A 57214-nucleotide genomic window follows, 5' to 3' on the forward strand; every position below is an offset into this window, starting at 1 on the left:
GTTCCGCTATGCGGTTGTCAATTTGCGAAAGAAATTATGCGTCACCCCTCAACATGGCGCGGTCGTTGTAGAATATTGCAATGATTGCTCCCACGACATGGTGCCGCGAGCACCAGATAAGGAGATTCTTGTGTCTGAGACCATTAACGGCAGCCTGAGCGTCTCGAACGACGTTATTGCCGATATTGCCGGTTATGCCGCGATGACGTGCTATGGCGTCGTCGGTATGGCTGAGCAGCTCCAAGGCGCCGAGAGCGTGCGCCTGCTTGCCGGTCAGCGCCTCCGCAAGGGCGTGCTTGTCTCCGCCGACGAGAACGGCCTTACGGTCGATCTTCACGTCGTGCTCGAGAACGGCGTCAACATGAAATCCGTCTGCCACAATCTTTCGAGCTCCGTTGCCTTCACCCTGCAGGAGATCGCCCAGATCGATCCCGCCAGCCTTAAGATCGGCATCCATATCGACGCGCTCAAGAGCCGTTTGAACTAGCATCCGAAAACGGAGATTTAAATACCCATGATTGCAAAGACCATTCGCACCTGTTTTCCGATCGCTGCGGCTGCCGTTTCCGACAAGGCCGAGGAGATCAACAAGCTCAACGTCTTTCCCGTGCCCGACGGTGACACCGGCACCAACATGTCGCTCACGCTCGCCTCGGTGACCAAGGAGCTTTCTGCCCTTCCCGCCGACGCCGACATGGAGGCCATCGCCGGCGCCATCACCCACGGCTCCCTGATGGGCGCCCGCGGCAACTCCGGCGTCATCACCTCGCAGATCTTGCGCGGCGTGGCCGAGGGCCTTGTCTCCGCCGACGAGCCCATTACGTCCGCCAACATCGCCTTCGCCTTCCGTCGTGCCGTCAAGGTTGCCTTCCAGGCAGTGCGTAAGCCCATCGAGGGTACGATCCTCACGGTGTTGCGCGATGTCTCGACCAAGGCCGACGAGTGCGAAAAGAAGAAGTTCTCGGCCGAGGACGCGCTCGACGCCATCGTCGTCGAGGCCTACCAGTCCGTCGCCCGCACGCCCGACCTGCTGCCCGTTCTGAAGGAGAACGGCGTGGTCGACTCCGGCGCCTTTGGCTTTGCTATTTTCCTTGAGAACTTTGTTGCCGCCGCTCTTGGCCGCAGCACCGTTGTCGAGGATTTCTCCGCCACGTTTGATTCCGCCTGCTCTGCCCGCGACGCGGCCCTTGGTCGTGTTGAGATCGAGGCCAACGACGACTGGGAGGGCTCGGAATTCCGCTACTGCAACGAGTTCCTCTTTAAGGCCGACGCTCCCTTTGACGAGGACGAGTGCCTCAAGTTCCTGGGTTCCATGGGCGACTGCGAGCTGCTCGTGGGTGCTTACCCCGATTACAAGATTCACGTGCACTCCAACACCCCCAACTTGGTGCTCGAGCACATGCTGCAGCTTGGTCAGATCTACGAAGTCTTTATCCATAACATGGAGATGGAGGCCCACGACCGTACTGCCAAGATCCACGAGGACCAGGAAAAGGCCGCCGAGCCCGCGAAGGCCCTGGGCTTTGTCGCCGTTGCCGCCGGTTCCGGCGAGGCAGACATCCTCAAGTCTCTCGGCGTTGACGTGATCGTCTCGGGTGGCCAGACCATGAACCCTTCGACTGCAGACCTGCTGGGCGCCGTTGACCAGGTCAACGCGACCTCGGTCATCATCCTGCCCAACAACGGCAACATCCGCATGGCCGCCGAGGCCGCTGCTTCAGCCTGCACCGACAAGAAGGTCGCCGTCGTTCCCACCAAGACCGTTCCGCAGGCCTTCTCCGCGCTGTTCGCGGTCCTACCCGATTCCGAGCTTGAGGATGCCGTCGCCGCTATGGTCGACGCCATCAGTGAGGTTCGCGATGGCGAGGTCACCCGTGCCGTGCGCGATTCCAGCGCCTCCGACGGCTCGCCGATTCACTCCGGTGACGTCATGGGTATCATTGCCGGCTCCATTGATGTGGTCGGCTCCGACGTGAAGCAGGTCACGCTCGATTGCATTAACCGTATGCAGGAGGAAGAGGAGGGCGACGCGCTGACGATTCTGGCAGGCGAGGAACTGTCCAATGAGGCCTTCCAGGAGATTGTCGATGCCATTGAGGAGGCTCAGCCCGATCTGGAGATTGACGCCCATCGTGGCGAGCAGCCGCTCTATCCCGTGATCTTCTCGATCGAGTAGGCTCTGCCCATGTCCGAGCTGTGCTCCGTGCCGCGCGTCTCGGAGCGCTTTGCCCAGAGCAATGCGCTCGACGAAGATATCGCGCGACTCAAATATGTTTCGGGTAAACGTGAGGAGGCCCTTCGCCGTCTGGGAATTCGGACGGTGGGGGACCTCCTTCTCCATATCCCTCATCGTTACCTCGACTTTACTCGTTCGTGGTCCATCGAGATGGCGCCCATCGGTACCGTGTGCACTATCATCGCCACGGTCGACCGCATCGTCCAAAAGCAGCCGCGTCCGCGCATGCAGGTGACCGAGGTCTCACTCGTTGACGAGACGGGCGTGCTACAGGTCGCCTTTTTCCGCCAGCCCTGGATTGCCCAGCAGCTTAAGCAGGGCGACCGCCTGGCCGTGATGGGCAAGGTTGAGTTTGCCTACGGTTTTAAGCAGATGGCCTCGCCGCACTTTGAAAAGCTCGAGGAAGGGCGTGCCGCAGGCACTATCCTGCCGGTCCATTACGTCAGTGATGGCGTGAGCCAGGCGTGGATGCGCCGCATCGTAAGCGGCGCGCTCGAGGTCGTCGGCAATCCCTTTGATCCCATTCCGGCACGCTTACGCGTTAAGCGTCGCCTGATGAGCAATGCTCGTGCGCTTCGATCGATCCACTTTCCCTCGAGCATGGCTGAGCGCGACATCGCACGCCGGCGTCTTGCCTACGAGGAGTGTCTCTACCTGCAGCTGGCGCTGCGTCTGCGCAACGACGGCGGCCTGGTCGATGTGGTGCCCTATGCCCACACCGCGGGCGAGCACCTGGTCGCGCTCAAGCAGGCCCTGCCGTTTTCGCTGAGCGACGAGCAGGAGGCCGCGTTCCAGGATATCCTGCGCGATATGTGCGATGGCGGGCGCGTGATGAACCGCCTGCTGCTGGGCGATGTCGGTACCGGTAAGACCGCCGTTGCCGCCTGCGCGCTGGCTGTGGCTGCCGATGGCGGTACGCAGGCCTGCGTTATGGCGCCCACAGGCGTGCTGGCGCGCCAATATGCCGATAAGACCGGCCCTCTGCTCTCGCAGGCCGGCATGTCCTGGGCACTTCTGACGGGTGCCACGCCGGCCGCAGAGCGCGAGCGCATCCATGCGCAGCTGGAATCGGGCGAGCTTGACGTGCTCTTTGGCACCCATGCGGTGCTTTCGGATAACGTTGCGTTCAAGCATCTGTCGCTTGTCGTCATCGACGAGCAGCACCGGTTTGGCGTCGGCCAACGCAACGCCCTACGCGCGAAGGGCCCCGGTGCGGACCTGCTCGTTATGACGGCCACGCCTATCCCGCGCACGTTGGCGCTCTCGGTCTATGGCGACCTGGATACGAGCATCATCCGCCATCGTCCAATTCCGGGTGCCGGCGTGACGACGCGCGTCCTCACCGAGTCGAGTCGCGACCTGGCCTATGGCGCCATCCGTGAGGCGCATGAAAAGGGTCAGCAGGCCTACGTGATTTGCCCGCTCGTGGAGCCGAGTGACTCGGCCGATGAGCTGGAAGACGTGCCCGGTATTGCCCGCGACGATGAGGGCCGCGTGACGGTTCCCGTGCCGCTGCACGATACGGCGACCGAGCTCGATCGCCTGCGTCTGGCGTTGCCGGGCCTTGCCATCGAGCGCCTTCACGGTCGTATGCCAGCGGGGGAGAAGGACCAGGTTGTTGATGCCTTTAAGCGTGGCGAGATTGACGTGCTCGTCTCGACTACGGTGGTCGAGGTGGGCGTCGACGTGCCTAACGCCACCGTCATGGTCATCGAGAACGGCGAGCGCTTTGGTTTGGCTGCCCTGCACCAGCTGCGCGGTCGCGTGGGCCGCGGCAGTGTGTCGGGCACGTGCCTGGTCATGACGCACTCCAAGGGCAACGGCGGCGCGTCGGCAGCACAAGATCGCCTGCAATCGCTCGAAAAAACTTCGGATGGTTTTACGCTTGCCCAGATGGACCTGCGTCTGCGTCACGAGGGCGAAATCCTGGGTTACCGTCAGCACGGCGGCGTGACCTTGCGCTTTGTGGACCTGGACGCCGATGAGGACCTTATCGAATGGGCCCATTTGGACGCGGTCGAGCTCTTGCGGTATGCTTGCACCCTTGACTCCGTGGCGACGCGCCCCCTGCGCGATGCGGTCGCCATGCGATATCGACACATTTTTAAGGAGGTCAGCGGAGGATGAGAATCATCGGCGGTGAATGGCGCGGTCGCAAAATCGAAGAGCCGCGCGGTCGCGATGTTACGCGTCCGACGACCGACCGCGTGCGCGAAGCGTGCGCATCCATGGTCCTATCGGCCTTTGACTTTGATTTGGACGAGGTCCGCGTACTGGATGCCTTTGGCGGCTCCGGTGCCCTAGGCATTGAGATGCTCTCGCGGGGAGCCCGTTCGCTCACGACGTTCGAGATCGATCGCAATGCCGCGAGGCTCATTACCAAGAATATCGAGTCGCTCTGCCGCGATCGCGCGCGTTGGCGTGTGGTGACGGGCGATGTCCTTGCGAGCGCTTCGCGCGGCCGCGTGCCGGGCGGCCCCTTTGATCTGGTCTTGCTCGACCCGCCCTATGCTTTTGGTGCCGAGCCGGTCGATGAACTGCTGCAGAACCTGGCCCAGCAGGGTTTGCTCACCCCGGGCGCCTATGCTCTGTTTGAGCATGCTGCCGCCGACGTGGGCGCACATCCTGCCGGCTTTGTAACCGTGCGTGAGAAACGCTATGGCATCACCTCGGTCGACCTGCTCCGTTGGGTCGGCGAGGGCGAGGATGACGATACCGTCGCCGATGCCGATGGCAGCGACGGCACGACTTTTCAGGAGGATGCTCATGAATGACACCATCAACCGCGTGATCGTCCCGGGCACCTTCGATCCCATCACGTTTGGCCATATCGATGTGATCCGCCGCGCCCGTCGCATCTTTCCCAGCGTGATCGTCGCTGTTGCCGAGTCGCAGGGCAAAAACGGCGTGGGCACCACGTTTATGCTCGATGAGCGCGTGGCGCTGGCCCGCGAGGCGCTCGGCGATATCGACGGCGTCGAGGTCCTGCCCTTTACCGGCCTCTTGGTCGACTTCGCTCGTGAGCAGGGGGCGGGGGCCGTGGTCAAGGGCCTGCGCGCCATGACCGACTTTGAGTATGAGCTGCAGCAGGCCGACCTCAACTATCGCTTGGATAACGAGCTGGAGTCCATCTTTGTCATGAGTGCTCCGCAGTACGGCTACATCTCGAGTTCGGTGGTGCGCCAGATTGCTTCGCTCGGTAGCGACGTTTCCAATTTTGTTCCGCCCAATGTGGTCAAAGCGCTCAAACATCGCTTTTCGTGACGTTTCTTATTGCCTGGTGGCATGTGGTAAACTAGCACGATGATATGTTACCTATGAAAGGAGACCGGATGCCGGGCGAGAATTTTCCTGGCGATAGGATCGTCAGCTTGGTCGATGAGCTCGAAGGGCTGATCGAGGAAGCCAAGCCGCCTTTCGGCAAGAACGCTCAGTTCAAGGTCATCGACGCCGACGTGTTCTTCAACATCCTCGACGAGATCCGCATGAGCTATCCCGAGGAGTGGCAGAAGTCCCGCCGTATCCTTAAGGAGCGCGAGGAGCTTATGGCTTCCGCCGCCGCCCAGGCCGATTCCATCATCGCCGACGCTCAGCAGCAGGCCCTCACCATTGCCGGTGAGCAGGAGATCGTCCGCCTTGCGCAGCAGCAGGCCGACGACATCCGCGATCGTGCCCAGCAGTACGAGCGCGAGACGCGTTATGCTGCCGAGGACTATGCAGAGCAGGTCTTTACGCACCTGGAGGAGAACCTCAAGAGCCTGACCGGCACCGTTACCCGTTGCCGTCAGCAGCTCAACGAGGGTGCCGCCCAACAGAATGGTCAGTGGTAATGGCTGAGTTCCCGAGCGTTACCGTCGATCTTTCCGAGCAGCTCGAGTTTCCTGGAGATTCGTATCCGCTGACCGGTAAGGTCGATGTTGCCACCTATACGGTGGGCGAGAAGGAGTACCAGCTGCAGAACGGCATTGATTACGATGTGGTCTTTACCAATGCCGGCACCGGTGTTCTGCTTACGGGCATGGTCCGCGCGCATGCAACCGGTGAGTGCGACCGTTGCCTGGAGCCCGCCTCGTTTGATATCGCCGGTGAGATCGAGGAATTCTATCTCTTTAACGAGCCCGAGGATCCCGAGGCCTACGAAGACGGCTACGAGTTACTGGGCGAGGATCGCATCGTCGATCTGGGTGAGCCCATCAACGACGCGGTTGTCATGGACACGCCGTTCGTTGTCCTGTGCAAGCCCGATTGTCGCGGCCTATGCCCCACCTGCGGTTGCAATCTCAACGTCGAGCAATGCGATTGCGCCGCTCAAGCAGAGGCCGAATGGGCCGCTGCCACGGAAAATCCATTTGCAGCATTGAAGAATCTCAAGCTTGACGAGTAAAACTGTGGTAGTATCGCTACTTGCGCGTAATCGCCACACTGGATAGTTCATAAGGAAGGTCACTATGCCCGTACCTAAACAAAAGCAGGGTCGTATCCGCACTCACACCCGCCGTTCCGCCAACATGAAGATCTCGGCTGCGGCTCAGTCCACGTGCCCCCGTTGCGGCGCTGTCAAGCTCCCGCACCACGTGTGCCCCAGCTGCGGTTTCTACAAGGACCGCGAGGTTATCGTTACCGAGTAACGGTATACTCTGGATGCGATGCCGTTCCAACTGGAACCACAATGGCCGGCTCAATGAGTCGGCCATTTTTGTATAAGGAGTATGTATATGAGTAACGTTCGCGTTTGTGTAGACGTTGTGGGCGGAGACGAGAAACCTCAGGTTGTTCTCGATGGTATCGAGGCTGCACTTGCCGCCGATCCCGATATCGAGGTCCTGGCAGTCGGTCCCGCCGAAATCGTCAATCCCTTTGCCGCGGCCCATGCACGTGTGGAGGCTCTGGAAGCCCCTGACATTATCGCCATGGATGACGATCCCATTCGCGCCGTGATGACCAAGCGCAAGTCCTCGATCGTGCTTGCCTGCCGCGCCATCAAAAAGGGCAACGCGGACGCGTTTTTCTCCGCCGGCTCCACCGGCGCCATGACCGCTGCCGCGACCGCCTACGTCACACCGTTTAGATATATGGCCGAAGGCAAGAAGCAGCCGGTGCGCCCCTGTTTGACCAATGCGCTGCCCAATCGTGCCGGCGGCCTGACGGTGCTGTGCGACATGGGTGCCAACCCCGATGTCGAGGTGGACGACATGGTGCGTTTTGCCCAGATGGGTAGCGCCTATGCCCGCGTTGTCCTGGGCATCGAGCATCCTCGCGTGGGCCTGCTTGGTAACGGCACCGAGGACGAGAAGGGTTCTAACTTTACCAAGGCCTGCTTCCCTGCTATGAAGGCCGCAGTTCCGGGCTTTGTGGGCAACTGCGAAGGCACCGACCTCACCTCGGGCAATTTCGATGTCGTTGTTGCCGACGGCATGTCGGGCAATATCGCTCTCAAGGCTACCGAGGGCGCTGCCAAGTTTTTGCTGCAGGAGCTCAAGGGTGCCTTTATGGCCTCGCTCGGCACCAAGATCGCCGCGCTGCTCATCAAAAAGCAGATGCGCGAGATTAAGGCCAAGCTCTCTGGTGATGCCAAGGGCGGTGCGATTCTTTTGGGCCTGCGTGGCGTGGTCCTAATCGGCCATGGCGCCACCTCGGTCGAGGCTGTTAAAAACGGTACGCTCGCGGCGGCCGAAGCCGTGCGCGCGGGGCTGGTCGAGAACGTCGCCAACTCCATGGACGGCATCGTTTTGTAAGAGCGAGTTAGAGCGCTGTTATGTGCCTCGCGGCCTGCTTCGTGGGGTAGAATCAGAACCGTGTCTTGGTACCGCCCGGGCGGTACCATTCTTTTGGTATTCATTCACTATGAGAGGAAGCGCTATGGACCGCTCCGAAATCTTCGACAAGATCGCCGAGGTCGCTGCTGACGTTCTGGGCGTCGATGTTGCCGAAATTAGCGATGAGACCACCTTTGACGATCTCGATGCCAACTCGCTCGAGCGCCTGCAGCTGGTTACGGCTATCGAGGACGAGTTCAACCTCGAGATCGATGACGAGACTCTGCTCTCGCTCAACTCTGTCGCCGACGCCGTCGACGCGATCGAAAACGCCAGGGAGGCCTAGGTCTTGGCTTTGTCTGAACGACTTACGCGTGCCCAGGAAATCCTGGGCCACGAGTTCAATAATAAGGTGCTGCTGCGCGCGGCGCTTACGCATCCCTCGGCAGTCGAGGGCCAGCCGGTTTCTGCCAGCTATGAGCGCCTTGAATTCTTGGGCGATTCCATTTTGGGCGCTGTGGTCGCACGCTCCCTGTTTGAGTCCTATCCGGAGTTTGACGAGGGCAAGCTCACGCGCCTGAAGGTGTCGCTTGTCTCGGGCGCTACGCTGTCCGAGGTGTCGCACGAGCTGGGTATCGACGACATCATCATCTTTGGTGCCTCCGAGACCGGTACCGGCGCGCGTGGCCTGCACTCGGCGCTCGAGAACGTCTATGAGTCGCTCGTGGGCGCGCTGTATCTGGATGCTGGCTGGGATGCGGCGGCGGAGTTTATCCACCGTACGCTTAAGCCCCATTTGGCCTCTGAGCGTGCCGAGCATCCTGCGAACCCCAAGTCGTTCTTGCAGGAGTGCGTGCAGGCAGACGGCCATGAGCCTCCCGCGTATAAGCTTGTTGGCTCCGAGGGCCCGGCGCATGCGCCCACCTTTACCGCCGTGGTGTTGATCGATGGTATTCGCCAGGGTCGCGGCTCCGGCTCCTCAAAGAAGGAAGCCGAGGGAGCCGCTGCACTCGAGGCACTTGACCGCATGGGCTACACCACCAACGGCGTGATTCTCAACAAGAAGCCTGTTTAAGCGAGGAACCGTGTATCTCAAGTCCCTCACGCTCAAAGGGTTCAAGTCGTTTGCCGACCGCGCCCATATGACGTTTGAGCCGGGCCTGACCGTCATCGTCGGTCCCAACGGCTCGGGAAAATCGAACATCTCTGACTCGATTCTGTGGGTCCTGGGCGAGCAGAGCGCCAAGCAGCTGCGCGGCCAGGCCATGGAGGATGTCATCTTCTCGGGCTCGTCAGCGCGCAAGCCGGTGGGTGTCGCCGAGGTCACGCTGGTGCTCGATAACTCGGACCATATGCTGCCCGTCGACTTTGACGAGGTCGCCATCACCCGTCGTATGTATCGCTCGGGCGAAAGCGAGTACCTCATCAACTCGAGTCCGTGCCGCCTGATGGACATTCAGGACATCCTGCACGATTCGGGCTTGGGCAAGGATACGCATTCCATCATCAGCCAGGGCAAGCTCGACGCCATTTTGCAGAGCCGCCCCGAGGAGCGCCGTGCCCTCATCGAGGAGGCCGCCGGCATCTCCAAGCACAAGCGCCGCAAGGAGCGTGCGCTCAAAAAGATTAATTCGATGGACGAGCACTTGACCCGTGCCCGCGACATCAATAAGGAGATCGCCCGTCAGCTGCGGCCGCTGGAGCGTCAGGTCGATCGCGCGCGCAAGTACAAAGAGCTGTCCTCGCGCGCGAACGAGCTTACGCAGATGCTGGCCGTCGACGAGCTTCGTTCGCTGCAGTCGCAGTGGAACGACTTGGAGAGCCGCTCCAAGGAGGGTGCTGCCGAGCTTGAGCTTGCGCAGTACCGCTTGGGCGAAAAGGAACGCGAGCTCGAGAAGTTCCAGGTCATGCTCGAGGAAAAGGGCCTGTTTGTGGGCGATCTGGGCGAGCAGCGCCGCCATATGCAAGACGTGGTCGGTCGCATTAACTCCGATATGCGCCTGCTCGAGGAAAAGGGCCACAATATGGTGTCGCGCCTGTCCGACATGCGCGGCCAGATCTCGAGCTCCGAGCATCAGCGTCGTCGCGTGGTCGAGGAGCTCGAGGATGCACGTGCGCAGCTTGAGGAAGTGACCGGCGCGCACATGCAGGCCCAGGAGGACGTTGACGCCGCTGGTCCTGCCGCCGCTGAGCTCCACGAGCGGCGCGTGGCGCTCGACAATCAGATTTCGCAGCTTACGCGTGAGCAACGCGATGTGCAGCGTGTGGCCGATAACGCGGCGCTCGAACTCGCCAAGGTGAAGGACTCGCTGAGCAACGCCGAGGTCGAGGACAACATGTACGCCTCGCGCCTGGAGCAGATTGATGAACAGCTCGAGGAGGTTACAGCATCGCTTGATAGCCGTCGCGACCGTGCTGAGGAGCTTGAGAGTGCCCTTGAGGCGGCTCGTCAGGCCCAGAACGATGCGCGCGAGGCCACCGAGGTCGCCCGTGCAGCCCTGAAGGACTTGCGTAATCGTGAGAGCGAGGCGCGCAACAAGCTGTCCGAGGTGCGCTCGGAGCTTGCCAGCCAAAAGAAGCTCGATGCCCGCATGGCAGACAGCTCGCCGCTGGTGAGCCGTCTGGTGGGCGCGCTGGGCGACGATGTCTCAGGCCGTCTGGGCGACGTGCTCGACGCCCCTCGTGAGCTTGAGGGCCTGGTTGAGCAACTACTTGCCGGCGATATCGATGCTCTTTTGTTTGATGATGCCGCTACGCTTGAGCGCGCCGGTCGTGCGGCTTTGGACCAAAAGAAGGCTTCGGGCGAGGCGCTGCTGATGGCGCGCGGCGTGAGTGGCTCTGCTGCCGCCGAGGGCGCTGCCGGTACGCGTCTGGTCGATCGTCTGTCCGTGCGCTCCGGTTATGGCCCGGTTGTCGAGGCCCTTCTCGGCGGCTATTACGTGGTCGATGACTTGGCTGCCGCGTTGGCTGCCCCTGTCGTTGACGGTGTGACCTACGTGACTCCCGATGGCGCCCGCGTGAGCTGTGGTGGTCTGGTGCGCGTGGGGCTCGATGCCGGCGAGGCTTCGGGTGCCTTGGAGCGCAAGCGCCGCATCCGTGAGCTCGAGGGCCTGGAACCCGATCTGGCTGCCATCTTTGAGCATGCTTCGGACCAAGTCGTTGAGGCCAACGCCGCCGTCGAGGAGGCACGTGCCGCCGAGGGCGATGCCGCCGGTGAGATCGCCCGTCTTGAGGGCGAGCGCCGCTCGCTGCTCTCCGAGATCGGCCGCTTGGAGCAAAGCGTCAACAATGCCGAGGTCGAGCGCGTGCGCATCTCCAAGCGCCGCGAGCAGGCCTCCGAGGCCGTTCGCGCTGCGCGCCCGCGCGTTGACGAGCTCACCCGTTCGCGTGACGAGGCGCGTGCACAGGCAAGCGACCTGGGTCTCCAGATTGCCGAGGCCAACGATGAGCTCGATCGCGTTCGCCGTGACGATTCCGAGGCCGCCGGTAAGCTCGCCGATGCCAAGGTGCGCCTGGCCCAGACGAGCGAGCGCCTGCGTTCGCTGAAGGGCCGCGTGCCCGACCTTGAGCATCGTCTTGAGGGCATCGACCGTCGTATCCGCGGAACACGCCAGGCTTCGCGCTCGCTCGAGCTGCTGCGCCTGCGCGTCGACCCCATGCACGAACGCTATTCTGCCCTGTTGGAACGCGCATCGGATTGGGCAGCGCGCCTGCGTGACCAGGCCTCTCTGGAAGAGGCGGACTCCGCTTCGCTCAAGAAGACCATCGAGGATGCCAAGGCCGGGGTCTCCCGTGCCAAGGAGCGGGTTGATGCCGCCACGGCGATGCAAAATGAGTTCAAGGTTGCGCGCGGCAAGCTCGAGGTGCAGGTAGAGGCGGCCATCAAGGCCATTACCGCCGACGGTACCACGGTGCTCGAGGAAGCGCTCATGCTGCCGGCGCCCACCGATCGCGATGCCGCCGAGCGCGAGCTCAACCAGCTTGTGCGCCAGATCAACAATCTGGGCCCCGTGAACCAGGTTGCCATGGAGGAGTACGAGCAGCTCAAGCGCCGCGCCGACTACATCGAGGAGCAGCTGGCTGATCTGGAGAGCGCGCGCAAGGCGCTCACCAAGATCACGGTGGCCATTGATCGCAAGATGCGCAAGGCGTTTCTGGTGACGTTTGAGAAGGTCGACGCGAACTTCCGCGAGATCTTCGCCATGCTGTTCCCGGGTGGCCAGGCTCATCTTGAGATGACCGATCCCGAGCATCCTGCCGAGACGGGCATTGAGGTTGTGGCGCAGCCGCGCGGCAAGCGCATTACCAAGATGATGCTCATGTCGGGTGGCGAGAAGAGTCTGACGGCGCTCGCCCTGCTCTTTGCCGTGTACCGCACGCGCACGGTGCCGTTCTATGTGCTGGACGAGGTCGAGGCGGCGCTTGATGACGCCAACCTGTCCAAGCTCATCGGAGCCCTCGATGTGCTGCGTTCCGATACACAGCTCTTGGTCATTTCGCATCAGCGCCGTACTATGGAGGACGCTGACGTTCTCTATGGCGTCTCGATGCAAGCCGACGGCGTCAGCCGCGTCGTCTCGCAAAAACTCGATCGCGAAACCGGAAAGGTCGTGAATGCATAATGGGATTCTTTGACGCTCTCTCGCGCGGACTTGAGCGCAGCCGCGAGGCCCTCAACGAGGTCTTCTACTTTGGCGGCGAGGTCGACGAGGACTTTTGGGAGGACCTTGAGGACACCCTCGTTATGGGTGACATGGGTGCCGAGGCCGCTATTCAGGTCTCCGATGACCTGCGCGATGCCGCAGCCAAGAAGAACCTCAAGACCGCACCGCAGCTTCGTCGCGCTCTGGCCGAGCAGCTTGAGCAGCACTTTGTGCCCATCGAGCGCGATCCGTTCTCCGATACGCCGAGCTGCGTGCTGTTTGTGGGCATCAACGGTGCCGGCAAGACCACGACGGTCGGCAAGATTGCGAGCGCCATGGCTTCCCGCGGCAAGAATGTCGTGATCGGTTCGGCCGATACCTTCCGCGCCGCCGCCATCGAGCAGCTCGATGTGTGGGGTCAGCGCGCCGGTGTTCCCGTCATCAAGCGCGACCGCGGCTCCGACCCGGCGAGCGTTTGTTACGACGTGCTCGACGAGGCCGACAGGCGCGGCAGCGACCTGGTGCTTATCGACACCGCCGGTCGTCTGCATACGAGCCCCGAGCTCATGCGCGAGCTCGCCAAGGTGGTCAACGTGACGCGTAAGCGCGCCGCCAATATGGCCGCCGGCCCCATGCCGGTTTCGGTCGTGCTTGTGATCGATGCCGCCACTGGTCAGAACGGTCTGAACCAGGCGCTCGAGTTTAACGAGGCGCTGGGCCTGGACGGTATTATCATGACCAAGCTCGACGGCACGGCTAAGGGCGGTATCGCCATGGCCGTGGCCGAGAAGCTCAAGCTCCCGATCCTGCGCATCGGCGTGGGCGAGCAGGTCGATGACCTGCAGGAGTTTAACGCCAAAGATTTCTGCCGCGCCCTGGTGGGCGAGTCCAACTAAGGAGTAACCAGTGTTTGATTCCCTGAGCGATCGCCTCAACGACACATTTGACCGCCTGCGCGGCAAGGGTAAGCTGACCGAGGCCGATATCACCTCGGCCATGCGCGACATTCGCATGGCGCTGCTCGAGGCCGACGTTAACTTTAAGGTCGTCAAGGAGTTCGTTGCTAAGACTAAGGAGCGCTGCATGACCGCCGAGGTCATGGAGTCGCTGTCGCCGGCGCAAAACGTCGTCAAGATCGTGCTCGACGAGCTCACCGAGATGCTCGGCTCCACCGAGAGCAAGCTCGTTTTTAGTAACCGCATTCCTAATGTCATCATGCTCGTGGGCCTGCAGGGCTCCGGTAAGACCACGGCTGCCGTAAAGCTTGCCTACCTGCTCAAGAAGCAGGGCCGCTCGCCGCTGCTCGCCGCGTGCGACGTCTACCGTCCCGCTGCTGCCGACCAGCTTGCCACGCTCGGCGGCGAGATCGGCGTGCCGGTCTTCCGCGGTGACGGCGAGCACCCGGTCGACATCGCCAAGGGCGCCATCCAGGAGGCCGTCGACCACCTGCGTGACGTGGTCATCGTCGATACCGCCGGACGTCTTCAGATCGACGAGCAGATGATGCAGGAGGCCGTCGACATCAAGAAGGCCGTCAAGCCCGACCAGGTGCTGATGGTCGTCGACGCCATGACCGGCCAGGATATCGTCAACGTGGTCTCGACGTTTGCCGAGCGCACCGACTTTGATGGTGTGATTATCTCCAAGCTCGACGGTGACGCCCGTGGCGGTGGCGCGCTTTCGGTGCGTCAGGTGACCGGCAAGCCCATCAAGTTCGTGAGCATGGGCGAGAAGCCCGACTCGCTGGAGCCGTTTTACCCGGACCGCATGGCCAAGCGCATCTTGGGCATGGGTGATGTCGTAGGTATTATCGAGAAGGCCCAGGAGGCAGCCGATGCAGAGCAGCTTGAGGCTGCCGAGCGTATGCTGCGCGAGGGCTTCACCATGAACGACATGCTCGACCAGATGAAAGCCGTCAAAAAGATGGGCGGCATGAAGGGTATCCTGGGCATGCTCCCCGGTGGCCAGCGCGCGCTCAACCAGATGGGCGGTAACCTGGACGAGGGCATCTTCGACAAGAACGAGGCCATCATCATGTCGATGACCAAGGAGGAGCGTCTGCGTCCCTCCATCATCAACGGCCAGCGTCGCGCGCGTATCGCCAAGGGCGCCGGTGTGACCCCCACCGAGGTCAACAGCCTTATGAAGCAGTGGGGCGAGATGAACAAGATGATGGGCCGCATGCGCACGATGGCCAATCAGGCACAGGCCGGCGGCAAGAAGGGCAAAAAGGGCAAGAAGGGCAAGAAGATGCGCATGCCCAATATCCCTGGGCTGGACGCTATGGGTCTGGGCGGCATGGGCGGCCTGGGTACGGGCGGTCCCAAGTCCGATATGGAGCTGCTGCGCCAGATGGAAGCACAGATGCGCAATAAGAAATAGGGCTGTAATTCCAGCTTGATATGGCAAAGGCCACTCGGAAGCTACCGGGTGGCCTTTGTTGTTGGCTTTGATAGTTGGGCTGCGTTCAGCGTCGCGCCCCGAGCTCGCGGTGCCGTGCCGTTAGTGGCAGCCGCAGTCCTCGTGGCCCTCGTGCTCGTGATGGCCGTGGCAGCTGCAGGACTCGCCATGTTCGTGGGCGTGGTCGTGGTCATGGCCGTGGCAGCCGCACGTGGCCTCGCCGTTCTGTGCGAGCGTTCCGGCGATAAGGGCCTCGACACAAGCGTCGCAGCTGCCCTGAGCTCCTGCGTACACCGTGATGCCGGCTTGGGCAAGCGCGTTGATGGCGCCACCGCCGATGCCGCCGCAGATGAGCGTGTCCACGCCACCGTTGGCGAGCAGGCCCGCAAGGGCACCGTGGCCGGTGCCGTCGGTGCCCACGACCTGCTCGTTGAGTACCTTGCCATCCTGAATGTCGTAGATCTTGAACTGCTCGCTGCGGCCAAAGTGCATAAAGATGTTGCCGTTGTCGTACGTGGTTGCCACCCTCATGGTGTCGACCTCCTTTGCTGGCCATGCGGCCGTCGTTGCGGTGATGGGGGAGTACGCGATATTGCCGCCCTCGATGACGAGCGCCCGCCCGTTGACCAGCGCGTTTGCCACCTTGCGATGTGCGCGGCTGCAAATAGCCGCCACCGTGGCGCGCGCGATACCCATCTGCTTTGCGACTGCCTCTTGGTTAAGGCCTTCCAGGTCGCACAGGCGCAGCGCCTCGAGTTCGTCGACCGTCATGTCGATGGCGTCTCCGCTGGCTAGGCCGTCAGGGGTAAAGCCGCGGTATTCGGGGATGATCCCGACGCGGCGCAGTTTCTCGCGTCTTCCTGCCATACGTGCTCCTTATCTGACATATGTCAACAATAGAATAGCGAACGCGCAGATTAACGCAAGGAATTTCTGGCATATGCCAGAAAATGAAGGCATATGTTTGGGCTGTGGGGCCGCATGTGCCTGGGATACAATGAATCTCGCTTTTAGGCGACTGACAGGAGGGTCAATGAGCAAGGCTGATCAACAGTTTGTAACCATGTGCCGCGATATTCTGGACCATGGCACCACCACCGAGGGCCAAAAGGTCCGCCCGGTGTGGGAGGATGGCACCCCTGCCTATACCATTAAAAACTTTGGTGTCACGGCACGCTATGACCTGCGTGAGGAGTTTCCGGCGCTTACCTTGCGTCGTACGGCCCTCAAATCTGCCATGGATGAGATCCTATGGATCTATCAAAAGAAGTCCAATAACGTGCATGACCTCAACAGCCATATTTGGGACGAGTGGGCCGACGAGACTGGCTCCATCGGCAAGGCCTACGGGTATCAGATTGGGCAGAAGAGCCATTATGCCGAGGGCGACTTTGACCAGATGGATCGCGTGCTGTACGACCTTAAGAACACGCCGTACAGCCGCCGCATTATGACGAACACCTATGTGTTTAGCGACCTGTCCGAGATGCACCTGTATCCGTGTGCCTACAGCGTGACGTATAACGTGACGCAGCGTCCGCAGGATGATAAACCGACGCTCAACATGATTCTCAACCAGCGCAGCCAGGATATTTTGGCTGCGAACAACTGGAATGTGTGCCAGTACGCCATTTTGCTGATGATGGTCGCGCAGTCGGTCGATATGATCGCTGGCGAGCTGCTGCATGTGATCGCCGATGCCCACATTTACGACCGTCATGTCGATATCGTCCGCGAGCTTATCGAGCGTCCGCAGTTTGCGGCTCCCAAGGTAACGCTCAACCCCGATGTGCATGATTTCTATGCGTTTACGACCGATGATCTGATTGTCGAGGGCTATGAGCACGGCCCTCAGGTCAAGAACATCCCCATTGCGGTGTAGGTGACGCGCATGACGTGTAAGCTTTCTGCCATTGTCGCCGTGTGTGACGACTGGGGCATTGGTTGCGAGGGCGACATGGTGGTGTCCAATCGCTCCGATATGCGCCATTTTGTGGCGTGCACCAAAGGCTGTCCGGTCATTATGGGACGCAAGACGCTGCTGAGTTTTCCCGGCGGGCGCCCGCTTAAGAATCGACGCAATATCGTGCTCACGCGCGATGGGGACTTTGCTCCCATGGGCGTCGACGTGGTGCATAGCATCGACGAAGCGCTCGCCGCGGTAGCCGATGAGCCCGTTGCGTGGGTGATCGGTGGCGGCGAGGTGTATCGGCAGTTTTTGCCGTATTGCGCCGAGGCCGAGGTTACGCATAACCATTGCGTGCATGACGTGGATACGTATTTTCCCGATCTGGATGCCGATCCCGCGTGGGAGATTGCGCGGCGTGGCGGTGTTGCCACGATTGCCTCGGGCGAGGGCGACGAGGGTGTCGATTATGAGTTCGTAACGTATCGTCGCGTTGAGGCGTAAATCGTCCGGCGTGAACGGTATCATCGGATTGTTTGAATGCATGGGGCGGCGCTTAGCGTCGCCTCGTTTGGTATAGATGCGCTGTAAAGAAAGGTGCGGGCTGGCTGCTATGACTGATGCCGTTGAGGTGCTGCGAATCGATTCGCTCGAGGACGAGCGGCTTGATGCCTACGTGCGACTGACCGAGCGTGAGCTGCGCTGCGTGCTGGAGCCGCAGAAGGGCATTTTTATCGCCGAGAGTGCCAAGGTCATCGAACGTGCGGTTCGCGCCGGATACGAGCCGGTGAGCTTTCTTTTGGGCGAGCGCTGGCTCGACCAGATGATGCCGCTGTTTGAGCGCCTGGCGGTACGCGAGGGCGCGGGTCCGGTTCCCGTGTTCGTTGCCTCGATGGAGCTTATGGAGCGGCTGACGGGTTTTAACGTGACGCGCGGTGCGCTCGCGGCATTTCGTCGCCCGCGACAGATTCCGGTTGATGAGTTCTTGGGCGGCGTCGTCGAGGCGGCGGGGGAGCGCCCGGTGCGCGTGTGCGTGCTCGAGGGCATTGTCGACCATACCAATGTGGGCGCAATATTCCGCTCGGCGGCCGCGCTCAACGTCGACGGCATTTTGGTCAGTCCTACGTGTTGTGATCCGCTGTATCGTCGTTCTGCCCGCGTGAGCATGGGCACGGTGTTCCAGGTGCCCTGGACACGCATTGGCAGCGAAGCGCGCGTATGGCCGCATGATGGGCTGGCGGCGCTACACGATGCCGGCTTTTCGTGTGCCGCTATGGCGTTGACGGATGATTCGGTGTCGCTGGACGATCCCGCGCTGCAGGAGATTGACCGCCTGGCAATCTTTATGGGCACCGAGGGTGCTGGCTTGGGCGCCAAGACCATTGCGGGCTGCGACCGCGCCGTGCGTATTCCGATGGCGCACGGGGTCGATTCGCTTAACGTGGCCGCGGCAAGTGCTGTCGCCTTTTGGCAGCTGTGCCCGCATGTGAGCAACGAGTACCACTACCAGCCGGGGCTGTATCACTAGGCAATTATTTCGCACTGGGCTCTGGTTCGGGGCGTTTCGGCCGATACCGGTCGGTGCTAAGCTGGTATTGGCTTTGGTCTTAAATTGCCGTTTTGTTGTTTGATGTACGCTGTTGGGGAGGGCGTGTGGCTAAGAAATCTACGGCTATCGATGTGACGCAGGGTGTCATTTGGCAGCAACTGCTTTCGCTGTGCGTCCCTATCTTCTTTAGCTCGTTTTTTCAGCAGGCTTACACGCTTATCGGTACCTATATCGTCGGTCAGTTTGGCGGCAAGCTCGCGCTGGGTGGCATTCAGGCCACGATGGTGCTCACCGAGCTCTGCATCGGCTTTTGCGTTGGCGTTGGCGCTGGCTGCGCGGTCATTACCGGTCAGTATTTTGGTCAGCACGATGATGAGCGATTGAGTCGTTCGGTCCATACGGCCATGACGCTCGCGCTGGTGGGCGGTATCGTTTTCTCGATTCTTGGCATAGTGTTCGTTGAGCCCATGCTGGTACTTATGAACACGCCGCATGAACTATTGGCCGAGGGCGTGGCCTATGCTCGTTGCTATTTTGCCGCCATGGTTGCGGCGCTGCTGCTCAATATGGGAACGGCGCTGCTGCGCGCCGTGGGCGACACACGCGGTCCTGCTGTGATCATTGCTTCCGGCTGCCTTGTTAATGCGGTGCTGGATGTCATCTTCGTTGCCGTGCTTCATATGGAGGCTCTGGGCTGCGGCATCGCGGTGGCGCTGACCATTTGCTCCAACGCCACGATGATCGTGATTCGTATGATGCACGCTCCGGGTGCGTGGCGGCTTTCACTGTCCAAACTCTGCATTGATCCTGGCATTTGTAAGAGCATGATCTCGTGTGGTCTGCCGCTTGGCTTTCAGTCTGCTGCGTATTCGATTTCCAACGTTTTGATTCAGGTGTCGGTCAACTCGTTTGGTGCCGATGTCACCACGGCGTGGGGTCTTTCGGGCCGTTTGGATGGCATTGTCTGGATGGTTACCGAGGCGCTTGGCGTTTCGATCACCACGTTCTCGGCACAGAACTTTGGCGCGCGCAACTACGAGCGCATGCGCAAGGGCTACCATACGTCGCTTGTGCTGTCGTTTATGCTCATTGGTGGCCTGTCTGCCGTGCTACTGGTGTTCTCGGGTCCGTTGTCGCGTCTGTTTGTCGACGATGCTTCGATTTCGGCCTACACCACGACGATTCTTCATTTCATCGCGCCGTTCTACGCGATCTTCTCGATTATCGAAAACGCGTCCGGCTCCATCCGCGGCGCTGGCGTGAGCTTCCAGCCTATGATGCTCACGATTTTTGGCACCGTCGTGCTCAGGGTGATCTGGGTGTTTGCGATTATGCCGTTCGATCCGTCGCTTGAGCACCTGCTGCTGGTTTACCCCGTAACCTGGCTCATCACGGCCACGATGTTTACCATCTACCACCACAGCGGCAACTGGCTCGGCCGCGCCACCGCCTAATGATCCGTAGGGGACGGAGGAAAACGGATCATTGACCTGGCAATAAGGCAAAATGATCCGTTTTCCTCCGTCCCCTTCGGATCATTTAGTATTCGATGCCTTGGCGGGCTAGGAGGCCTTCGTCGAAGTAATGTTTGACGGGGCGCATTTCGGTGACCAGGTCTGCCAGATCGGCGAGGGGCAGCAGACCGCGGCCGGTGAGCACGAGCTCCGTGGTGGCGGGCTTTGTCGCGATCAGCGCTTCGACATCCACGCGCGTCACAAATCCACGGCGCATGGCCTCGCCAAGTTCGTCTAGAATCAGAACGTCGACTTGGCTAATCTGCTCGCGCGCCAGCTCCATGATCTGTGCGGCACAGGCTTCGGGCGTGTCGCGGTCGGCTTGTACGATGCGCAGACCTAAACGGGGCGCCGCATCATGCTCGGCGCAGTGCAGCTTCTTGGCAAACTGCAGCATAAGCACGTTAAGTCCATAGCCCGTGGCGCGCAGTGCAAGCCCCAGCGCAGCCGTCGTCTTGCCCTTGCCGTCGCCCGTGTAGATCTGAACCTTGCCGACTTCCAGTGATGCCATCTCTGTCCTTTCGTGCCCGGCGTCGGTTTATCGTCGCTCGGGTTGGGTATTCTAGAAAGCATTATCAACCCCAGTAGATGGAGTTCAAGCAGATGGAGATGGATGACAACAAACGTAGACGGAATATGATCCTCTACGTGCTCATCGCCTTCGTCGTCTACCTCGTGCTCTCGACCGTTCTGTTCCCCAACATCGGTCACACGCAGCAGATTACGAAGACCGATTACTCGACCTTTGTCAAAGCGCTCGATAAGAAGAGTGTCGACAAGGTCGAATACAATACGGACGATTACACGATTTATTACACCAAGAAGGGCGAGGACGAGAACATCGCCTACAAGACGACCGGTGTGCCAAACGATGCGGGCTTTACCGATCGCGTGCTTGAATCCGGCGCCTCGCTGGAATCTGTTGTCCCCGATAAGAACTCGGGTCTGATGACTTACTACCTGCTTACGCTCATTCTTCCCATGGCTATCTTCTTCCTCATCGGTTGGTGGCTCAATCGTCGCATGAAGAAGGCCATGGGCGATGACGGCCCGTCGATGAACTTTGGCGGCGGTGGTTTTGGCGGCGGCGGACTGGGCAAGTCCGGTGCTCGCGTTATCGCTTCCAAGGATGTGGGCGTGACCTTTAAGGACGTTGCTGGCCAGGAAGAGGCCAAGGAATCCCTTAAGGAGGTCGTCGACTTTCTGGAGAAGCCGCAGCGCTACGAGGAGATCGGCGCCAAGCTGCCGCGCGGTGCTCTTCTTGTCGGCCCTCCGGGTACCGGTAAGACCCTGCTTGCCAAGGCTGTGGCCGGCGAGGCCGGTGTTCCGTTCTTTAGCATTTCGGGCTCGGAGTTTGTTGAGATGTTTGTCGGTCGCGGCGCTGCTAAGGTGCGTGACCTGTTTAAGCAGGCCAAGGAAAAGGCCCCGTGCATCGTTTTTATCGATGAGATCGATACCATCGGCAAAAAGCGTGACGGCGGCGGCTTTAGCGGCAACGACGAGCGCGAGCAGACGCTCAACCAGCTGCTGACCGAGATGGACGGCTTCGATAACCACAAGGGTATTGTCGTTCTCGCTGCTACCAACCGACCCGACAGCCTTGACCCGGCCCTGTTGCGCCCCGGCCGTTTTGATCGTCGCATCCCCGTTGAGCTGCCCGACCTGACCGGCCGCAAGAACATCCTTGAGCTCCATGCCAAGAGCGTGAAGACGCAGCCCCCGATCGACCTGACTGCGATCGCCCGTGCCACGCCCGGCGCCTCGGGTGCCGACCTGGCCAATATCATCAACGAGGGCGCCCTGCGCGCCGTTCGCGAGGGTCGCAAGCGTGCAACCCAGGACGACTTCGAGGAGTCGGTGGAGGTCGTCATCGCCGGTCAGCAGCGCAAGTCCACGGTGCTGTCCGATCACGAGAAGCAGGTCGTTTCTTACCACGAAATCGGCCATGCCATCGTTGCCGCTCGCCAGAAGGGCTCTGCGCCGGTCACGAAGATTACCATCGTACCGCGCACGAGCGGTGCTCTGGGCTACACCATGCAGGTCGAGGAGGATGAGCGCTTCCTGACCACACGCCAGGAGGTCCTGGACAAGCTCGCCGTCTATTGCGGTGGCCGTGCAGCCGAGGAGCTCATCTTTGGTGAGATGACGACCGGCGCAGCCAACGATATCGAGCAGGCCACCAAGCTCGCCCGTAACATGGTGACGCGCTTTGGTATGTCCGATGAGTTTGGCATGATGGCACTCGGTACCGTTCAGAATGCGTACCTCAACCAGGACACGTCTCTCACCTGCGCCCCCGGTACGGCCGAGCGCGTGGACGCGATTGTCGCCAAGCTGATCGAGGATGCGCATGACCGCGCCCTGCAGATTCTCAAGGAGAACAAGTTTAAGCTCCACGAGCTGGCTCGTTATCTGTACAAGAAGGAGACGATCACGGGTGAGGAGTTTATGAATCTCCTCACGCGCGAGAACCCGCTGATGCCAAAGCAGCAGTAATACTAGTTGCACAGTGTCAATCGCCCCATTTGAGTGTCCATCTCAAATGGGGCGTTTTGCGTGGGGAGAGTTGTATATGAAGATCGTGGTAAGTGCCTGTTTGATGGGCGAGAGCTGCAAGTATAACGGGCTCGACAACTACCATCGCGAGCTGGTCGAGGCTTGCGAGCGTACGGGGACCGAGGTCCTGTTGGTATGCCCTGAGGTTTTTGGTGGCTTGCCTACACCGCGCAAGCCGTCCGAGATTGTGAACGGAGAGGTTCGTACCTGCGAGGGCGTGTCGGTTGATCGCGAGTTTCGCCAGGGTGCTCAACGTGCGCTCGATATGTGCGAGCAGGCGGGCGGCCCGTCCGAGATTGTTGCGTGCATTTTGCAGGATCGCAGTCCGTCGTGCGGCGTGGGCCATATCTACGACGGTTCCTTCAGCGGCACGCTCACAACGGGTAACGGTGTCTTCGTTGACCTGCTCCTGCGCCACGGCTACCGCGTGATCCCGGCAAGCGAATTCGATCCCAGCATGCTGGAACATTGTCCATAGCACTCGAACCCAACACTTCCTCACGGGTGACCGTTTTGGCATCATCCGTGAAGTTGATATTGAGTACGACCCGGTCATCAAAGACGTAGACCGAGTTGACAGGCGCCGTACCCAGGCAGCCCCTCCCCGCGGCCCTCACGCAGGAACGCGCACACGGCCTTCCCGTCTCTTGCGCCCCTCCCGGAACTGTCCACATCAGTGTAGCCAATCCAGTCCGCCAAGGGCTGCAGCCCGGACAACGCCGCGATGGAGGGCTTCTTCGGCCTGCTCAAGAGGGAGTTCTGGCACGGCAGGGACTGGTCGGGCTGGGCCCCCGCCCGCTTCATCGAGGAGCTCGGGGCCTGGATCGGCCGCTACAATACGGAGAGGCGCAGCGATGCGCTCGGCGGCCGCACGCCGGCCGAGTTCCGCGCCGCGCTGGGAAGGGCCGCGTAGCGGTCCAAGAAATCGTCCGCAGTCCCCATTCTTGCCCCTTTGGGACAGCTTCTTGTTGGGGCGTGCCCGCCCCAAACCCTGCTAGGAATGAGTACAGCAAACTGAAATATTCAAATTAGTCTTTGCAAATTACCTTTGAACATTCACCATCAATTACAATTCCCTGACGGTTGTTAATTGGGCATAGATTCAAATCCGAAAACTCAGTCATTATCTTCTCGGTAACTTTCTTAAATGGTGCTGTAAGATAATGCGGAAGAACATAGAAATCAATCAAATTAAGCCCTGCATCATCTTCTTGTGAGTAGTCCTCCGGCTTTTCATCCATTTGCTCGATATATTGGATGCTTGGAGCGCATACAATCGCACCTGCCGATTCACCAATCATCAGTTTTCCCTTTGCCAATTCTTTCTTCAACAGCTCATCCGTTCCCGTTTTACGGAGCTGGTCTATAAGGAAAAAAGAATTTCCGCCGGTAAAATAGATCACATCCGCATCTTCAAAAAGAGACTGTATCGTTGAATAAGCCTCCGTTGAAATATCAATTTCAGTTACGATTGCTCCCAACTTTTTGAATAATTTTCGAGCCGAGCCGACATAACCGGTGTAGCCTTCACGCAGCGAAGCTGTTGGAATAAATGCGACTTTTTTATTTTCAATTTCTTCCTTTATCAGACTTCCTACACTTGAAAAGTGAGAACATAAAAACAGTTTCATCAATATTCTCCTTTATATATAAATTCTTATTTGTTGAACTAAGCCGTGTATACCATACTCTCCAATGAAAGAACGCCCTGATATAGCGAAATTTTGCCGTTTTCCTGCGTACGTGCGTACACACTCCACAGGAATTCTAAGGGGCCTGCCCCCTTAGCACACGGACTTTGGAACAAAGTCTAGTGTGTTACGCCTTGCCAGAGGTGTACAGGCTCCCGGTATGCACGTACGAAGCAATTGCCATCAATGCGCCATATAAGTGGCGATCAAGTTCGCATAAAGCGACCTTGATCCCGCAAAACAAAAGGCAGGATACCATCACCACGATGATACCCTGCCTCTGTTCGTTTCTGTTTACCGTTCCGAGTACGAACTGAATGCTGGAGCAATATAAAACCACCACAAAGGTGCCTGTGAACTGCCTCCCATTTCTTGGACATCGGGAAATGGGAGGTTTTCCATGAGTATAGATCTCAGGTCGAAGCACGACCTGGAGTCCAGGAGGCGGGCCGTCGAGCTCTTCGACGCCGGCGTCGGCTGCAAGCCGGCGGCCGAGGCCCTGTCCGTCCCCCGCGAGACCGTGAGAGAATGGCAGTGGGTATACCGGGCGTTCGGAAGCGAGGCGCTGCTGTCCATGGACGGGAAGCAATCCAGTTACACATTCGAGCAGAGGGTCGCCGCGGCGTCGGCCGTGGTCGACGACGGGATGGCGAAGGCCGACGCCATGGCCGAGTTCGGGATCAGGTCGAAATCCCCGCTGGAGCGCTGGTGCAGGCTCTACCGCGAGGGCGGCGCCGAGGCGCTGCGGCCCCGCCCGAAGGGCAGACCGAGGGGGTCGAGGTCGAAACCCCGGGCCCGCACCCGCGAGCAGGAGCTCGAGGAGCGCTGCCGCAGGCTCGAGGCCGAGGTCGCCTACCTAAAAAATTGCGCGCCCTGGTCGAGCGGGACGGGCTCTGACCAGGGCGGCGGCCGAGGCGGTGAGGGCGCTGCGCGCGGAGGGGCACTCCCTGCGCCACCTGCTGGAGTGCTCGGGGCTCAGGAGGTCGACCTACTACTACGCGCTGGCGCACCCGCGGAGGCCGACCCGGCCCGAGCTGCGCGACGCCGCGGCCGAGATATTCTCGCGCACCGCCAACGGCTGCGGGCACCGGCAGATAGCCATGTGCCTGCGCGCCGAGCTGGGCGCGGTCGTGGCCGACAAGACCGTGCTCAAGATGATGCGCGAGATGGGCATCCGGTGCGGGATACGCCGCCGGGGCTCCCGCCGCCGGTACAGCTCCTACAGGGGGCTCGTGGGGAGCACGTTCGAGAACGTCATCGCGAGGGACTTCGGCGCCGAGGGGCCGTGGCAGAAGCTCGGCACCGACGTCACCGAGTTCAAGGTGGCCGGCGCCAAGGCCTACTGGGCCCCGGTGCTCGACTTCTGCACGAAGGAGATCGTGGCGAGCGACATATCGACCTCGCCGGACCTCGCCCAGCAGCACAGGATGCTCGACCGGCTCCTCGAGGCCCTGCCCGACGGGGCGGCGCCGACCATGCATTCGGACATGGGCTGGCAGTACCAGCACGAGTCCTACACCTCCAGGCTGGAGGGGGCGGGCATCACCCAGAGCATGTCGAGCAAGGGGAACTGCATCGACAACGCCACCACCGAGCAGCTCTTCGGCCACGTGAAGGACGAGTTCTACCGCGGCAGGGAGTGGGGCAGCTTCGGGGACTTCAAGCGCGACCTAGAGGGGTACATAGCCCATTGGAACACGCGGCGCAGGCAGGTAAGATTGAAGGGCCTGACGCCGGAGGAGTTCCGGAACCGGGCCCTTGCGGCGTAGTCGCTATTTATTCAGTCCAAGTTTCGGGGCGCAGTTCACTGTCCCCTTTGTGGTGGTTTTGGTAGGTTAGGCGAGGAGCGTGTGGCCGTAGGTGTTGGCAGCCTTGATGGCGGCGGCGAACTTTTCGTCGGTGAAGGGCCCGGGGTTTCCCTGCTTCCACTCGTTGGTGGTGTGCGCGTACTCGCACAGGGCGGGGATATCGGACTCGGAAAGCCCGACCTGCTCAAGCGTCACGGGCAGTCCCATCTGCTTGTTAAAGGCTGAGTAGCGCTCAAGGTTCTCGGTATCGCCCGTGTAGGCAAACAGCACCAGCACGCCCAGGCTCACGACCTCGCCATGCAGGTAGGTGCCCTCGCGCGGAATGCTGCAGGTGGCGTTGTAGAACGCATGCGCCACGCTCGAGTTGTAGTAGTAATCGTTTTGGTTGGTCAGGTTGGAGACGTAGCCCGTGTTGACCACGATATCGAGCGCGATCTGCTTGACGGCTTCGGTCGACAGGTTCTGGCGAACGTCCTCAAGACCCTGCACGCCATAGGTAAACAGCGGCTCGGAGCAGGTGTGTGCGAGCGCCAGGCCAAGACCTGCGGTGTGCTCCAGGTTGCCGGCGCTCGTGGCGTACTCGACCTCGGACTGCTTGGACAGGGCATCGCCCACGCCCGCCCAGAAGTACTCCGCCGGAGCCTCGGCGATGATCTTGGGGTTGATGAAGATGTGCGCGGGGCGGTTGGGGTACGAATAGCCCTCGAGCGAGCCGTCGTCGTTGTAGACAACGGCAATGGCGGTCGCGGCCGAGCAGTTGGAGCAGATCGTCGGTACCGTAAAGACGATCTTCTTGAGCTCGATGGCCGCCGTCTTGACGGTGTCGAGCGCTTTGCCGCCACCGCATGCGATGAGCACATCGGCCTCTCGGCAGGCGGGGGAGTTAACAAGCTTGGCGATATTGGCACGCGTGCTGTTGGTGCCGTAGACGCGTGTCTCCAGAATCTCGATGTCGGTGCCCTCCAGTGCCGCTTCGATACTGGGAAGCGCCGCGGCCAGTGCTCGTTTACCACCGATAATCGCGACCTTGGCCGCTCCGTACTCGTCCAGCGCGCCGGGCAGCTCGTCAAAGCAGTCCTCGCCGACGGTGTAGTCGCTCATTCCAATCGTGCGCATAGCAGCCTTCTTTCGTTAGATAAAGTGCTTTCAGGTATTTTGCTCCAAGTGAGTGCTTGCGACCGCGAGAAATTACTAAAGTATGAAACCGATGTTGAGGGTTTTTCGCCGGCGTTGACCGTGCTACCATACAGCGCATAAGCGTTGATGGGGACGAGTAGTCGGCCGTCCGTGTGCTACAGAGAACGGGGAGCGCTGAGAACCCGTGCATGCGACCGATGAAAATCACCCCGAAGCTGCGGTCCCAACGGACGCGCCGTACAGGCACGTCTTAGTAGACATCGCCGAGATGGTCGTCGATACAGGCCAGCCGAGTAACGGATGCGAGCGCGCTGTAATGCGGGTGAGGGCATCTAAGCTGGGTGGTTAAGCGAAGAGCTTTTGCGGGCAGACGGCCCGTTTTGTGGCGCTTCGTCCCAGCTTGCAGGGACGGGCGCTTTTTTTGGTGCCCAACGGGCGTGCGCGCCCACGACATGAAAGGGGTACCGTGGCAAACGAGTACAAGCAGACGATGAATCTGCCCAAAACCGGTTTTCCCATGCGTGCCGGTCTTTCCAAGTCCGAGCCCAAGCGACTCAAGGACTGGCAGGACAACAAGGTCTACGAGCAAGTTCTGAAGAAGAACGAGGGTCACAAGAAGTTCGTGCTGCACGACGGCCCTCCGTACGCCAACGGTCCGATCCACATCGGCCACGCCATGAACAAGATTTCCAAGGACATGATCAACCGCTACTGGATGATGCAGGGCTATGAGGTCCCCTATGTCCCTGGTTGGGACTGCCACGGCCAGCCGATCGAGCACAAGGTCGAGGAGAAGCTCGGCACCGAGAAGTTCAACCAGACCTCTACGGCTAAGATCCGTGAGCTCTGCAACGAGTTCGCCGTCGAGAACATCGAGCTGCAGAAGGCCGGTTTCCGTCGTCTGGGCGTGCTCGGCGACTGGGACAACCCCTACCTGACGCTCTATCACCAGCATGACGCCGCCGACATCGAGGTCTTCAAGGCCATGTTCGATAAGGGCATGATCTATCGTGGCCACAAGCCGGTTCACTGGTGCAAGCACTGCCACACCGCGCTGGCCGAGGCCGAGATCGAGTACTCTGACGAGACGAGCCCCTCCATCTTCGTTCGCTTTGAGATGACCTCTAAGCCCGCCGGCCTCGAGAACTTCGACGGCCCGGTCGACTTCATCATCTGGACGACCACGCCGTGGACCATCCCCTCCGACCAGGCAGTTTCCCTCAAGCCCGGCGCCGCCTATGTCGCCGTTGAGCACGAAGGTCGTGCCGAGGTCATGCTCAAGGACCTGGCTCCCAAGTGCTGCGAGGAGTTTGGCTGGGAGTACACCCCGGTTATGGTCGACGGCAAGCCCTACGTGGTTCCCGCCGAGACCTTCCACCACATTCACTACAAGCAGCCGATCTTTGACGGTGTCGAGGGCGTGGCACTGCTGGCCGATTACGTCGGTGTGGATGACGGTACCGGTATCGTCCACAACTCGCCCGGCCACGGCGTCGACGACTACTTCGCCTGCCTCAAGGAGGGCATCACCGACATCTGCATGCCGGTCGATGACGACGGCAAGTTCTACACCGGTGAGGAGTTTGGCACCGGTGGCCCCTTCAGCGGTATGGATACCGATGAGGCCAACCCGCACATCATTGAGTTCCTGCGCGAGCGTGGCACCCTGGTCCTCGAGAAGAAGATCACGCACAGCTATCCGCACTGCTGGCGCTGCAAGCACCCGGTGCTCTTCCGTGCTACCGACCAGTGGTTTGTCTCGATGGACAAGACCGGTTTGCGCGAGCAGGCTGGCAAGGAGGTCCGCGAGAACGTCAAGTGGTATCCGGCCCACGCGGCCAACCGCATCGGTGCCATGGTCGAGCAGCGTCCCGACTGGTGCATCAGCCGTCAGCGCAACTGGGGCGTGCCTATCCCCAGCTACACCTGCGCCGACTGCGGCGAGAAGGTCATGAACGACGCCACGCTCGACGCCGTCATCAAGCTCTTCCACGAGAAGGGCTCCGATGCCTGGTTCACCGACGCTCCCGAGAGCTACCTGGGCGAGGCCTGTGTCTGCCCCAAGTGCGGCGGTCATCACCTCAAGTCCGATAAGGACATCCTCGACGTGTGGTGGGACTCCGGCGTGTCCTGGAAGGCCGTCTGCGAGTACCGTCCCGAGCTGGAGTACCCGGCGGACGTGTATCTCGAGGGCTCCGACCAGCACCGTGGTTGGTTCCAGAGCTCGCTGCTCACCTCGGTGGGCGCCAACGGCCACGCTCCCTACAAGGCGGTCGTCTCGCAGGGCTTCACCCTCGATGGTCAGGGCCGCAAGATGTCCAAGTCGCTCGGCAACGTCATCGACCCCAACAAGGTCTGCGACGAGATGGGCGCCGACATCATCCGCCTGTGGGTTGCCTCCGTCGACACCAGTTCCGACGTTTCCATCGACCACGAGATTCTCGCTCGTACGTCCGACGCCTACCGTCGTTTCCGCAACACGCTGCGCTTCCTGCTCTCCGAGCTCGAGGGTCAGTTTGAGCCCGAGACCGACGGCGTCGCCTTTGCCGACCTGCTGCCGCTCGACAAGCTCATGGTTGCCCGCCTGACCCAGGTCCAGGCCGAGGTCGACGACGCCTACGCGAGCTACGAGTTCCCGCGCGCCTACCGTGCGCTCTACGACTTCGTGGTTACCGAGCTCTCCAACGTGTACCTCGACGCTCTGAAGGACCGTCTGTACTGCGACAAGCCCGGCTCGCTCGAGCGCCGCAGCGCTCAGACCGTGCTGGCCGAGCTCTTCTCGATGCTCATGCGCGACCTGCAGCCGATCCTGTCCTACACCGTCGACGAGGCCATGGCATATGCGCCCGCCGGCTGCGTCGACCACCAGAAGTACGCCGCGCTGCTCGATTGGTACAAGTCGCCCATCACGGTTGATGAGGCCAACGAGTTTGAGGGCGTGCTCGAGGCTTCTCTCGAGCTCCGTAGCGCCGTGACCAAGGCCCTTGAGGATGCCCGTTCTGCCGGCACCTTCACCAAGAGCCAGCAGGTCCGCGTCGAGGCGGTCGTTCCCGCCGAGATGTATGCGCTGCTGACCGGCGACAAGGCCGTCGACCTGGCCGAGTTCTACATCGTCTCCGATGTTGAGCTGACCCAGGGCGAGGAGCTCTCCGTTGCTATCGAGGCTGCCGAGGGCGAGTGCTGCGACCGTTGCTGGAACTACCGCACCACCGTCGGCGAGTACAACGGCCACGCTCACATCTGCGAGAGGTGTGCGAATGCCCTTTAAGGCACGGTAACTCGGCATTTTAGTTATAGGGAGAATTTGGGCGCCTTCGGCCCATTTGCTCCGCTGAATAAAAGCGGCATTCCGTTTTTCGGAATGCCGCTTTCGTTTTTAGCTGGTTATTTCGCTTGCGTTGGTGGATATGTCGTGCGTTCTGCGTGTGGCAATATAAGATGGTTAATTGCGTTAAACGTAATTCGATGTTTTTGAGGGTAGGGGATTGATTTGGGTCGTTCTGCGGATATGACGCCGCCTTTGCGTTGGCGGTTGGGTGTTGCTGGTAGCGTGGCGTTGGCCGTGCTGCTTGTTGACCAGCTGACCAAGCTTGCGGTTCGTGCCGTCGGCGATGCTCTGCATGTGACTATTATCCCCGGTGTGATCGACTTCCTTTTCGTGCGTAACATCGGTGCTGCCTTTAGCATGGGCGAGGGACATGGCCTCGCGTTTGCCGTGCTGGCGTTTGTCGTTATCGTTGCGATCGCGGTGTACTTGCTTCGCGCGCCCCAGCTTGCTCGCTTTGAGGTTGTGGGCATGGCTATGGTCGTGGGCGGCGCCATTGGCAATGCGATCGACCGTCTGGCTTTTGGCTTTGTGACCGATTTTATTGCCACCACCTTCATCGACTTCCCCGTCTTCAATGTTGCCGATATCGGCATTACCGTGGGCGTCGTGCTCGCCCTCTTTGGCTACATGTTCTTGAGCCCCGCGGCCCGTGAGGTCGATGCGACCGCCGAGCTTAACGCCCGTGACGAGGCCCGCGCCAAGCGCAAAGCCAAGCAGCGTGGGGAGCGTGCCCGCAAGATTCGCGAAAGGAATGAGCGCTAATGGCCGACATCCATATCCTTGTTGCCGATGATGCCGCTGCTCAGCGTCTTGACGCCTATCTAGGTGCCAACGACGGCTGTCCCACACGCTCTGCCTGCGCGCATCTGATTGAGGGCGGCGCCGTTGCCGTCAACGGCGAGACCTGCCTGTCCAAAAAGTACGCCGTGCGAGCCGGCGACCGTATTTCGGTCGATTTGCCCGAGCCGCACGACCCGACCGACGTGATTCCCGAGGCCATTCCCCTCGATATTCGCTACGAGGACGACTACCTTATCGTGCTCTCCAAGCAGCGCGGCCTGGTGTGCCATCCTGCGCATGGTCATGAGAGCGGTACGCTCGCGAATGCCCTGGTCTATCACTGCGGTATTGACCATCTGGGCACCGTGCAGGGCGAGGATCGCCCCGGCATCGTGCATCGTCTGGATCGCGACACTTCGGGCCTTATGCTTGCGGCGAAGGACGACGACACCCAGCGCGCGCTCCAAAATCTTATCCGTACGCGCACGCTCGACCGCCGCTATATTACGCTCGTTCACGGACATATCGCTATGGATGAGGGCACCATTAACACCGGCATTGCCCGTTCTACGCGTGACCGTGTCAAGATGGCGGTTTCGGACGATCCTTTCGCGCGCCAGGCCATTACGACCTTTAAGGTCCTCGAGCGCTTCGATTCCACGCGTTTTGACGACGGCTATACGCTCGTCGAGTGCCACCTGTTTACGGGCCGCACGCATCAGATACGCGTGCATATGCGCCATATCAACCACGCCTGCGTGGGCGATCCACTCTACGGCAAGTGCGATGCACGCGCCGATCAGGGGCTGACCAGGCAATTCCTTCATTCCTGGCGCGTCGCATTCGACCATCCCGTGACGGGGGAGCGCATTGAGTGCCGCGACGAGCTGCCGTGGGATCTCGCTGCGGTTCTTGACGACCTGGCCCCGCGCTCGCTTGGTCGCACCGCTGCCGGCGACGAGATCGTTCCTCAGCTCGGTCTTCTCGAAGCCTAGTCGGTATTAGGTGGTTTCTTGAACGCCCCTAGCCTGCGGTAAGATATACGGTTGTTTACGTAATGCGTTCCTGGGAGCCTGCATGCTCGCCTTTTTACAAACCAACACACCCATCGTGATCTTCAACCAGATTGTCGTCACGCTGCTCACGGTCTGCTTCTTGTACCAGGTGGTCTTCTTTGTCATCGGTGCTCTCCGCGGCGAGGTCGCGCCTCCCAAGGCCAAAAAGCTCCACCGGTATGCCTTCTTTATTGCAGCACACAACGAGGAGGCCGTTATCGCCAACCTCGTTCGCTCCATCAAGGACCAGGATTATCCGTCCGAGCTCATCGAGGTCTTTGTCGTCGCCGATGCCTGCACCGATAACACCGCGCAGCTCGCGCGCGAGGCGGGCGCTGTCGTGTACGAGCGAAACGACCTGGCCCGTAAAGGCAAGAGCTGGGTCATGGACTTTGGTTTCGACCGTATCCTTAACGAGTATCCCGACACCTTTGAAGGTTACTTTATCTTCGATGCCGATAATGTTATCGCCCGCGATTACGTGTCCAAGATGAATGATGCCTTTGACCAGGGCTTCCATGTGGTCACGAGCTATCGTAACTCCAAGAACTTCGGAAGCTCGTGGATCTCGGCAGCGAATGCCACTTGGTATCTGCGCGAGGCGCGTTTTCTCAACAACGCGCGCAACATCTGCAAGACGTCCTGCGCCGTATCGGGTTCGGGCTACCTTATCTCGGCTAGCGTTATTGAGGGCATGCACGGCTGGCAGTTCCATACGCTGACCGAGGATATTCAGTTCACCACGTTCTGCGCTATTCACGGCATTCGTATTGGCTATGCGCCGGCGGAGTTCTTTGACGAGCAGCCTGTGACGTTTAAGGCGTCCTGGAAGCAACGTATGCGTTGGACTAAGGGTTTCTACCAGGTGTTCTTTACCTACGGTAAGCATCTGGTCAAGTCGACCTTCCGCTATCATCGTTTTGCCGCCTACGACATGTTTATGACGATTGCCCCTGGTATGCTGTTATCGCTGATTTCGATGCTCGCCAACGCCACGTTCCTAATCGTCGGTGGTCTTTCGCATGGCTTTTTGGCTACCGAGGTCGAGATGCAGGCGTGTGCCGCTTCGCTCATCATGACCTTCGTCATGATGTATCAGACCTTCTTTATCCTGGCGCTGCTCACGACTATCTTCGAGTACAAGCACATCCATTGCGCGCAAAAGTGGCGCCTGGTGACCAACCTGTTTACCTTCCCGATCTTTATGTTCAGCTATATCCCCATCACGGTTGCCGCGCTGTTCCTGAAGGTCGACTGGGTGCCCACGCAGCACGCCGTTAACGTTACCCTCGACGAGGTCATGCAGGGCGCCAAGTAACCACGACCAGAACCACCACGAAGGGGACAGGCACCTTTGTGGTGGTTTCTGCTTTTGAGTGATTGCCCCGGGAGGTGTTCAATGGTCTATATTCCCTTTTGGATCTGCGCCTTTGCCGGTGCGGTGATTGATGTCCGTGAACGGCGGTTTCCCAACGCGCTTGCCGCCGCATGCGCCGTGGCGGCGTTTGCAGGCGTTTGGCTGGACAGGGGCTTGAACACGGCGCTTGACCACGCCGGTCCTGCCGTTATCGTGTACCTTTCCCTTGTGCTGACCGAGTCGCTTTGGCGGCGTTTCCGCCAGGCTCCCGGCATCGGCATGGGGGATGCCAAGGCGCTTTTCGCGCTTTGCACGCTCGACCCTCTGGGCGGCATCGTGGCATTTGCCGTTGCGCTCCTGGTCCTGGCCCTCTCCTGCCTCTTCACAAAATCGCGCTCCCTGCCATTGCTCCCGTTTTTGGTGCCGATATTTGCCATAATCGAGGTCGTGGGCTGGACATTGTAACCGATTGCGCATCCTTTTTAAGGAGCATGCCATGGCAACTAATCAAGAAACGGCCGTCATTAAGGCGCGCATGGACCGTATTCCCTCGGCGTTGTCGCCCGAACTTTTCGAGCGCATTGCCACCGATCGTGCTTCGGGCTATGTTAACCCGTATCGTTGCAACGACGATCAGGTCATTCGTCGTATTGATCGCGCCGCCGACAAAGGCACGCTTATGCGTCCGGCGTTTATGCGCGATACCGAAAAGATACTTCATCTTCCGGCGTACACCCGTTATGCAGGCAAAACGCAGGTCTTTAGCTTCCGTAGCAATGACGATCTGTCACGCCGCGGTTTGCACGTGCAGCTTGTCTCCCGCATTGCGCGCGATATCGGTCGCGCCCTGGGGCTCAATTGCGATCTGATCGAGGCGATTGGCCTGGGCCACGACTTGGGACACACGCCTTTCGGCCATGCCGGTGAGCGATTCCTCAACGATATCTACCACGAGCGTACGGGGCGTTATTTTTTCCATAACGTGCAGTCGGTCCGCGTGCTCGACGCGCTGTACGGCCGTAACGTGTCACTCCAGACGCTCGACGGCGTGCTATGCCATAACGGCGAGTACGAGCAGCGCGTGTTTGAATTGTCGGATATGGGCTCCTTTGACCAGTTCGATCAGGCGGTCGAGGACTGCATCGCCACGGGCTATGGCGCCATTGGGCACCTGCGTCCCATGACGCTCGAGGGCTGCGTCGTTCGCATCTCGGATATTCTTGCCTACGTCGGTCGTGACCGTCAGGATGCGATCGCGGCGGGTCTGCTTTCGCCCGACGCTTTTGACGATGGTCGGGGCGGCGCCTATAACAGCTGGATCCTCACGCACGCTTCCATCGATATCGTTGAGCATAGCTATGGTAAGCCGCGCATCGAGATGAGCGAGGACCTGTTTGAGGAAATTCGCCGAGCCAAGCGCGAGAACTACGAGAAGATCTATAGCAAGGGCGGTATCGAAGGCGATTCCGAGGAGGAGCTGCGTGAGGCGTTCGAAAAGCTCTACGACCGTTGCCTGCGGGATCTAAACAGTGGCGACGAGTCCTCTTATATCTTTAAGCACCATATTTCGCGCATTGAGCAGCAGCTTTCCTACTACGATCGTACCTATGCCTGGCAGGACGACAAGGATCAAGCCGTGGTGGATTACATCGCGAGCATGACGGACGGTTATTTCTGCGAGCTGACGAGCAAGCTGTTCCCGGGTCTAAAGTTTCCGCATCGTACCTATATTAACGAACGGTAGTTCGTATTTATTCGGTATACTGTTTGTGGAAAACGTTTTTGATTGATGCACGGGATGGCTATGGACGACCTTTTTTCTGCTTCGACGCGCGAGCGTTCCTTTCAGAATGCGCCGCTTGCGGTGCGCATGCGCCCCAATTCGCTCGACGAGTATGTGGGCCAGCAAAAGGCCGTCGGTAAGGGCTCATGGTTGCGTGCCGCGATCGAGCACGACGTGCTTTCGAGCGTGATTCTGTACGGGCCGGCCGGTACGGGTAAGACGACGCTGGCCCACATTATCGCCAACCATACCAAGAGCGAGTTTGTCGAGGTCAGCGCCGTGACGGGCACCGTAAAGGACTTGCGCCGCGTGATTGACGAGGCCAAGACGCGCCTGAATACGTACGACCGCCGCACCATTCTATTCATCGATGAGATTCACCGCTTCTCTAAGTCGCAGCAGGATGCCCTGCTGCATGCAGTTGAGAACCGTACCGTCATTATGATTGGCGCTACGACGGAGAATCCGTACTTCGAGGTCAACTCGGCGCTGCTCTCACGTGGTCGAGTCGTGGAGTTTGAGCATTTAAAGGATGAGGATATCGCCATGCTTATCGAGCGTGCGCTCGAGGCACCTCAGGGCCTGAACGGCAAATTCTCGGCCGATGATGATACGGTCAAGACCATTTGCACGCTGGCAGCGGGTGATGCACGCTCGGCCCTGACGACGCTTGAGTTGGCGAGCGAGATTGCCGTCACGCGTCCCGATACCGAGGGGACGCCGGCTCCGGCGGCGGGGGAGCGGTATCCCATCACGGTCGACGATGTGAAGATCGCCAATCCGCGCCGTGGGTTTTCGTATGACAAAAACGGTGACATGCACTACGACATTATCAGTGCGTTCATTAAGTCCATGCGCGGCAGCGACCCCGATGCCACCATTTATTGGCTCGCGCGCATGATCGATGCAGGGGAGGATCCTAAGTTTATTGCACGCCGTATTATGATTCAGGCTTCTGAGGATGTTGGCAACGCCGATCCGCAGGCGCTTTTGGTGGCGCATGCCGCGTTTAAGTCTGCCGAGGTCATTGGCTATCCCGAGTGTCGCATTAACCTGGCTCAGGCTGCACTCTATGTGTGCTTGGCGCCTAAATCCAACGCGTGTGAGGCTTCAATCGATGCGGCGCTGGCCGATATCCATTCTAGTGGGCTTCGCGAGGTGCCGAGTTATCTACGCGATCGCCATCGCCCGGGCAGCGATGAATACGGTGTGTATAAGTATCCGCACGATTATCCCGAAGGCTGGGTCGACCAGCGCTATTTGCCCGAAGGCTTAGAACGCGGTGCATTTTGGCAGCCTGCCGGCCGCGGTTGGGAAGAATGGCGCGTAGAGCAAAGCGAACGCGACCGCAGCGGGAATGCACCGAAGTAGCTGCTGATAATTTTGTCCCACGTTGCTGCTCTTGGCATGTTCGGTCCCCTTTGGGGTACCATGGAAAGCGTTTGTATTTCGATTCCTTTGGGAGGCTTGTATGAGTCCCATTCAAATCGCCTTGCTGCTGCTCGCCGTTGCCGGCGTGTGGGCTATCGTTGAGCTTGCGCTCACCCTGCGTAAAACCCGCACCGTTGTCGACTCGCTCGACAAGACGGTAACCGACCTCAATAATACGATTGCCGAGGCGCAGCCCGTGGTGGCAAAGCTTGATGGTGCCGTTGACGAGCTTACGCCGGCACTTGCCCAGATGGAGCCGCTCCTCAAGTCGAGCAAGACTGCCATTGACGCCCTGACGTCCAACCTCGTTGAGGTTGAGGCGGTAGTTCGCGACATCTCCGAGGTCACGGGCAGTATGGCCGAGGCCAGCAATGCCGTATCGAGCGTGACAGATTCTGCGGCCGGCGCCGTGCAGAAGCTCTTCAATAAGGTGAAGGCTCCTGCAGCCGACGCCGATCGTAAGCTAGCCGCTGCCGCCGCCGAGGCCGAGCAGCCTACCGAGCGCGTTCTGATCGGTGAGGCTGAGGACGAGGCCGCCGATGGTGCGGATGCGGCTCAGAAGCCCGCAGCCAAGCCGGCTCAGTATTACACCTATACGCCCGCCGAGTCCTCTGAGGAGTCCTGCGATGAGTAGCGAAGCAACCTTCCCCATCACGCTGACCGTTGCCGGCGACCCGCGTCTCGCTCGCCTTGTGCGCATGACGGCAGCCAACGTTGGTGCCCTGTGCTCCATGTCTGTCGATCGCATCGAGGACATCCGCATGGCTGCCGAGGAGGCTTTCATCTTTGGGTGCACCGCGGTCGACTGCGACGACATCACCATCAAATTCGATGTCGATGAGACTCACGTTGGCATGACTATTACCTTTGGAGACCAGGCTACGGTTGATGAAAACGACCAGGCTGCGGTGTATGCCGAGCTCATCCTCGCGAGCGTGTGCGATTCCTACGAAAAGACTGCGGCGCCCCTGACGCTTTCCCTCGATCTCAAGGCGGATATCTAATATGACCGAACGTTCCCGGAGCGGCAAGACCGCTTGGGACAAGGAGAAAACCCGCGAGCTGTTTCGTCGCTACAAGGAGACCGGTGATCCGGACGCCCGCGAGCAGCTCGTCATGTCCCATATGAACCTGGTAAGGTTCCTTGCCAACAAATTTAAGAATCGCGGCGAGCCGCTCGACGACCTGATGCAGGTTGGCTATTTGGGCCTGCTCAAGGCAATCGACCGCTTTGACCCTGAGCGCGGACTCGAGTTCACCACGTTTGCCACGCCCACCATCTTGGGCGAGATCAAGCGTCACTTCCGTGACAAGGGCTGGAGCGTGCGCGTGCCTCGTCGCCTGCAGGAGCTTTCTGCCAAGGTTAACCAGGCTACCGACAAGCTTACCAACGAGTTGCAGCGCTCGCCCAAGGTCGAAGAAATCGCTGAGTACCTGGACGTGACCGTCGACGAGGTCCTGGAGGCCATGGAATCGTCGTCGGCCTATACGTCGGTGCCCATCGAGGCTCCCGGAGCGTCCGATTCCGACGATGCGCCCTCGATTCTTGACCGTTACGCCGACGACGACAACGAGCTCGACTTTACCGATGACCGCCTGGTGATCGAGGAAGCCATCCGCGATTTCTCGCCGCGCGAGCGTGAGGTTATCGAGCTGCGCTTTGTGAAGGGCATGACCCAGATCGAGATCGCCAAGAAGCTGGGCATCTCGCAGGTGCAGGTCTCGCGCCTGCTGCGCCGCACCCTCAAGAAGATTCAGGATAAGATCGACCCCGACGGAGTGATGGTTCGTTCATGAGTGAGCACCCCCAACAAATCGACCGCACGCTTCGCGATACCCGCATTCTGACGCTGCGCATTTGGGGCGTCGTCGGCTGCATTGTCATCGCTGCCGTTATCTTCAACCTTATGGGCATCCTGGCACCGGTCATCGAGTTTCTCGCTGTCGGTTCCATCATCGCTTTTGTGATGTCTCCGATCACCAACTGGCTCGAGCATCACGGCGTCGGACGTGGCCTCGGTTCGCTCATCGCACTCATTGTGGTTGTTGCCGTGCTCGTCGGCGTCGTCTGCATCCTATCGCCTATTTTGCTCGGTCAAATCATGGAAGTCCTGAGCCGCCTGCCCGAGCAGCTTCGTGTTGCGGGTGGCGATCTCAACGAGATGCTCTCGCACGCTAAGACGCTCAACAACACGCCGCTCAAGGAGTATCTGGACGACAATCTTTCTTCGTTGGTTACCGTAGCGTCCAAGTACGTCTCGCAAATCGCTGCTGAGCTCGGCCGCGGTGTGTTTCCGCTCATTACCAACACGGCCTCGCAGCTGTTCGTCATCTTCCTGGGTCTGGTGCTTGCCTACTGGCTTGCCTGCGATTATCCCCGCATGCACCACGAGGTCTGCACCATCATCGGGCAGGAAAAGGAGACCTCGTACCGCTTTATGGTGGCCATCCTTTCGCGTTCGGTCGGCGGCTACATGCGTGGCATGGTCATCACATCGATCTGTGGCGGTTTTCTTGCCTTTATTGGTTTTACGATCATCGGCCATCCGTATGCAGCACTCATGGCTATCTTTACCGGCATTATGCACCTGGTTCCGGTTGTCGGTCCCTGGGTGAGTGCGGCGATCGCCACGGTGCTCGGCTTTATGTTCAGCCCCATGCTGGCGTTGTGGACGCTTGTCGTGACCATGGTGGCTCAAAACGTCACCGATAATGTCATTTCGCCTAAGGTCATGCAGAGCTCGGTGCAGGTGCATCCCGTTATGAGCCTGACGGCTCTCGTTATCGGTTCGGCACTCATGGGTCCCATCGGCATGGTTATCGCCATTCCGCTGTGCGCGGCCCTCAAGGGCATCTTCGTCTACTACTTTGAGAACGAGACCGGCCGTCAGCTCGTGGCATACGACGGCGCCGTGTTTAAGGGCACTCCGTATCGCGATACCGAGGGTAACCCAGTTGCCGCCTACGACGCGCTTGGCGACGATACGTTCATCTACGAGTCCGAACTCATCGGCAACGAGACCGCTCCCGAGGCCCAGGCAATGCCCAAGCCCGAGCTCGATAATCCCTGGATTAAGCTCTCAGGCCTACAGCCCGACGCGACGGGTTTCTTTAAGAACCCCTTTGCCAAGGACGACGACACAAGCTCTGACGACGACACCAAAACCGGCATCGACGGCTCCATGGACGATTCGGATTCCAAATAGGCCCTGTTAGCGTTTCTTGATGTTGTAAATAACAATAAACGCGATCAAAGCGATTGATAAGGGGCCAGCCACATAGAAAAAGATGGTGTCAATTGCGCTTAGGGTGTAATACGCTTTATCGCCAGATGTTACTGCGTACAATGCGTAGCCAAATCTCGGCTGGTTCACATACCAGCTCGAGTAAGCGAAGATTGCTAAAAGGGCTACTGAGGTTAGTGCATTCACGACAAACCGTTTGCTATTCATTGATCGCTCCTTCCGGACGATTCCTATATGAAATTTTACCAAAATCATTTTTTTCAAAGTATTTGACAGACCATAATAACGTGCACTTTCGCTGAAGGGTCGCTGTTTGGCGGCCCTCTTTTTTGCACAGGCGCGGTGGGATGGTAATATCGTTACGTTTGAACTGTTTCGATGTGAAACCGAGGAGATTCCCTCTATGAGTGCTGACTACCCGTCAATGACTACGGCCGAGATTCGCTCCAAGTTCCTCAACTTCTTTGAGGAGCGCGGTCTTAAGCTCTATCCTTCTTCGTCCCTCGTCCCCGACGATCCTTCGCTGCTGCTTGCCAACGCCGGCATGAACCAGTTTAAGGAGTACTACCAGGGCAAGAAGACCATGAAAGAGATCGGCGCGATCTCCTGCCAGAAGTGTGTCCGCACCAACGACATCGACTGCATCGGTGAGGACGGCCGTCACCTGTCCTTCTTCGAGATGCTCGGCGACTTCTCCTTTGGCGGCGTCTCCAAGCAGCAGGCCTGCGCTTGGGCCTTTGAGCTCATTACCAAGGAGTTCAAGCTGCCGCTCGATCGCCTGTACTTCACCGTCTTTACCGAGGACGACGAGACCCATGACGTGTGGCGCTCCCTGGGCGTTGCCGAGGATCACATCTCCCGCCTGGGCGAGGACGACAACTTCTGGGCCGCTGGCCCCACCGGCCCCTGCGGTCCGTGCTCCGAGATCTACTTTGACATGGGCGAGGAGGTCGGCTGCGGCAGCCCCGACTGCAAGCCCGGCTGCGACTGCGACCGCTTCCTGGAGTTCTGGAATCTCGTCTTTACCCAGTACGACCGCCAGGAGGATGGCTCCATGCCGGAGCTGCCGCACCGCAACCTCGATACGGGCATGGGTCTGGAGCGCATGGCCGCCATCATGCAGCACAAGACCGCTAACTACGACGGCGATCTGATGCAGCACCTCATCAAGCTGGGCGAGAAGATCAGCGGCAAGACCTATGACGCCGACGATTACTCCGGTGCTAGCCGCTCCCTGCGCATCATCGCAGATCACTCTCGTGCCGTCGACTTTATGATCTCGGACGGCATTCTCCCCGGTAACGAGGGTCGCGAGTACGTCCTTCGCCGCCTGCTCCGCCGCGCCGTGTTCCACGGTCGCCTGCTGGGCATCGAGGGCGCCTTCCTGACCAAGTTCATTGACGAGGTCAACGCCCAGATGGGCGAGGCCTATCCCGAGCTGCTCAAGAACGTCGCGCTCGTTAAGGGTATCGTCGCTTCCGAGGAGGAGCGTTTCTCCACGACGCTCGACAACGGCCGCGTCTACCTGGATGAGGCTCTGGCCGCGCTTGCCGAGGGTGCTGTCCTTCCGGGCGACGTCGCCTTTAAGCTGCATGACACCTTTGGTTTCCCCATTGACCTGACCGTCGAGATTGCCGGCGTCGCTGGCCACGACGTCGATATGGACGGCTTCACCGCTTGCATGGAGGACCAGAAGGCCCGCGCTCGCGCCAACGTCAAGGGCGATGCTTGGGGCAGCTTCAACGACGTGTGGGTCGAGCTTTCCGACAAGGTTGCCGCGACCGAGTTCGACGGCTATGACAACGATGTGATCGAGGGTGCCAAGGTTGTCGCCATCGTTCGCAACGGCGAGTCCGTCGAGTCTGCTTCCGTCGGTGAGGACGTCGAGGTCGTGCTCGACCGCACCCCGTTCTACGCCGAGATGGGTGGCCAGCAGGGCGATGCCGGTGAGCTTTCCGCCGAGGGCGTTGCGCTGACTGTTGCCGACACCAAGAACCACAATGGCCTGTATGCTCACGTCGCGCACGTTGCCGAGGGCACACTGACCGTCGGTGCTACCGTGACAGCCGCGCTCGACGCCGAGCGCCGTGGCTTCCTGCGCCGCAACCACACTGCCACGCACCTGCTCGACGCCGCGCTTAAGCAGGTCCTGGGCGAGCATGTCTCCCAGGCTGGCTCGTTGGTGACGCCCGAGCACCTGCGCTTTGACTTCACGCACTTCGAGGCCCTGTCCTCCGAGCAGCTCAAGGCTGTCGAGGACCTGGTCAACCAGCGGATCTTCGCTTCCAAACCGGTCGTGACCCGCGTCATGGGCATCGACGAGGCCAAGGCCGCCGGTGCTGTCGCCCTCTTTGGCGAGAAGTACGGCGACGTCGTCCGCGTCGTCTCCGTGGGCGCCGAGGATCAGCCGTTCTCCCGTGAGCTCTGCGGCGGTACGCATGCCGCCAATACTGCCGAGATCGGCCTGTTCAAGATCATTTCCGAGTCCTCTACGGGCTCCAACGTCCGCCGTATCGAGGCCGTGACCTCCAAGGGCGCTCTCGACTACATGGCCGACCGCCTGGCGCTCGTTGACGCCGCTGCCGCTGCGCTCAAGTGCCGTGTTGACGAGGTTCCCGCCCGCGTGGAGAACCTGCAGGCCGAGCTGCGCGAGACGTCCAACAAGCTCAAGAAGGCACTCACCGGTGGCTCCTCCGACGCTATCTCTGGCGCCATCGAGGGCGCTGTCGAGCTCGACGGCTACAAGCTCGTCGTCGCTGAGCTTCAGGGTCTTGAGGCTGCTGACCTGCGCAATGTGTGGGATACCGTGCACCAGAAGGTTGCCGGCCCCGTCGCCTGCGTCGTTGCCAGCGTTACCGAGAAGGGCACCCCGGCCCTGCTCGCCGCCGGCTCCGATGACGCCGTGAAGGCCGGTTTCCACGCCGGCAACGTGATCAAGCAGATCGCGGGCCTGGTCGATGGTCGCGGTGGCGGTCGTCCCAACATGGCCCAGGCCGGTGGCAAGAATGCTGCCGGTATCGCCGATGCCCTCGCGGCCGCCAAGACCGCGCTCGGCGCCTAAGAACCTAAGTAGTCGCTGTGGTCGCGCTCGCACTGGACATAGGGGAGACCAGGATTGGCATTGCCGTCTCGAGCCGTGATGGCAAGATGGCGATGCCTGTCAAGGTGCTTCCGGCTGCCGAGGTCACTGGTATGGCAAAGACGTTTCGCTACCTGGTCGAGGACTATGAGCCCGATATCCTGGTAAGTGGACGTCCCTTGACCATGGCAGGTGAGCCCGGCCCCCAGGCCGAGCGCGTCGCCGCAGTGGCCCAAAAGATTGCCGACGAGCTCGAACTTCCGCTGGAGTTTGAGGACGAGCGTCTGTCCTCGCAGGAGGCCAAGCGAATCCTGCGAGAGCAGGGACTCAACGAAAAGCAGATGAGGGGCAAGATTGACATGATCGCCGCCAGCCTGTTCTTGCAGACATGGCTCGATCGTAAAAACGAGGAGGTTTCGCATGCCTAGCGCTTCCGATCCGCGCCAGCAGAATCGTACACGGCAGCCTGCGCCGCGCCCTGCTCAGCCTGGCCAGCGCCCGGCGCAGCCGACGCAGCGTTCGGCTCAACCTGCTCAGCGTGCCGCTCAACAGCCCGCAGCTCGTCCCGCGCAGCCCGCTGGCGGCGCTCGTTTTAAGCAGCAGGCTCCTGCCCAGCGCACGCAGGGGCAGGCCCGGCAATCACGCCCCCACGCACATCATGCTCATGGCTCGCACGGCGTTGCTCCGGCCACGCGCTCGAGCTATAACACGCATGCCCGCCGTGGCGTCCAAAAGAAAAGCTCTCCGGTGCCTATGATTATCGGTGGCGTCATCGCCGTGCTTGCGCTTGTCGCGATCGTTTTCTTTGTTGTGCCGGCCGTCAAGGGCTTCTTTGCCGGCGAGGATGCGAAAGTCGCTGCTGGCCAGCAAGTTACTATTACGATTCCCGATGGCGCCTCGGGTGATGCCATCGCTTCGATTCTCTCCGAGAACCATATCGTCGAAGACCCCAAGGATTATTACGCGGCGGTCAAAAAGCTCAATGCCGATATGTCGCTTAAGCCTGGCACCTACTCGTTTACCACGCTCATGGACGCGACCAAGGTTGTTCAGCAGCTCATGGAAGGCCCCAATGCGGGCTCCGATGCACTGACTATCCCTGAGGGCCTGACGGTCGACCAGGTCGCCGATCGTGTGGCCGCGGCATACGACAGCATTTCTAAGGAAGATTTCCTTAACCAGGCCAAGGCGAGCAATTATGTGAATGATTACGCTTTCCTTAAAGACGCTGCAAACGATTCACTCGAGGGCTTCCTATTCCCCAAGACCTATTCGTTGGGTAAGGACCCTTCTGCCGATGATGTGATTCGCGCCATGCTTGACCAGTTCAACACCGAGTACAAGTCGCTTGACTTTGCGAGCTGTGAGGCCATGATCAAGGAGCGCTATGGCGTGGAGATGTCCGATTACGACATCGTTAACCTTGCCTCGATCGTCGAGCGCGAGGGCCTCAACGCCGATCAGCGCGCGCATGTGGCATCGGTTTTCTATAACCGTCTGGCGGGCAAGCTCGATGGCCTGCGTTACCTCAATAGCGATGCGACCATGATGTATGTCACCGGCGGAGAGGTTACCGCCGACGACCTGCAGAGCGATAGTCCGTATAACACCTATAAGCACGAGGGCCTGCCGCCCACGCCCATCTGCTCTCCGTCGCTCGAGGCGCTCAAGGCCACCCTTGAGCCGACCGACTCCGATGACCTGTATTTCTACATTACGCAGGACGAGGAGTACTTCTCGCAAACCTACGAAGAGCATCAACAGTCTTGGAATTAGCATGAGGATTTTTAGCCCCAAACGATACGTTGCCTCGGTCGATCGCATCGACCTTGATACCCTGTGGGCCGACGGCAAACGCGCCATTCTGCTCGATCGCGATAACACTCTGGTGCCGCGCGACACCGAGCAGGTTCCCGCTGCGGTTTCCGCTTGGCTCGACGCCGCCCGCGCCAAAGGCTTTAAGCTGTGCATGGTGTCCAACAACTGGCATCGCGATCAGGTCATGAGCTCTGCACGCGAGCTGGGACTCGAGGCCATCAGCCACGCCATGAAGCCGGCGCCGTTTGCCTTGAAGGCGGGTCTTAAGCGCCTCGGCGCCACGGCAGACGAGGCGGTGCTGATCGGCGATCAGCTGTACACGGACGTGTGGAGCGGTAACTTTGCCGGCGTTGACACTATTCTGGTCAAGCCGCAGGCAACCCAGGACCTGTGGTACACGCAGATCTTCCGTATCTTTGAGCGCCGGGCCCTGCGCGACCTTCCCTGCGAGGAATAGGTTTCGCCATGTCTCAGCACATCAAACACGGCTGCGACCATATTTTCTTTATCGGCTTTTTGGGCGCGGGCAAATCGACGCTCGCGCGCAACGTCGGCACTATGTTCAAGCGGCGTTTTATCGATACCGATCGTTTGGTTGTGCGTCGATGTGGCAAGTCGGTGACCGAGATATTTGAGACCGAGGGCGAGGATCGTTTTCGCGAGCTTGAGACCTCGGCACTCCGTTCGCTTCAAAGCGAGCGCAGCCTGCTGGTGTCGTGCGGGGGTGGCATCGTCGAGACGCCGGTGAACATTGAACTGATGCACGAGATGGGTACATGCGTGTACCTCGAAGGCGACTTTGAGGACTCGTTGCGCCAGATTCGCCGTTCTGATACCCGGCCCGATTTCCGCTCGCCCGAGCATGCTGCGCGCCTGTTTGAGCATCGCCGTCCGCTGTATCGCCAGGCCGCCGATATTACCCTTGATATTCGCAACAAGTCCTTCGAGGACGTTTCCTACCTTTGTGCCGAGATGCTTTTGGAGCGTGGACTGCTATGATTCGCCGTCAACTGATCAATTTCCAAAACCGCAGCGTCGATGTCCGTGTCGGATTGGGCGCGTTCGATGAGCTGCCGCGCATGTTTGCCTCGGTTGTGGGCAAGCCTAAGCGCGCGATGGTGGTTTGGAACGACGCCACATCCGAGCGTTTTGGCGAGGTCGTCGAGCATGCGCTGGTCGACGCCGGCTTTGCCGTGTCGCTGCTCGTCCTCGAGGTTTCGCCTGCCGGTGCTACGCTGGTCGATGCCGATACCGTCTTTGGCGCCCTGTCGGCTAATGGCATTACCTGTGACGATCTCGTTGTCGCTGTCGGCGACACGGCGACCTGCTCAGTCGTTTGCTGGTGTGCCAATCAGTGGTGCGGTCGCACCGAGTGCGCCTTGCTGCCGACGACGTTCGACGCCATGCTCACGGTCGCGACGACCATGAAGCCGCTCGTCGCCTCGTCGGAGAATGCGCTTCCCGCTATCGCGTTTCGTCCCGAGCCGGGCTTGGTCGTGTGTGACCTCGACCTTGTTCGCGCGGCGGACCCCGAGGACCTTAAGCTCGGTTATGCGGTACTTGTTGGCACCATGCTTTCGAGCAGCAAGTCCCGCTGGAATCAGTTTACCGAGACCGTCCCCGAGATTCTCGCGGGCGAGGAGGTCGCGCTCGTCAATGCCGTTCAGTGGTCTCAGACTGCACGTAAGGACGTACTGATGGCCACGAACCCGAGCGCCCGTCATGCGCTCGATTTTGGCAAGACGGGGGAGCGTACCCTGCGCGCCTGCTTGGTCGATGCCGCGTCGCAGGTCCCTGTCTACCAGCTGCTGTCCGAGGGTATGCGCTTTGAGGCGCGCCTAGCACATGATGCCTGTGACTTCGATATCGATTACGTCTTTGAGGTCGATGACTGCCTGGAGGACTTTGGTATCGAGGAGCTTGCCTTCGATCTGGAGCCTGCCTCATATATCGAGGAGTTCCGCAGGCAGCAGTTTGTCCGCTCGAACCGCAGCATGTTGCCGCTGCCCGCGGCGCTCGGCGCCATTCGTCTAACGAGCGTTGAGGACGAGGTTCTCGACCGCCATGCTCGCGCATACTTGGCTTCTCGCAAAGAACTTCTCTAGGATTTATTGACATACATCGTCTTTCGTATCATGTTGAGGGGCGGGTTTCCAATCGGTTGCGTATCGCGCGCGATTCCGTCGTTCGGTTGAGACCCGTTCCGTCTTTATAGAGACAACAAGAAAGGAATCTGCATGTCAGAGTTTGCTGCCGGTCCCGCCGGTCGTATCGAGCGTGTCCGTGCCCTGATGGTTGAGCGTGGCTACGACGCTATCGTGGTGCGCGACGAGGCCAACCTTCGTTGGCTTACGGGCGTCAAGGGCGTCTTCGATTACACCTTCGAGTTCCCGCATGCTGCGTTTATTACGGCCGACCAGTGCCTGTTCCATACCGACTCGCGCTATCTCAACAGCTTTGAGGAGAACACGCCCGCCGGCAGCCCCTGGGTTTACGACATGGACGAGGGCACCATCTCCGGTTGGGTCGCCGGCAAGATCGCGGCCAACAAGTGCCGCGTCTGCGCTGTCGAGGACGACATGCAGATCAACTTCTACCAGGGTATCCAGCGTGGCTTGGAGGATCGTTCCGTCGCCTGCATGTTGCCGCTGATGCATGACGACATTCGCAAGATGCGCGCCATCAAGGACGCCGAGGAGATCGAGCTCATGCGCCATGCGCAGTCGATCACCGACACCGCCTTCCAGCACATGCTCGGCTATATTAAGCCCGGTATGACCGAGAAGCAGGTTCGCAACGAGCTCGAGAACTATATGTTCGCCAACGGCGCCGACAGCCTGGCCTTCGGCTCCATCGTGGCGAGCGGCCCCAACACCGCCAACCCGCATGCCGTCCCGAGCGACCGCGTGATCGAGAAGGGCGACTTCGTTCTCATGGATTATGGCGCGGGTTATTGCGACTACCGCTCCGACATGACTCGTACCGTCGTGATGGGCGAGCCCACGCAGGAGCAGCTCGACTTGTACGCGCTCGTGCGCCGTGCGCACGAGGAGTGCGTCGCCGCCATCCATCCGGGCGTCGAGGGCAACGACATTTTCAAGCTTTCCAAGAAGATCATTGGCGATGCCGGCTATGGCGATTACTACAACCATGGTCTGGGCCACGGCGTGGGCATTGACATCCACGAGCTGCCCAACTTCAACCGCAGCAAGAATATCATCGAGGTCGGCTCGGTTATCACCATGGAGCCCGGCGTCTACCTGCCCGGCGTGGGCGGCGTGCGCCTGGAGGACTACGGCGTGGTCACCGAGAACGGCTACGAGCCCTTCACCAAGACGCCGCATGACCTTCACGTCATCGATTGCTAGTCTACTTCGGTAGATAGTTTGGGGCGGGGCCTCCGGAGCAATTCGGACGCCCCGCGTTCTCTTTTTATGCGCTCGCTGCAGGCGCCGTCTGCAAGTGTATAATTTCGCTCGTATGTAATTTGGACGCTTGTGCGTTCTGCCCATAACAAGAAAGGTCGCTATGCCTACCATTTCTACCGCCGACTTCAAGAACGGCCTCGGTCTCCGCATTAAGGACAAGGTCTACACCATCGTCGAGTTCCAGCATGTCAAGCCGGGCAAGGGCGGCGCGTTTGTGCGCTACAAGACCCGCGACATCAAGAGCGGCCGCGTCGTCGAGAACACCTGCAACGCCGGCACCAAGTTCGAGAGCGTCATGCTCACCACCCGTGAGTTCCAGTACCTCTACAACGATGGCACCGACTACATCTTCATGGACAACGAATCCTATGAGCAGGTTCCCGTTCCCGAGGACATGGTGGGCGAGAACTCCAAGTGGCTGCGCGAGAACGACATCTGCCAGCTGCTCTTCGCCGACGATGAGCTCATGGGCGTGACTCCGCCGATGTTCATCGAGACCACCATCGTCCAGACCGACCCGGGCTTTAAGGGCGACACCGTCCAGGGTTCCACCAAGCCGGCCACGATCGACACCGGCGCTGTCATCCAGGTCCCCATGTACCTCAACGAGGGCGAGGTCATTAAGGTTGACACCCGCGACGGCAAGTTCGTCTCCCGCGTCTAGCAACCAACTCTTCTAGGAGGACTCATGCCCCAGGAAATCAAGATTGACGGCATCGGCATTTCGCCCGATGTTCTGACCGCCATCGTCTCGCGCGCCGTGTCCGATGTCGAGGGCATCGCCTCCGTTGGCGTCAAGGACCTTGCCACCAACCTTGTCTCCATGATGCTCTCGTCCAAGGCCCCGGCTTCCGAGCCGGCGGTCGAGGCCGAGGTCGTCGGCGACAAGCTCGCGCTCACCGTGCGCGTCGTGGTGTTCTTTGGCTATCCGTTCAAGAAACTCGCCGAGGCCGTTCGCGCTGCCGTGGTCGCTGCCATCGATGCCCAGGTGGGCGTTGAGGTCGAGCGCGTTGACGTTTGCATCGACGGCCTCGTTTTCCCCAAGGAGTAACCTTTGAGCCTTAAGGTTTATCGCGGGCGTACGCTTGCCCGCAGTCAGGCGCTGCAGCTGCTGTTTCAGGCCGAGGCCACGGACAGCCCGCTCGAGCGCGTCCTCGAGGGCGATTTCCTGATCTCGAAGGGCCCCCTCGACCCCTATGCGCTGGAGCTGTGCCGCGGTGCCTACGAGCATATCGATCGCATCGACTGTGCCCTGCGCGCCGTCGCCAAGAACTGGGATCTTATGCGCATGCCCGGCGCCGACCGCAATTTGCTGCGTATCGCCGTCTACGAGATGCGCTTCCTTACCGACGAAGAGGTCTCGGACGCTATCGTGATCAACGAGGCCGTCGAACTTGCCAAGGCCTATGGCACCGACCAGTCCGCGTCGTTCGTCAACGGCGTGCTGGGCAAGATCGCGCGCAGCGAGGAGTTGCCGGGCGAGGACCTGTACCAGGAACTGCTGGCCGAGGATCGTGCTCGCGAGGAGGCCCAGGCTGCCGAGGCTGCCGCTAAGGTTGCGGTTGCTCAGGCTGAGGCTGGCGTGCTGGCCGAGGATGCGGACGCCGCCGAGGCTGTCGTCGACTCCTTCGAGGAGTAGTCATGCCAGAGGGTTCTGTCCGCAACTTTGACGAGATCTCGGACCGTCTGGATCAGATCATCGCTACCGTTCGCTCCAAGGATACGTCCCTGGAGCGTTCGCTCGATCTGTTTGACGAAGCGATTGAACTGGGTTCCCGCGCGGTCGATATGGTCGACAAGTTTGAGCTGACGCCGCGTGAGGCCGACAAGCTCGAGCAGGAATACGATGAGGATGCGGCAAACGAATCCCAGGATAGCTAGGCCGCATCTCCGGATACGAATGGTTGATGGCATTCATGAAACGCGTGCGTCTCGATGACGAACTGATTTCACAGGGCATCTGCGCCGATCGCGCGGATGCCCTTCGCACTCTTATGGCCGGGTTGGTTTCGAGCGGCGGTGAGCGTTTGACCTCTCCGGGGCTCAAGGTGACGCCGGGCCTGCCGCTGCACGTTAAGGGGCGCATTCCGTACGTTGGGCGCGGCGGCCTTAAGCTTGAGGGTGCGCTCGATGCGTTTTGTATCGATCCCACGGGCCTTACCTGCCTGGACGTAGGCTGCTCTACTGGCGGCTTTACCGATTGCCTGCTCAAGCGCGGTGCCGCCACGGTCGTTTCGGTCGACGTGGGCCGTGCCCAGTTTGATTGGTCGCTGCGCCAAGACGATCGCGTGACGCTCCATGAGCGCACCAACGTGACGCAGCTGCCCGAGCTCGGCTATGAGAGCGCTATCGACTTGGCTGTGTGCGACGTGTCGTTTACCAGCATCGCGAACATCATCGATGCGGTGCTGGCTTGCCTGACGCCTATGGGTTCGTTTTGTACGCTGGTAAAGCCGCAGTTTGAGGCTCCGGCGGCGCTGGTGGGCGAGGGCGGTATCGTGACCGACCCCGCCGTGCGTGTCGACACGCTCGTTGCGGTCATCGAGCTGTTTGCCGCGAAGGGATTGTTCCCGGTCGATGTGTGCGTGTCGCCCATCCATGGCGCCAAGGGCAACGTTGAGTTTTTCCTGTACGGCACGAGGTTTGCCCCCGGCGAGCGCTCGAATGACGAGCTGCAAGCCCAGGTATCGGCTTTGAGCGAGAAAGCGGCAACGCTATGAAGGTCTTTCTGGTTCCCAATTACTACAAGCAAGAGGCGGTCGAGAGCGGCCTGATGCTCGAGCTCTGGCTGACGCGCCAGGGCTACGAGGTCGCATGGGCGGCCGACCAGCGCTCCAAGATTCAGAGCACGCCCGATGTTGACGATGCCGACCTGGTCATTACGCTCGGCGGCGACGGCACGCTGCTGCGCGCCGCCCGCATTCTCAACTACCGTGAGATTCCCATTTTGGGTCTTTCCTATGGTCACCTGGGCTTTTTGACGGCGGCCAGTCCCGAGGAACGCGACGTTTTGCAGGTTGTGAGCGATGCCCTGTCCGGTGAGCTCCACGTGAGCCGTCGCGCCACCATCGCCGCAGATATCGTTTCCGTGCGCGAGGACGGCACGAAGGACGTCGTGCGTTCGTTCGCCCTTAACGACATGGCGCTCACGCGTGGGCCCCTGTCCGATATGGTCGAGTTCGACATCACCGTGTCGGGCCACCATATCGACCGCTTGCGTGGCGACGGTGTGGTCGTATCGACGGCGACCGGCTCCACCGGCTATGCGCTTTCAGCCGGTGGTCCCATCGTAAGCCCCGATTACACGGGTATGGTTTGCGTGCCCATCGCGCCGCACACCATTCAAGCTCGCGCCTTTTTGACCTCGCCAAGCGATGTCGTCGAGATCTTTATGTCTGACGACCGCCCGAGTGTGCCTGCCATCGCTATCGACGGACAGTTTATTACCTGCGACGGCACGGTCGAGAGCGTGGCCGTGCGTCGCGGTCCCGGCGATGTGCTGTTGCTCGACTATGGCCCCGAAAGCTTCTATAACTCGGTGAGTCGCGTATTCTACGGAGTTCGTCATGATCGATGAGCTGCAGGTTTCAAACATTGCACTCATTCGCGAGGCGACGCTGGTGCCCAGCACAGGCCTAACGGTTTTGACTGGCGAGACTGGCGCCGGCAAGACCGCGCTGCTCTCGGCGCTTAAGCTTATTTTGGGCGAGCGTGCCGATTCGTCGACCGTGCGCGAGGGCGAGGCGCTTGCGAGCGTCGAGGCTCGCCTGTTCGATGGCCCGCACGACGCGGAGGGCTTCACCGTGCAGCGCAGCCTTTCTGCCGAGGGCCGCAGCCGCGTCAAGATTGACGGCCGCATCGCCAGCGTGCGCGAGCTTTCCGAGCGCGTCGGCGTGATGATGGATCTTTGCGGCCAGCACGAGCATCAGCGCTTGCTCGATCCGGCGCATCATGTTGCTATGGTCGATGCCTGGGCTGGTCGCTCTGCGCTCGAGGCGCTGGAAAAGTACCGTGCCTGCCTTAAGGCGTCGCGTGCGGCTGTCAAGGAGGTCCGTCGCGTAGAGGAGGCGTCGCGTGCGCAGGGGAGTCGCGTCGAGGAGGCGCGCTTCGCCCTGGAGCGTATCGCCGAGGTCGACCCCAAGCCGGGTGAGTATGAGGAGCTCGAGGAGCTGCTGCCGCGCTCCGAACATGCCGAGGTACTGGTTGCCACAGCTAACGATGCCCATGCATCGCTTGCTGCCGAAGGGGGAGCGCTCGATGCCGTGAACGGCGCCGTGGCAGAACTGTCGCGCATGGCTACCGTCGATCGCAAACTGGGTGTCATCGCCGACGCACTTTCGGATGCCTGCATCTCACTCGAGGATTGCGCCAACGAGCTGCGTGCTTATCGCGATGGCGTTGCGTTCGATCCTCGCGAGCTCGCTCGCATGCGCGAGCGGTATTCCGACCTCAAGGGCCTGCTGCGTCAGTGGGGTCCCACCATGGACGATGTATTTGCCATGCGTGACCGCTCGCGGGAGTTGTTATCGCTGGTGGACGATGGTGACGAGCAGATTAGGAAGGCACGCGAGGCACTCGGCGCGGCGGAGCACGAACTGTTCGCCGCCGCCAAGGCGCTTAAGCGCGCGCGCAATACGGCAGCCCCGCGTTTTTGCCACGAGGTGGGTCGTCAGATGGCACGCCTCGAGATGGGCGGCGCTGAGCTGGTTTGGGAGTCGCGTGATCTTCCGCGTGCCGAGTGGACGCCGGTGGGGCCTTCGAGCTACGAGCTTTTGTATCGCAGCGGCGCCGGATTGACGCCGCGTCCCTTGCGCCGCATTGCGTCGGGCGGCGAACTGAGCCGCGTTATGTTGGCGAGCAAGGTTGTCCTCGGTAATGCGGACGGCGTCGACACGCTGGTATTTGACGAGGTCGATGCCGGTGTCGGTGGTTCCACGGCTCGTGCTCTTGCTGGCGTGCTGGCCGATCTTGCCGCCACGCATCAGGTCATCGTCGTAACCCACCTGGCGCAGGTTGCGGTCATGGCCGACAAGCATTACGTGGTCAGCAAGGAGCCAGGCGACGTTCCTCAGACGCATCTGGACGAGGTGACTGGGGACGCCCGTACCGCAGAGATCGCTCGAATGCTGAGCGGCGATCAATCGGAGGCAAGCCTGGCGCACGCCAGACAGATGCTGGAAGATGCTCGAGGTTAGAACGACCCGGTGGTGTTGGGGGGCAAAATATCAGTAATTCTTGCCTCGCTACTTGTCCGTCTGGCCCGACCGTCAAAAAACTATGTCGGTTTACTACGATGAATCGGCATAGCTCGAGCACGGCTAAAATTGCAAAAAGAAAACCGCAGGTAGAAAGCCTGCGGTTTTCTTTAACAATGCGATGTGATTGCATGTTCCGATTTCATCGTAGTAAACCGGCATAGTTTTGTGGGAACGGCACATAACGTCCCCCGCTAAAACCTACTCTACGACCTTATCCGGTTGAATGAGCTCCTCGTAGTAGCTGATGTGCTCTCGGGCGTCCTCGATTTCGGGCAGCAGGAAGTTGTAGATGACCTCGATGATCATCGTGGCGCTCATCTTGGAGAACGCGAAGTCGCCCGTTGTCAGCAGCGCCTCGTGATTGACGGTATTAAAGGTGTAGTCGGCTAGGCGCGCAAGTGGAGACTTGCTGTCACTGCTGATGACGACCACGGTGGCACCGCAGTCGCGAGCCGCTTTTGCCATGCGATTCAGACGGCGCGACTTGCCGGAGTTCGAGATCAGCACGATAACGTCGCCGGGGCGCAACGTGAGCGCGAAACCAATCGAGGTCTCGCTGATGGTGCTTGCCATGCAGCGAAGGCCCAGCTGCGAAAACTTAAACGTCGCGTCGAGCGCAACGGCGTTGGTGTTGCCTACGGCCGCAAACTCAATAACGCCCGCATTCTTTAACGCGTGTACAACGGCCGTTAGCGTATCGTGGTCAATCCCGTCGATGGTCGCGTTAAGCTCGCTGACCTTGGCAGCCAAGATATTTTTAAGGCTCTGCTCCATGTTGTCGAGCGAGACCTCGTCGGTCAGGCCCTCGTTGCGCTGACTCTCCAAGTCGCGTGCCAGCGAAAACTGAAAGCTGCGGAAGCTGCCAAAGCCCAGCTTGCGGCAAAAGCGCGAAACCGTCGCCTCGGACGTGGCGGCGGCTCGTGAGAGCTGTGCGGCCGTCAGGCGCGGCGCCTCGGACTGGTGCTCCAATATATAGTCGACAATGCGCTGCTCGGATCCACTATATCCCTGATGAGTGCTAATAAGGGAGAGCGCGCTCTTGCTGCTATCGGTCATGGATGGCTCCTGGTTGGCATGAAAATTGGACTCGTTTTTCAATGCCATAGTATACGGGCATTTTCAATTACAAGATACACCTTGCCGTTTCAAGTGTTGATGGTAAACTTTCACCTACCGTTTACGGTTATGAAAGAACCTTTCACCGGAGAATTGGGACATTTTCCTTTCCGCGAAAGCGCTGGGTTGGTATCTTTCAGTTGTGGAAAAGCGCGCAAGGACGCGCGTGTAGGGGAGCGCCTGCGGGCGCAGTACTCAAGAAGGAGGGACACATGGCTAAGTTTGACATCATCGCCGCCACCGGTTGCCCGACCGGTATCGCGCACACCTTCATGGCGAAGGAGGCGCTGGAGAAGGCAGCTGCCGAGCGCGGTCTGACCATTAAGGTCGAGACCCATGGCCAGGTCGGTGTCGAGAACGAGCTCACCAAGAGCGAGATCGCTGGTGCCAAGGCCGTTGTCGTCGCAGCCGATAAGGATGTCCAGGCTGAGCGTTTCGCCGGTAAGCCCATGGTTTCCGTCGGTGTTTCCAAGGCCCTGTCCGTCGAGGCCGCCGGAAAGCTGATTGACCGCGCGCTCGCCGCCAAGGGCGACGATACGGTTGCCGCTGCCGCCGATGTCGAGGACGAGGTCGAGGAGAAGGAGTCCATCGGCCATGTCATCTACAAGCACCTCATGAATGGCGTCAGCCACATGCTGGTCTTCGTCGTCGCCGGTGGTGTTCTGACCGCCGTTTCGTTCCTGTGGGGCATCACGTCCTTCGATTCGACGGCTGCCGACTACAACAGCTTCGCCGCTATGCTCAAGATTATCGGCGGTATCGCCATGAACCTCATGGTTCCGGTGCTTTCCGCCTACATCGCCGAGTCCATCGGCAAGCGCCCGGCGCTCGTCCCCGGCTTTGTTGCCGGCATGATCGCCATCCAGGGTCTGCCCGTTAACGCCGATACCGGCATGATCGACGCCGGTGGCGCCGGTGTGGGCTTCGGCTTCCTGGGCGGCATCGTCGGCGGCTTCCTCGCTGGCTATGTCATCCTGCTGCTCGAGAAGGTCTTTGCCGGTCTGCCCAAGAACCTGGACGGCCTCAAGGCTATCTTCCTGTACCCGCTGTTCTCGACTGCCATCGTCGGTCTGGTCATGCTCGGCATCTCCGGCCCCATGGCTGCCATCAACACCGCCATGATGGACTTCCTCAAGGGTCTGTCTGCCTCTGGCGCCGTTGTCCTGGGTCTTGCTATCGGCTGCATGTGCGCCTTTGACATGGGTGGCCCGGTTAACAAGGCTGCTTACGTCACCGGTACGGCTATGCTCACCGAGGCCCTGGCCGCCGGTGTTGGCACCGAGACCTACAACTTCGGCACCAACTTCATGGCTGCCGTTTCCGCCGCCTGCATCGTTCCGCCGCTGATCACCACCTTCGCCGTCGTCGTCGGCAAGAAGTACTTCAGCCAGGAGGATCACGACGCCGGTGTCGTCAACCTCATCCTTGGTTGCACCCACATCACCGAGGGCGCCATTCCGTTCATGACCAAGAACATCTGGCCCGTCATGCCCATCATGATGCTCGGTTCTTCCATCGCCTCGATCCTGACCATTATGTTCAACGTTCATGATCCGGCGCCTCACGGCGGCTTCCTGGTCCTGCCCGTTGTCGAGAACGGTCCGCTGTGGGTCCTCGCGATCCTCATCGGTGCTGTGGTCGGTGGAATCTTGTTCGTGGCCTTCAAGAAGTTCGACTTCGAGAAGAACCAGAAGGCTGCCCCTGCAGCCAAGCCGGTTGAGGCCCCCAAGGCCGCTGCTGTCGAGGCTCCCAAGGCCGAGGCTGCCGACTTCGTGAAGGTCGAGAACGTCTTTGTCGCCGAGGACTTCGCTTCTCGTGACGAGGCCCTGAGCTTTGTCTCCAACCAGGCTGTCAAGGCCGGTATCGCCGGCGACGCCGACGCCGTGATGAACGCCTTCCTGGCCCGCGAGGCCGAGGGCACCACGGGCATGATGGAGGGCTTCGCCATCCCGCATGCCAAGTCCGACGCTATTACCGAGGCTGCCGTCATCGTCGTCAAGGACGAGTCCGGCGTGACCGGTTGGGACACCATGGACGGCGCTCCCGTCAACGTGGCCATCGCCCTGCTCATCCCGGGTGCTCAGGCTGGCACCACACACCTCAAGATCCTGTCCAAGGTCGCCGAGGCACTCATGGACGAGGACTTCCGTGCCACTGTCAAGGGTTCCACCGACGCCGCCGAGATCGCCAAGACGATCAACGCCCGCCTGGTTTAATCCAACAGCCAGCGAATAATATCGCCCCCTGTAACAAAGGCGGAGACCCTTACCAGGGTCTCCGCCTTTTTCATGCCCTTCTTTTAATTTGCGGTGAAATAAGGACTGTTTAACTGTCTCAACC

General features: G+C 60.2%; 54 protein-coding genes and 1 pseudogene. 49 read left to right on the plus strand and 6 right to left on the minus strand.

The genetic code is table 11. From position 1 onward, the window contains the following. Positions 1–97 precede the first annotated feature (97 nt). The 14 genes from DXD24_RS06850 to ffh all read left to right on the plus strand — a co-directional run bounded on the left by DXD24_RS06850 (position 98) and on the right by ffh (position 15017). Positions 98–487, plus strand: coding sequence for an Asp23/Gls24 family envelope stress response protein (locus tag DXD24_RS06850; RefSeq protein ID WP_187361832.1), 390 nt, complete (start codon positions 98–100; stop codon positions 485–487). A gap of 27 nt (positions 488–514) precedes the next feature. After that, positions 515–2176, plus strand: a complete 1662-nt coding sequence (locus tag DXD24_RS06855) for a DAK2 domain-containing protein (RefSeq protein WP_117564154.1) — start codon at positions 515–517, stop codon at positions 2174–2176. A gap of 9 nt (positions 2177–2185) precedes the next feature. After that, positions 2186–4363, plus strand: coding sequence for an ATP-dependent DNA helicase RecG (locus tag DXD24_RS06860; RefSeq protein ID WP_117646442.1), 2178 nt, complete (start codon positions 2186–2188; stop codon positions 4361–4363). After that, complete coding sequence (gene rsmD / locus DXD24_RS06865) at positions 4360–5010, plus strand: 16S rRNA (guanine(966)-N(2))-methyltransferase RsmD (protein ID WP_117646443.1); 651 nt, start codon at positions 4360–4362, stop codon at positions 5008–5010. Before DXD24_RS06860 ends, rsmD begins: the two co-directional genes overlap by 4 nt. After that, on the plus strand, positions 5003–5500 hold the full coding sequence (gene coaD, locus DXD24_RS06870; protein WP_117629285.1) for a pantetheine-phosphate adenylyltransferase: 498 nt from the start codon (positions 5003–5005) through the stop codon (positions 5498–5500). The genes rsmD and coaD overlap by 8 nt, the downstream gene beginning before the upstream one ends. Positions 5501–5568: 68 nt before the next feature. Continuing rightward, on the plus strand, positions 5569–6066 hold the full coding sequence (locus DXD24_RS06875; RefSeq protein ID WP_040358176.1) for an ATPase: 498 nt from the start codon (positions 5569–5571) through the stop codon (positions 6064–6066). Further along, positions 6066–6620, plus strand: a complete 555-nt coding sequence (locus tag DXD24_RS06880) for a DUF177 domain-containing protein (RefSeq protein WP_117646444.1) — start codon at positions 6066–6068, stop codon at positions 6618–6620. Before DXD24_RS06875 ends, DXD24_RS06880 begins: the two co-directional genes overlap by 1 nt. Positions 6621–6684: 64 nt before the next feature. Continuing rightward, positions 6685–6864, plus strand: a complete 180-nt coding sequence (gene rpmF / locus DXD24_RS06885; RefSeq protein ID WP_022094017.1) for a 50S ribosomal protein L32 — start codon at positions 6685–6687, stop codon at positions 6862–6864. Positions 6865–6951: 87 nt separating this feature from the next. Further along, positions 6952–7971: a phosphate acyltransferase PlsX gene (gene plsX, locus DXD24_RS06890; protein WP_117646445.1), complete on the plus strand. Its 1020-nt coding sequence runs from the start codon at positions 6952–6954 to the stop codon at positions 7969–7971. A 124-nt stretch (positions 7972–8095) separates the two neighbouring features. Next, the gene (locus DXD24_RS06895; protein ID WP_055309519.1) at positions 8096–8338 is read left to right on the plus strand and encodes an acyl carrier protein; all 243 of its coding nucleotides are present in this window, start codon (positions 8096–8098) and stop codon (positions 8336–8338) included. 3 nt (positions 8339–8341) lie between these two features. Next, the gene (gene rnc, locus DXD24_RS06900; RefSeq protein ID WP_117637759.1) at positions 8342–9067 is read left to right on the plus strand and encodes a ribonuclease III; all 726 of its coding nucleotides are present in this window, start codon (positions 8342–8344) and stop codon (positions 9065–9067) included. 10 nt (positions 9068–9077) lie between these two features. Continuing rightward, positions 9078–12614 carry a chromosome segregation protein SMC gene (gene smc / locus DXD24_RS06905; protein WP_117646446.1) on the plus strand — a complete coding sequence of 1179 codons (3537 nt, stop codon included), beginning with the start codon at positions 9078–9080 and terminating at the stop codon, positions 12612–12614. Next, positions 12614–13531 carry a signal recognition particle-docking protein FtsY gene (gene ftsY, locus DXD24_RS06910; protein WP_117646447.1) on the plus strand — a complete coding sequence of 306 codons (918 nt, stop codon included), beginning with the start codon at positions 12614–12616 and terminating at the stop codon, positions 13529–13531. Before smc ends, ftsY begins: the two co-directional genes overlap by 1 nt. A 10-nt stretch (positions 13532–13541) precedes the next feature. Beyond that, complete coding sequence (ffh, locus tag DXD24_RS06915; protein ID WP_055251122.1) at positions 13542–15017, plus strand: signal recognition particle protein; 1476 nt, start codon at positions 13542–13544, stop codon at positions 15015–15017. Positions 15018–15137: 120 nt separating this feature from the next. Here ffh and DXD24_RS06920 read toward each other — a convergent pair whose 3' ends face one another. Beyond that, positions 15138–15902: a DUF134 domain-containing protein gene (locus DXD24_RS06920; protein ID WP_117564145.1), complete on the minus strand. Its 765-nt coding sequence runs from the start codon at positions 15900–15902 to the stop codon at positions 15138–15140. A gap of 166 nt (positions 15903–16068) precedes the next feature. On the opposite strand from DXD24_RS06920, the gene thyA reads away from it, so the two are divergent. The 4 genes from thyA (at position 16069) to DXD24_RS06940 (ending at position 19944) form a co-directional block, all read left to right on the plus strand. Continuing rightward, the gene (gene thyA / locus DXD24_RS06925) at positions 16069–16917 is read left to right on the plus strand and encodes a thymidylate synthase (protein WP_117564144.1); all 849 of its coding nucleotides are present in this window, start codon (positions 16069–16071) and stop codon (positions 16915–16917) included. Between the two features lie 9 nt (positions 16918–16926). Continuing rightward, a complete protein-coding gene (locus DXD24_RS06930) occupies positions 16927–17445 on the plus strand; it encodes a dihydrofolate reductase (RefSeq protein ID WP_117564143.1) in 519 nt (172 codons plus the stop codon). A 109-nt stretch (positions 17446–17554) separates the two neighbouring features. Further along, positions 17555–18469 carry an RNA methyltransferase gene (locus DXD24_RS06935; RefSeq protein WP_055286414.1) on the plus strand — a complete coding sequence of 305 codons (915 nt, stop codon included), beginning with the start codon at positions 17555–17557 and terminating at the stop codon, positions 18467–18469. Positions 18470–18594: 125 nt separating this feature from the next. Beyond that, positions 18595–19944, plus strand: coding sequence for an MATE family efflux transporter (locus tag DXD24_RS06940; protein ID WP_117564142.1), 1350 nt, complete (start codon positions 18595–18597; stop codon positions 19942–19944). A gap of 85 nt (positions 19945–20029) precedes the next feature. On the opposite strand, the gene DXD24_RS06945 is transcribed toward DXD24_RS06940, so the two are convergent. Further along, positions 20030–20515 (minus strand): cob(I)yrinic acid a,c-diamide adenosyltransferase, encoded by a 486-nt coding sequence (locus DXD24_RS06945; RefSeq protein WP_117564141.1) that lies wholly within the window; start codon positions 20513–20515, stop codon positions 20030–20032. Positions 20516–20607: 92 nt separating this feature from the next. On the opposite strand from DXD24_RS06945, the gene ftsH reads away from it, so the two are divergent. The 3 genes from ftsH (at position 20608) to DXD24_RS06965 (ending at position 23473) form a co-directional block, all read left to right on the plus strand. Beyond that, positions 20608–22500, plus strand: a complete 1893-nt coding sequence (ftsH, locus tag DXD24_RS06950) for an ATP-dependent zinc metalloprotease FtsH (protein ID WP_198019956.1) — start codon at positions 20608–20610, stop codon at positions 22498–22500. Positions 22501–22576: 76 nt separating this feature from the next. Beyond that, on the plus strand, positions 22577–23038 hold the full coding sequence (locus tag DXD24_RS06955) for a DUF523 domain-containing protein (protein WP_117564140.1): 462 nt from the start codon (positions 22577–22579) through the stop codon (positions 23036–23038). 207 nt (positions 23039–23245) lie between these two features. After that, entirely contained in the window at positions 23246–23473 is a 228-nt protein-coding gene (locus DXD24_RS06965) for an integrase core domain-containing protein (RefSeq protein WP_255413152.1), read from the plus strand. Between the two features lie 115 nt (positions 23474–23588). On the opposite strand, the gene DXD24_RS06970 is transcribed toward DXD24_RS06965, so the two are convergent. Next, on the minus strand, positions 23589–24191 hold the full coding sequence (locus DXD24_RS06970; RefSeq protein WP_117564137.1) for a Type 1 glutamine amidotransferase-like domain-containing protein: 603 nt from the start codon (positions 24189–24191) through the stop codon (positions 23589–23591). A 724-nt stretch (positions 24192–24915) separates the two neighbouring features. Between DXD24_RS06970 and DXD24_RS10265 the strand changes: the two are divergent. After that, positions 24916–24963 (plus strand): annotated as a pseudogene (locus tag DXD24_RS10265) (hypothetical protein); the annotation flags it as partial. 205 nt (positions 24964–25168) lie between these two features. Beyond that, positions 25169–26020: an IS3 family transposase gene (locus tag DXD24_RS06980; protein WP_199407894.1), complete on the plus strand. Its 852-nt coding sequence runs from the start codon at positions 25169–25171 to the stop codon at positions 26018–26020. Between the two features lie 66 nt (positions 26021–26086). Here the strand turns inward: DXD24_RS06980 and DXD24_RS06985 are convergent, their stop codons facing one another. After that, positions 26087–27175 (minus strand): iron-containing alcohol dehydrogenase family protein, encoded by a 1089-nt coding sequence (locus tag DXD24_RS06985; protein WP_117646448.1) that lies wholly within the window; start codon positions 27173–27175, stop codon positions 26087–26089. Positions 27176–27686: 511 nt separating this feature from the next. Here DXD24_RS06985 and ileS point away from each other — a divergent pair. From ileS to DXD24_RS07040, 11 genes are all read left to right on the plus strand, one after another. After that, the gene (ileS, locus tag DXD24_RS06990) at positions 27687–30464 is read left to right on the plus strand and encodes an isoleucine--tRNA ligase (protein ID WP_369831492.1); all 2778 of its coding nucleotides are present in this window, start codon (positions 27687–27689) and stop codon (positions 30462–30464) included. Between the two features lie 222 nt (positions 30465–30686). Then, positions 30687–31286 (plus strand): signal peptidase II, encoded by a 600-nt coding sequence (gene lspA, locus DXD24_RS06995; protein ID WP_233502351.1) that lies wholly within the window; start codon positions 30687–30689, stop codon positions 31284–31286. Further along, complete coding sequence (locus DXD24_RS07000) at positions 31286–32299, plus strand: RluA family pseudouridine synthase (protein ID WP_117564133.1); 1014 nt, start codon at positions 31286–31288, stop codon at positions 32297–32299. Before lspA ends, DXD24_RS07000 begins: the two co-directional genes overlap by 1 nt. Positions 32300–32381: 82 nt before the next feature. Beyond that, complete coding sequence (locus tag DXD24_RS07005) at positions 32382–33677, plus strand: glycosyltransferase family 2 protein (RefSeq protein WP_117564132.1); 1296 nt, start codon at positions 32382–32384, stop codon at positions 33675–33677. A gap of 81 nt (positions 33678–33758) precedes the next feature. Beyond that, complete coding sequence (locus tag DXD24_RS07010; protein WP_089571722.1) at positions 33759–34181, plus strand: prepilin peptidase; 423 nt, start codon at positions 33759–33761, stop codon at positions 34179–34181. Between the two features lie 31 nt (positions 34182–34212). After that, a complete protein-coding gene (locus tag DXD24_RS07015) occupies positions 34213–35460 on the plus strand; it encodes a deoxyguanosinetriphosphate triphosphohydrolase family protein (protein WP_117564131.1) in 1248 nt (415 codons plus the stop codon). Between the two features lie 60 nt (positions 35461–35520). Continuing rightward, a complete protein-coding gene (locus tag DXD24_RS07020; RefSeq protein WP_199407893.1) occupies positions 35521–36870 on the plus strand; it encodes a replication-associated recombination protein A in 1350 nt (449 codons plus the stop codon). 100 nt (positions 36871–36970) lie between these two features. Continuing rightward, complete coding sequence (locus tag DXD24_RS07025; protein ID WP_117564129.1) at positions 36971–37564, plus strand: hypothetical protein; 594 nt, start codon at positions 36971–36973, stop codon at positions 37562–37564. Then, complete coding sequence (locus tag DXD24_RS07030; RefSeq protein ID WP_117646449.1) at positions 37557–37934, plus strand: ATP-binding protein; 378 nt, start codon at positions 37557–37559, stop codon at positions 37932–37934. Before DXD24_RS07025 ends, DXD24_RS07030 begins: the two co-directional genes overlap by 8 nt. Position 37935: 1 nt before the next feature. Continuing rightward, positions 37936–38727 carry an RNA polymerase sigma factor SigF gene (locus DXD24_RS07035; RefSeq protein ID WP_117564127.1) on the plus strand — a complete coding sequence of 264 codons (792 nt, stop codon included), beginning with the start codon at positions 37936–37938 and terminating at the stop codon, positions 38725–38727. Next, on the plus strand, positions 38724–40136 hold the full coding sequence (locus DXD24_RS07040) for an AI-2E family transporter (RefSeq protein WP_117564126.1): 1413 nt from the start codon (positions 38724–38726) through the stop codon (positions 40134–40136). Before DXD24_RS07035 ends, DXD24_RS07040 begins: the two co-directional genes overlap by 4 nt. Before the next feature lie 6 nt (positions 40137–40142). Here DXD24_RS07040 and DXD24_RS07045 read toward each other — a convergent pair whose 3' ends face one another. Continuing rightward, complete coding sequence (locus DXD24_RS07045; protein WP_117564125.1) at positions 40143–40382, minus strand: hypothetical protein; 240 nt, start codon at positions 40380–40382, stop codon at positions 40143–40145. Positions 40383–40578: 196 nt separating this feature from the next. Here DXD24_RS07045 and alaS point away from each other — a divergent pair, with 196 nt between their 5' ends. The 14 genes from alaS to DXD24_RS07115 all read left to right on the plus strand — a co-directional run bounded on the left by alaS (position 40579) and on the right by DXD24_RS07115 (position 53695). Further along, positions 40579–43236, plus strand: a complete 2658-nt coding sequence (gene alaS / locus DXD24_RS07050; RefSeq protein WP_117646450.1) for an alanine--tRNA ligase — start codon at positions 40579–40581, stop codon at positions 43234–43236. 17 nt (positions 43237–43253) lie between these two features. Further along, entirely contained in the window at positions 43254–43682 is a 429-nt protein-coding gene (gene ruvX / locus DXD24_RS07055; protein WP_089571740.1) for a Holliday junction resolvase RuvX, read from the plus strand. Then, entirely contained in the window at positions 43675–45030 is a 1356-nt protein-coding gene (gene mltG / locus DXD24_RS07060; RefSeq protein WP_233502352.1) for an endolytic transglycosylase MltG, read from the plus strand. The genes ruvX and mltG overlap by 8 nt, the downstream gene beginning before the upstream one ends. 1 nt (position 45031) lies before the next feature. Next, a complete protein-coding gene (locus DXD24_RS07065; protein WP_117646451.1) occupies positions 45032–45529 on the plus strand; it encodes a YqeG family HAD IIIA-type phosphatase in 498 nt (165 codons plus the stop codon). Between the two features lie 8 nt (positions 45530–45537). Next, complete coding sequence (locus DXD24_RS07070) at positions 45538–46071, plus strand: shikimate kinase (RefSeq protein WP_099431675.1); 534 nt, start codon at positions 45538–45540, stop codon at positions 46069–46071. Beyond that, complete coding sequence (locus DXD24_RS07075; protein ID WP_117564120.1) at positions 46068–47177, plus strand: hypothetical protein; 1110 nt, start codon at positions 46068–46070, stop codon at positions 47175–47177. The genes DXD24_RS07070 and DXD24_RS07075 overlap by 4 nt, the downstream gene beginning before the upstream one ends. A 132-nt stretch (positions 47178–47309) precedes the next feature. Continuing rightward, the gene (locus DXD24_RS07080; RefSeq protein WP_117646452.1) at positions 47310–48440 is read left to right on the plus strand and encodes a Xaa-Pro peptidase family protein; all 1131 of its coding nucleotides are present in this window, start codon (positions 47310–47312) and stop codon (positions 48438–48440) included. Positions 48441–48600: 160 nt separating this feature from the next. Continuing rightward, positions 48601–49164: an elongation factor P gene (gene efp, locus DXD24_RS07085; RefSeq protein ID WP_006233983.1), complete on the plus strand. Its 564-nt coding sequence runs from the start codon at positions 48601–48603 to the stop codon at positions 49162–49164. A 24-nt stretch (positions 49165–49188) separates the two neighbouring features. Next, positions 49189–49551, plus strand: a complete 363-nt coding sequence (locus DXD24_RS07090; protein ID WP_006233982.1) for an Asp23/Gls24 family envelope stress response protein — start codon at positions 49189–49191, stop codon at positions 49549–49551. A gap of 3 nt (positions 49552–49554) precedes the next feature. Continuing rightward, on the plus strand, positions 49555–50139 hold the full coding sequence (gene nusB, locus DXD24_RS07095; RefSeq protein ID WP_117564118.1) for a transcription antitermination factor NusB: 585 nt from the start codon (positions 49555–49557) through the stop codon (positions 50137–50139). A 2-nt stretch (positions 50140–50141) separates the two neighbouring features. Continuing rightward, positions 50142–50381: an exodeoxyribonuclease VII small subunit gene (locus tag DXD24_RS07100; protein WP_006233978.1), complete on the plus strand. Its 240-nt coding sequence runs from the start codon at positions 50142–50144 to the stop codon at positions 50379–50381. Between the two features lie 35 nt (positions 50382–50416). Beyond that, positions 50417–51220, plus strand: coding sequence for a TlyA family RNA methyltransferase (locus DXD24_RS07105; RefSeq protein ID WP_117564158.1), 804 nt, complete (start codon positions 50417–50419; stop codon positions 51218–51220). Continuing rightward, positions 51217–52077 (plus strand): NAD(+)/NADH kinase, encoded by an 861-nt coding sequence (locus DXD24_RS07110; protein WP_117564117.1) that lies wholly within the window; start codon positions 51217–51219, stop codon positions 52075–52077. Before DXD24_RS07105 ends, DXD24_RS07110 begins: the two co-directional genes overlap by 4 nt. Next, positions 52067–53695: a DNA repair protein RecN gene (locus DXD24_RS07115; protein WP_117646453.1), complete on the plus strand. Its 1629-nt coding sequence runs from the start codon at positions 52067–52069 to the stop codon at positions 53693–53695. Before DXD24_RS07110 ends, DXD24_RS07115 begins: the two co-directional genes overlap by 11 nt. Before the next feature lie 261 nt (positions 53696–53956). On the opposite strand, the gene DXD24_RS07120 is transcribed toward DXD24_RS07115, so the two are convergent. Further along, a complete protein-coding gene (locus DXD24_RS07120) occupies positions 53957–54814 on the minus strand; it encodes a MurR/RpiR family transcriptional regulator (RefSeq protein ID WP_117655428.1) in 858 nt (285 codons plus the stop codon). Between the two features lie 272 nt (positions 54815–55086). Between DXD24_RS07120 and DXD24_RS07125 the strand changes: the two genes are divergently transcribed. Then, entirely contained in the window at positions 55087–57090 is a 2004-nt protein-coding gene (locus DXD24_RS07125) for a fructose-specific PTS transporter subunit EIIC (protein ID WP_117564114.1), read from the plus strand. The last annotated feature ends 124 nt before the right edge of the window (positions 57091–57214 follow it).

It is taken from the genome of Collinsella sp. TF12-2AT, from assembly GCF_003436735.1.
Taxonomy (GTDB): Bacteria; Actinomycetota; Coriobacteriia; order Coriobacteriales; family Coriobacteriaceae; genus Collinsella.

Coding starts and splice junctions, on each gene's coding strand:
- DXD24_RS06850 (WP_187361832.1), top strand. CDS start 98: ATGGTGCCGCGAGCACCAGATAAGGAGATTCTTGTGTCTGAGACCATT.
- DXD24_RS06855 (WP_117564154.1), top strand. CDS start 515: ATGATTGCAAAGACCATTCGCACCTGTTTTCCGATCGCTGCGGCTGCC.
- DXD24_RS06860 (WP_117646442.1), top strand. CDS start 2,186: ATGTCCGAGCTGTGCTCCGTGCCGCGCGTCTCGGAGCGCTTTGCCCAG.
- rsmD (WP_117646443.1), top strand. CDS start 4,360: ATGAGAATCATCGGCGGTGAATGGCGCGGTCGCAAAATCGAAGAGCCG.
- coaD (WP_117629285.1), top strand. CDS start 5,003: ATGAATGACACCATCAACCGCGTGATCGTCCCGGGCACCTTCGATCCC.
- DXD24_RS06875 (WP_040358176.1), top strand. CDS start 5,569: ATGCCGGGCGAGAATTTTCCTGGCGATAGGATCGTCAGCTTGGTCGAT.
- DXD24_RS06880 (WP_117646444.1), top strand. CDS start 6,066: ATGGCTGAGTTCCCGAGCGTTACCGTCGATCTTTCCGAGCAGCTCGAG.
- rpmF (WP_022094017.1), top strand. CDS start 6,685: ATGCCCGTACCTAAACAAAAGCAGGGTCGTATCCGCACTCACACCCGC.
- plsX (WP_117646445.1), top strand. CDS start 6,952: ATGAGTAACGTTCGCGTTTGTGTAGACGTTGTGGGCGGAGACGAGAAA.
- DXD24_RS06895 (WP_055309519.1), top strand. CDS start 8,096: ATGGACCGCTCCGAAATCTTCGACAAGATCGCCGAGGTCGCTGCTGAC.
- ftsY (WP_117646447.1), top strand. CDS start 12,614: ATGGGATTCTTTGACGCTCTCTCGCGCGGACTTGAGCGCAGCCGCGAG.
- DXD24_RS06920 (WP_117564145.1), bottom strand. CDS start 15,902: ATGGCAGGAAGACGCGAGAAACTGCGCCGCGTCGGGATCATCCCCGAA.
- thyA (WP_117564144.1), top strand. CDS start 16,069: ATGAGCAAGGCTGATCAACAGTTTGTAACCATGTGCCGCGATATTCTG.
- DXD24_RS06930 (WP_117564143.1), top strand. CDS start 16,927: ATGACGTGTAAGCTTTCTGCCATTGTCGCCGTGTGTGACGACTGGGGC.
- DXD24_RS06935 (WP_055286414.1), top strand. CDS start 17,555: ATGACTGATGCCGTTGAGGTGCTGCGAATCGATTCGCTCGAGGACGAG.
- DXD24_RS06945 (WP_117564141.1), bottom strand. CDS start 20,515: ATGGCATCACTGGAAGTCGGCAAGGTTCAGATCTACACGGGCGACGGC.
- ftsH (WP_198019956.1), top strand. CDS start 20,608: ATGGAGATGGATGACAACAAACGTAGACGGAATATGATCCTCTACGTG.
- DXD24_RS06955 (WP_117564140.1), top strand. CDS start 22,577: ATGAAGATCGTGGTAAGTGCCTGTTTGATGGGCGAGAGCTGCAAGTAT.
- DXD24_RS06970 (WP_117564137.1), bottom strand. CDS start 24,191: ATGAAACTGTTTTTATGTTCTCACTTTTCAAGTGTAGGAAGTCTGATA.
- DXD24_RS06985 (WP_117646448.1), bottom strand. CDS start 27,175: ATGCGCACGATTGGAATGAGCGACTACACCGTCGGCGAGGACTGCTTT.
- ileS (WP_369831492.1), top strand. CDS start 27,687: ATGAATCTGCCCAAAACCGGTTTTCCCATGCGTGCCGGTCTTTCCAAG.
- DXD24_RS07000 (WP_117564133.1), top strand. CDS start 31,286: ATGGCCGACATCCATATCCTTGTTGCCGATGATGCCGCTGCTCAGCGT.
- DXD24_RS07005 (WP_117564132.1), top strand. CDS start 32,382: ATGCTCGCCTTTTTACAAACCAACACACCCATCGTGATCTTCAACCAG.
- DXD24_RS07010 (WP_089571722.1), top strand. CDS start 33,759: ATGGTCTATATTCCCTTTTGGATCTGCGCCTTTGCCGGTGCGGTGATT.
- DXD24_RS07015 (WP_117564131.1), top strand. CDS start 34,213: ATGGCAACTAATCAAGAAACGGCCGTCATTAAGGCGCGCATGGACCGT.
- DXD24_RS07020 (WP_199407893.1), top strand. CDS start 35,521: ATGGACGACCTTTTTTCTGCTTCGACGCGCGAGCGTTCCTTTCAGAAT.
- DXD24_RS07025 (WP_117564129.1), top strand. CDS start 36,971: ATGAGTCCCATTCAAATCGCCTTGCTGCTGCTCGCCGTTGCCGGCGTG.
- DXD24_RS07030 (WP_117646449.1), top strand. CDS start 37,557: ATGAGTAGCGAAGCAACCTTCCCCATCACGCTGACCGTTGCCGGCGAC.
- DXD24_RS07035 (WP_117564127.1), top strand. CDS start 37,936: ATGACCGAACGTTCCCGGAGCGGCAAGACCGCTTGGGACAAGGAGAAA.
- DXD24_RS07040 (WP_117564126.1), top strand. CDS start 38,724: ATGAGTGAGCACCCCCAACAAATCGACCGCACGCTTCGCGATACCCGC.
- DXD24_RS07045 (WP_117564125.1), bottom strand. CDS start 40,382: ATGAATAGCAAACGGTTTGTCGTGAATGCACTAACCTCAGTAGCCCTT.
- alaS (WP_117646450.1), top strand. CDS start 40,579: ATGAGTGCTGACTACCCGTCAATGACTACGGCCGAGATTCGCTCCAAG.
- mltG (WP_233502352.1), top strand. CDS start 43,675: ATGCCTAGCGCTTCCGATCCGCGCCAGCAGAATCGTACACGGCAGCCT.
- DXD24_RS07065 (WP_117646451.1), top strand. CDS start 45,032: ATGAGGATTTTTAGCCCCAAACGATACGTTGCCTCGGTCGATCGCATC.
- DXD24_RS07070 (WP_099431675.1), top strand. CDS start 45,538: ATGTCTCAGCACATCAAACACGGCTGCGACCATATTTTCTTTATCGGC.
- DXD24_RS07075 (WP_117564120.1), top strand. CDS start 46,068: ATGATTCGCCGTCAACTGATCAATTTCCAAAACCGCAGCGTCGATGTC.
- DXD24_RS07080 (WP_117646452.1), top strand. CDS start 47,310: ATGTCAGAGTTTGCTGCCGGTCCCGCCGGTCGTATCGAGCGTGTCCGT.
- efp (WP_006233983.1), top strand. CDS start 48,601: ATGCCTACCATTTCTACCGCCGACTTCAAGAACGGCCTCGGTCTCCGC.
- DXD24_RS07090 (WP_006233982.1), top strand. CDS start 49,189: ATGCCCCAGGAAATCAAGATTGACGGCATCGGCATTTCGCCCGATGTT.
- DXD24_RS07100 (WP_006233978.1), top strand. CDS start 50,142: ATGCCAGAGGGTTCTGTCCGCAACTTTGACGAGATCTCGGACCGTCTG.
- DXD24_RS07105 (WP_117564158.1), top strand. CDS start 50,417: ATGAAACGCGTGCGTCTCGATGACGAACTGATTTCACAGGGCATCTGC.
- DXD24_RS07110 (WP_117564117.1), top strand. CDS start 51,217: ATGAAGGTCTTTCTGGTTCCCAATTACTACAAGCAAGAGGCGGTCGAG.
- DXD24_RS07115 (WP_117646453.1), top strand. CDS start 52,067: ATGATCGATGAGCTGCAGGTTTCAAACATTGCACTCATTCGCGAGGCG.
- DXD24_RS07120 (WP_117655428.1), bottom strand. CDS start 54,814: ATGACCGATAGCAGCAAGAGCGCGCTCTCCCTTATTAGCACTCATCAG.
- DXD24_RS07125 (WP_117564114.1), top strand. CDS start 55,087: ATGGCTAAGTTTGACATCATCGCCGCCACCGGTTGCCCGACCGGTATC.